General features: G+C 72.0%; 40 protein-coding genes, 1 pseudogene and 1 riboswitch. Of the genes and pseudogenes, 25 read left to right on the top strand and 16 right to left on the bottom strand.

Annotation, left to right across the window (positions count from 1 at the left end; translation table 11 throughout):
- Positions 1-264: 264 nt before the first annotated feature.
- Together ACFXGX_RS25410 and ACFXGX_RS25405 are read right to left on the bottom strand one after the other, a co-directional pair.
- A complete protein-coding gene (locus tag ACFXGX_RS25410) occupies positions 265-795 on the bottom strand; it encodes an SUKH-3 domain-containing protein (protein WP_384795244.1) in 531 nt (176 codons plus the stop codon).
- A 78-nt stretch (positions 796-873) separates the two neighbouring features.
- Positions 874-1,377, bottom strand: a complete 504-nt coding sequence (locus tag ACFXGX_RS25405) for a YwqJ-related putative deaminase (RefSeq protein ID WP_384795242.1) — start codon at positions 1,375-1,377, stop codon at positions 874-876.
- A 229-nt stretch (positions 1,378-1,606) separates the two neighbouring features.
- On the opposite strand from ACFXGX_RS25405, the gene ACFXGX_RS25400 reads away from it, so the two are divergent.
- From ACFXGX_RS25400 to ACFXGX_RS25390, 3 genes are all read left to right on the top strand, one after another.
- Complete coding sequence (locus tag ACFXGX_RS25400) at positions 1,607-2,593, top strand: SMI1/KNR4 family protein (RefSeq protein ID WP_384795240.1); 987 nt, start codon at positions 1,607-1,609, stop codon at positions 2,591-2,593.
- Between the two features lie 7 nt (positions 2,594-2,600).
- Positions 2,601-5,339 (top strand): SUKH-4 family immunity protein, encoded by a 2,739-nt coding sequence (locus tag ACFXGX_RS25395; protein WP_384795238.1) that lies wholly within the window; start codon positions 2,601-2,603, stop codon positions 5,337-5,339.
- A 285-nt stretch (positions 5,340-5,624) separates the two neighbouring features.
- Complete coding sequence (locus tag ACFXGX_RS25390) at positions 5,625-6,512, top strand: cellulose-binding protein (protein WP_384795236.1); 888 nt, start codon at positions 5,625-5,627, stop codon at positions 6,510-6,512.
- A gap of 128 nt (positions 6,513-6,640) precedes the next feature.
- On the opposite strand, the gene ACFXGX_RS25385 is transcribed toward ACFXGX_RS25390, so the two are convergent.
- The 3 genes and pseudogenes from ACFXGX_RS25385 to ACFXGX_RS25375 form a co-directional block, all read right to left on the bottom strand.
- The gene (locus ACFXGX_RS25385; protein ID WP_384795234.1) at positions 6,641-8,275 is read right to left on the bottom strand and encodes a cation acetate symporter; all 1,635 of its coding nucleotides are present in this window, start codon (positions 8,273-8,275) and stop codon (positions 6,641-6,643) included.
- Positions 8,272-8,826, bottom strand: a complete 555-nt coding sequence (locus tag ACFXGX_RS25380; RefSeq protein ID WP_384795232.1) for a DUF485 domain-containing protein — start codon at positions 8,824-8,826, stop codon at positions 8,272-8,274. The genes ACFXGX_RS25385 and ACFXGX_RS25380 overlap by 4 nt, the downstream gene beginning before the upstream one ends.
- A gap of 478 nt (positions 8,827-9,304) precedes the next feature.
- A pseudogene (locus ACFXGX_RS25375) lies at positions 9,305-10,853 on the bottom strand (MFS transporter).
- Between the two features lie 427 nt (positions 10,854-11,280).
- On the opposite strand from ACFXGX_RS25375, the gene ACFXGX_RS25370 reads away from it, so the two are divergent.
- From ACFXGX_RS25370 to mfd, 3 genes are all read left to right on the top strand, one after another.
- Entirely contained in the window at positions 11,281-12,069 is a 789-nt protein-coding gene (locus ACFXGX_RS25370) for an ABC transporter ATP-binding protein (protein ID WP_384795230.1), read from the top strand.
- On the top strand, positions 12,066-14,645 hold the full coding sequence (locus tag ACFXGX_RS25365) for an ABC transporter permease (protein WP_384795228.1): 2,580 nt from the start codon (positions 12,066-12,068) through the stop codon (positions 14,643-14,645). The genes ACFXGX_RS25370 and ACFXGX_RS25365 overlap by 4 nt, the downstream gene beginning before the upstream one ends.
- 405 nt (positions 14,646-15,050) lie before the next feature.
- Positions 15,051-18,602: a transcription-repair coupling factor gene (gene mfd / locus ACFXGX_RS25360; protein WP_384795223.1), complete on the top strand. Its 3,552-nt coding sequence runs from the start codon at positions 15,051-15,053 to the stop codon at positions 18,600-18,602.
- A gap of 95 nt (positions 18,603-18,697) precedes the next feature.
- Here mfd and ACFXGX_RS25355 read toward each other — a convergent pair whose 3' ends face one another.
- On the bottom strand, positions 18,698-19,288 hold the full coding sequence (locus ACFXGX_RS25355) for a TetR/AcrR family transcriptional regulator (RefSeq protein ID WP_384795221.1): 591 nt from the start codon (positions 19,286-19,288) through the stop codon (positions 18,698-18,700).
- A gap of 105 nt (positions 19,289-19,393) precedes the next feature.
- On the opposite strand from ACFXGX_RS25355, the gene ACFXGX_RS25350 reads away from it, so the two are divergent.
- Positions 19,394-20,341: a hypothetical protein gene (locus ACFXGX_RS25350; protein WP_384795219.1), complete on the top strand. Its 948-nt coding sequence runs from the start codon at positions 19,394-19,396 to the stop codon at positions 20,339-20,341.
- Between the two features lie 216 nt (positions 20,342-20,557).
- Here ACFXGX_RS25350 and ACFXGX_RS25345 read toward each other — a convergent pair whose 3' ends face one another.
- Positions 20,558-20,749 carry an antitoxin gene (locus tag ACFXGX_RS25345; RefSeq protein ID WP_355771551.1) on the bottom strand — a complete coding sequence of 64 codons (192 nt, stop codon included), beginning with the start codon at positions 20,747-20,749 and terminating at the stop codon, positions 20,558-20,560.
- A 161-nt stretch (positions 20,750-20,910) separates the two neighbouring features.
- Between ACFXGX_RS25345 and ACFXGX_RS25340 the strand changes: the two genes are divergently transcribed.
- On the top strand, positions 20,911-21,642 hold the full coding sequence (locus tag ACFXGX_RS25340; RefSeq protein ID WP_384795217.1) for an HNH endonuclease family protein: 732 nt from the start codon (positions 20,911-20,913) through the stop codon (positions 21,640-21,642).
- A gap of 116 nt (positions 21,643-21,758) precedes the next feature.
- Here ACFXGX_RS25340 and ACFXGX_RS25335 read toward each other — a convergent pair whose 3' ends face one another.
- On the bottom strand, positions 21,759-22,295 hold the full coding sequence (locus ACFXGX_RS25335) for a hypothetical protein (protein WP_384795215.1): 537 nt from the start codon (positions 22,293-22,295) through the stop codon (positions 21,759-21,761).
- Positions 22,296-22,575: 280 nt separating this feature from the next.
- Between ACFXGX_RS25335 and ACFXGX_RS25330 the strand changes: the two genes are divergently transcribed.
- From ACFXGX_RS25330 to ACFXGX_RS25320, 3 genes are read left to right on the top strand one after another with little or no spacing between them, the layout of a single operon-like run.
- A complete protein-coding gene (locus ACFXGX_RS25330) occupies positions 22,576-22,917 on the top strand; it encodes a hypothetical protein (RefSeq protein WP_384795213.1) in 342 nt (113 codons plus the stop codon).
- Entirely contained in the window at positions 22,914-23,654 is a 741-nt protein-coding gene (locus ACFXGX_RS25325) for a hypothetical protein (RefSeq protein ID WP_384795211.1), read from the top strand. Before ACFXGX_RS25330 ends, ACFXGX_RS25325 begins: the two co-directional genes overlap by 4 nt.
- On the top strand, positions 23,651-24,529 hold the full coding sequence (locus ACFXGX_RS25320; RefSeq protein WP_384795209.1) for a transporter substrate-binding domain-containing protein: 879 nt from the start codon (positions 23,651-23,653) through the stop codon (positions 24,527-24,529). Before ACFXGX_RS25325 ends, ACFXGX_RS25320 begins: the two co-directional genes overlap by 4 nt.
- 105 nt (positions 24,530-24,634) lie before the next feature.
- Here the strand turns inward: ACFXGX_RS25320 and ACFXGX_RS25315 are convergent, their stop codons facing one another.
- The 3 genes from ACFXGX_RS25315 to ACFXGX_RS25305 form a co-directional block, all read right to left on the bottom strand.
- Positions 24,635-26,512 (bottom strand): hypothetical protein, encoded by a 1,878-nt coding sequence (locus ACFXGX_RS25315; RefSeq protein WP_384795207.1) that lies wholly within the window; start codon positions 26,510-26,512, stop codon positions 24,635-24,637.
- Between the two features lie 65 nt (positions 26,513-26,577).
- Positions 26,578-26,760, bottom strand: a complete 183-nt coding sequence (locus tag ACFXGX_RS25310; protein ID WP_384795205.1) for a DUF397 domain-containing protein — start codon at positions 26,758-26,760, stop codon at positions 26,578-26,580.
- Positions 26,761-26,770: 10 nt separating this feature from the next.
- A complete protein-coding gene (locus tag ACFXGX_RS25305; protein WP_384795203.1) occupies positions 26,771-27,625 on the bottom strand; it encodes a helix-turn-helix domain-containing protein in 855 nt (284 codons plus the stop codon).
- Between the two features lie 93 nt (positions 27,626-27,718).
- Here ACFXGX_RS25305 and ACFXGX_RS25300 point away from each other — a divergent pair, with 93 nt between their 5' ends.
- Entirely contained in the window at positions 27,719-28,354 is a 636-nt protein-coding gene (locus ACFXGX_RS25300; protein ID WP_384795201.1) for an ATP-binding protein, read from the top strand.
- A gap of 30 nt (positions 28,355-28,384) precedes the next feature.
- On the opposite strand, the gene ACFXGX_RS25295 is transcribed toward ACFXGX_RS25300, so the two are convergent.
- The 4 genes from ACFXGX_RS25295 to ACFXGX_RS25280 form a co-directional block, all read right to left on the bottom strand.
- Positions 28,385-28,828 (bottom strand): hypothetical protein, encoded by a 444-nt coding sequence (locus ACFXGX_RS25295; protein ID WP_384795199.1) that lies wholly within the window; start codon positions 28,826-28,828, stop codon positions 28,385-28,387.
- Between the two features lie 517 nt (positions 28,829-29,345).
- Positions 29,346-29,708: a hypothetical protein gene (locus ACFXGX_RS25290; RefSeq protein WP_384795197.1), complete on the bottom strand. Its 363-nt coding sequence runs from the start codon at positions 29,706-29,708 to the stop codon at positions 29,346-29,348.
- An 88-nt stretch (positions 29,709-29,796) separates the two neighbouring features.
- Entirely contained in the window at positions 29,797-30,516 is a 720-nt protein-coding gene (locus tag ACFXGX_RS25285; protein ID WP_384795195.1) for a hypothetical protein, read from the bottom strand.
- Positions 30,517-30,779: 263 nt separating this feature from the next.
- A complete protein-coding gene (locus tag ACFXGX_RS25280; RefSeq protein ID WP_384795193.1) occupies positions 30,780-31,094 on the bottom strand; it encodes a hypothetical protein in 315 nt (104 codons plus the stop codon).
- Positions 31,095-31,293: 199 nt separating this feature from the next.
- On the opposite strand from ACFXGX_RS25280, the gene ACFXGX_RS25275 reads away from it, so the two are divergent.
- The 6 genes from ACFXGX_RS25275 to ACFXGX_RS25250 all read left to right on the top strand — a co-directional run bounded on the left by ACFXGX_RS25275 (position 31,294) and on the right by ACFXGX_RS25250 (position 38,957).
- Positions 31,294-33,534, top strand: coding sequence for an N-6 DNA methylase (locus tag ACFXGX_RS25275; protein ID WP_384795191.1), 2,241 nt, complete (start codon positions 31,294-31,296; stop codon positions 33,532-33,534).
- Between the two features lie 175 nt (positions 33,535-33,709).
- On the top strand, positions 33,710-34,330 hold the full coding sequence (locus ACFXGX_RS25270) for a hypothetical protein (protein WP_384795189.1): 621 nt from the start codon (positions 33,710-33,712) through the stop codon (positions 34,328-34,330).
- 38 nt (positions 34,331-34,368) lie between these two features.
- The gene (locus ACFXGX_RS25265) at positions 34,369-35,853 is read left to right on the top strand and encodes a protein kinase (protein WP_384795248.1); all 1,485 of its coding nucleotides are present in this window, start codon (positions 34,369-34,371) and stop codon (positions 35,851-35,853) included.
- Positions 35,854-36,066: 213 nt separating this feature from the next.
- Positions 36,067-36,894, top strand: coding sequence for a glycoside hydrolase domain-containing protein (locus tag ACFXGX_RS25260; protein WP_384795187.1), 828 nt, complete (start codon positions 36,067-36,069; stop codon positions 36,892-36,894).
- 233 nt (positions 36,895-37,127) lie between these two features.
- Entirely contained in the window at positions 37,128-37,787 is a 660-nt protein-coding gene (locus ACFXGX_RS25255; RefSeq protein ID WP_384795185.1) for a SurA N-terminal domain-containing protein, read from the top strand.
- Positions 37,788-37,970: 183 nt separating this feature from the next.
- Positions 37,971-38,957 carry a nucleoside triphosphate pyrophosphohydrolase gene (locus ACFXGX_RS25250; protein ID WP_384795246.1) on the top strand — a complete coding sequence of 329 codons (987 nt, stop codon included), beginning with the start codon at positions 37,971-37,973 and terminating at the stop codon, positions 38,955-38,957.
- Between the two features lie 10 nt (positions 38,958-38,967).
- Here the strand turns inward: ACFXGX_RS25250 and ACFXGX_RS25245 are convergent, their stop codons facing one another.
- Complete coding sequence (locus ACFXGX_RS25245) at positions 38,968-40,179, bottom strand: globin domain-containing protein (protein WP_384795183.1); 1,212 nt, start codon at positions 40,177-40,179, stop codon at positions 38,968-38,970.
- Positions 40,180-40,620: 441 nt separating this feature from the next.
- Between ACFXGX_RS25245 and ACFXGX_RS25240 the strand changes: the two genes are divergently transcribed.
- The 7 genes from ACFXGX_RS25240 (at position 40,621) to ACFXGX_RS25210 (ending at position 48,057) form a co-directional block, all read left to right on the top strand.
- Positions 40,621-41,892: a cytochrome P450 gene (locus ACFXGX_RS25240; protein WP_384795181.1), complete on the top strand. Its 1,272-nt coding sequence runs from the start codon at positions 40,621-40,623 to the stop codon at positions 41,890-41,892.
- 314 nt (positions 41,893-42,206) lie between these two features.
- Entirely contained in the window at positions 42,207-43,079 is an 873-nt protein-coding gene (locus tag ACFXGX_RS25235) for a transglycosylase family protein (RefSeq protein ID WP_384795179.1), read from the top strand.
- A 183-nt stretch (positions 43,080-43,262) separates the two neighbouring features.
- A riboswitch (cyclic di-AMP (ydaO/yuaA leader) is annotated at positions 43,263-43,456 on the top strand.
- A 4-nt stretch (positions 43,457-43,460) separates the two neighbouring features.
- Entirely contained in the window at positions 43,461-44,156 is a 696-nt protein-coding gene (locus ACFXGX_RS25230) for a transglycosylase family protein (RefSeq protein ID WP_384795177.1), read from the top strand.
- Positions 44,157-44,498: 342 nt separating this feature from the next.
- Complete coding sequence (gene eno / locus ACFXGX_RS25225) at positions 44,499-45,785, top strand: phosphopyruvate hydratase (RefSeq protein WP_384795175.1); 1,287 nt, start codon at positions 44,499-44,501, stop codon at positions 45,783-45,785.
- A 119-nt stretch (positions 45,786-45,904) separates the two neighbouring features.
- The gene (locus tag ACFXGX_RS25220) at positions 45,905-46,381 is read left to right on the top strand and encodes a septum formation initiator family protein (RefSeq protein ID WP_384795173.1); all 477 of its coding nucleotides are present in this window, start codon (positions 45,905-45,907) and stop codon (positions 46,379-46,381) included.
- 39 nt (positions 46,382-46,420) lie between these two features.
- Positions 46,421-47,089: a DUF501 domain-containing protein gene (locus ACFXGX_RS25215; RefSeq protein ID WP_384795171.1), complete on the top strand. Its 669-nt coding sequence runs from the start codon at positions 46,421-46,423 to the stop codon at positions 47,087-47,089.
- The gene (locus ACFXGX_RS25210; protein WP_384795169.1) at positions 47,086-48,057 is read left to right on the top strand and encodes an exopolyphosphatase; all 972 of its coding nucleotides are present in this window, start codon (positions 47,086-47,088) and stop codon (positions 48,055-48,057) included. Before ACFXGX_RS25215 ends, ACFXGX_RS25210 begins: the two co-directional genes overlap by 4 nt.
- Positions 48,058-48,246 lie beyond the last annotated feature (189 nt).

The raw sequence follows: 48,246 nt of genomic DNA, 5'->3' as shown, positions 1-48,246 counted from the left end.
CGGTGGGTGGGTCGGGGCCGTGCCGGTGCATCAGCCCGTCGCCGTTGGACGGAGATGTGACCGTCGGTGGCGACGGGCATCGATGTACCGGCACGGCCCCTCGCGCCGGATCCCGGCTGCCGGTGCATCGTGTCTGGGCTGAGATTCAGCCCCTCCGGCGTTTGAGGAGCGGGGTCTGGGGCGGAGCCCCGGGTATGGGACGGGTAGGGGCGGAGGGGGCGAAGAAGGCTGGTCGGGGTCACGCCGTGGTCAGGCTGGTCGGGGTCACGCCGTGGTCAGGCGGGGTGGGGCTGTGCCGGTGAGGAGGGTGGTCAGGGCCGCGTCGATGTGGGGGCCCAGGTACCAGTCGCCGGTGTGGTCGAGGGTGTAGACCCGGCCCTCGGCGTCGATGGCGAGCAGCGCGTGGGAGTCGGGTTCCTCGCCCAGCGGGCAGACCTCGGTGTCGAGCGCCCGCCCGAGATCGCCGAGGGTACGGGCCATGTGCAGCCCGTGCAGCGGATCGAGATCCAGCAGGGCGGGGGCGACCTGGCGCCCGGGCCCCGCGGCGCCGACCCGCAGCCCCCCGAACTCCGCCCAGGCCTCGACCGCCGCCGGGAACACGGAGTGCCGGTGCCCGGCCGGCGACGCGTGTCCGCGCAGCTCGTCGGCCCAGTACTCGGCCTGCTTTATGTCCCAGCGTCCCGGCTGCCATCCCGCCGAGCGCAGTGCGGCGTCCACCGGCTCGGGGAAGCGCGACGGAGGTCCCCCCTGTCCGGCTGGGGAGAAGAGGCTGGAGGAGGAGCGTTCGGAGTGCATCTGCCCTTCGTTCGTCGAGGGATGGGACATCGGCGTCGCGGGACGCCGTCATACGTACGTTCGCGGGGGAGGGGGAGTTCAGGCGTCCGGTGCGGCCGGGTCGACGATGCGTACGCCGAAGTGGCCGCTGAGCGCCGTGCAGGAGCGGCAGGGCGGGGCGAAGCTGCCGTGCAGCGGGTCGCCGTCCTCGCGGATGCGGCGCGCGGTGAGCTTGGCTCCCTTGAGGGCCTTGCGGGCCTCGCCGTTGGTCATCGGCTTGCGGCCGGCGCGCCTGCTGCGTTCGGCGTCGGCGGAGACGATCTGCCGGGAGATCAGGATCGCCTCGGCGCAGCGGCCGGTGAAGCGGTCGCGCTGCGCGTTCGTGAGGGTGTCGAGGAAGTCCTGGACCAGCGGGTGAAGGGCGGGTGGCTGGTCGCCGCGGGCGGCCGTGCCGGTGAGGGTGGCGCCGCGGACGGAGAGGGCGGCGGCGACGGTGGGAAGTATGCCGTCGCGGCGGTACAGCAGGGCGGGAGCGTGCAGCGCTTCGGCGCTGCTCCAGCCGACCCGGGGGTCCCCGGACGTGCCCGTATGCGTCGCGTTCATGATCGTCTTTCCCTCCCGTGCATCCCCCGGTGCGGAGACAGACTGCCAAATGCCATGGCGGGAGCGGTAGCTGGGGCGCCGCGACACGCCAGGTCTTCGGCATACGGTCACGGCGGGGTGACGGCTGGTCACGGAACCGGAGGCCCGGTGACCCGTGTCGTACAACCGAATAGGCTGTCGACATCCGCGCTCCATCCAGCTACTGAAGACGCCGCAGGGGGCAACCGCCATGACGACAGGTCGGCTCGGGCAACAAGCCGCGCCGCCGAACGCGGCCTACGCCGGGCAAGTCGTGCACTTCCCGGATCCGGTCCGGGCAGCGCGCCACCCCAGAGGTGTGCGGATCGACGAGCGCGGCTATCCCGACTTCTCGCTCTACGCGCGTGCCGCGGCGGAGATCGCCGAGCCCCCGGAGGGCTTCGGCGTCGACGAGTTGAGGCTGACGGACTACGTCTCCGCGAACGCCGCGCTCGCCGCGTCCGGGCACGAGCTGTGGGACACGATCCCCTCGGTGGCGACTCCGCACGGCTGGACGTGGCACCACGTGGCGGGCACGCGGCGGCTCGAGTTGGTGCCGGTCGAGGTGAAGGCGCTGCTGCGGCACCACGGCGGTGTCGCGACCGCGGCCGTCGACCATTCCAAGCGGGGGACGCGGCCGTTGCAGGAGACGCGGCCCGCGCACTTCGGTCTGCCGAAGTCCTCGGTCGCGGTGACCGAGCAGCAGGTGCAGGCGGTCGAGGAGGACCTCGGTTACCGGCTGCCCGGCGCCTACCGGTCGTTCCTGAAGGCCGCGGGCGGGTGCGCTCCGGTCGGTGCCGCACTCGACGCGGAGCTCGGACTGCTGGTGGACCAGCCGCTGTTCACCGTGCGCGACGAGGCAGCGGTCAACGACCTGGTGTACGTCAACAAGTGTCTGCGCGACCATCTGACCAAGGACTACCTGGGTGTCGGGTTCGTGCAGGGCGGCCTGCTGGCCGTGAAGGTGAAGGGCGACCGGATCGGTTCGGTCTGGTTCTGCGCGTTCGACGACGCCCGTGACCAGGACGAGTGGCCGGCGGCCGAGCGGGTGCAGCGGCTGCTGCTGCCGTGCGGTGACGACTTCGACCAGTTCCTGTCGCGGCTCGCGGGCAATCCGCCGGAGCTGGAGACGGTGGCGAATCTGATGGTGGACGGCGGCTTCGCTCACGCCGTGCCCGTCTCTTCGGTGGGGGAGTGAGGTTGCGATGGTGACCTTCGCGCAGGCGCAGGAGCGCGCGGAAGAATGGATCAACGGGGACGTTCCCGGGTACCAGCACCGTGAGGTGCGAGTGCGCGAGTTCGAACTCGGTTTCGTCGTATGGGCGGAGGACCGTGCCGAGGGGCCGCGCTCCGACGGGGGCGCGCAGCGGCTCGTCATCGCGCGGGACAGCGGGGAGGCCACGCTGTGGCCCGCGCTGCCGGTGGGTGAGGTCATCCGCCGGTACGAGGAGGAGTACGGGGGGCCGGCCGGGGCCCCCGAACCGGCGCCGGCGCCCCCGGCCCGGGTCGATCTGAACCAGACGTCGTTCCTGCTGAGTCCTCCGGAGTGGCTGCAGGAGGCCGCGGACAGGATGGGGATCCCGGACCGGCGTGCGGGGTCGGGATCGTCCGGCTCCGACGGGGCCGGGTCCCGTCCCGCCGCCGCTTCGGCGGGCGGCTCCGCGAACGGGGCCGCCGCGGGCGGGAGTTCGCCTTCGGGTGCGCCGGTGGACTCCGGGGAGCACGCGGCCGCGGCCACGCCGGGAGTGCACGCCGCTTCCCCGGCGACCACGCCGGGTGCGCCCTCGCCGGGCTCCGCTTCCCCCGCTCCGGTTCCCGGCGGTGCCACACCGTGGCCGGACGCCGCGACCGGCGACGAGGTCCCGGACCGGCAGGACATGAGGCCGGCCGTCCCCGCCGACGCGACCCCGTGGGCGGGAACGGACACGAACGCCGATCCCGGCGACGACCGTTCCGTACCGCTGCCCGCGACCGTGTTCGCCCCGCCGCTGACGGGTGTCGACGACCCGCACACTCCGCCGCCGATGGCCGCGCACGATCAGACCGCCATGATCTCCGGGGGCAGCCGACTCCCGCGCACGACGGTGGCGCCCGTCGCCGGAGGCCCGAACCCGCCCGCGCCGTCGGGTGGTTCGTCGGGCCACGGTGTGCCGGACGCCTCGGCCTACGGTTATCCGCAGGGCCCCGGCGCGGGACCGGGCACTCCGCCGCCCGGTGCTCCGTCGGCTCCGGGTGCCCCCGGTACGCCGCCGCCCGCGGTGCCGTCGCGGCCGCTGCCGCCGAACGCGGGTGACATCGCCGACGCCGCGACCAGCAAGGCGCAGCCGCCCCGTGCGTCGCGCGGCGCCTCTGCGGGCACTCCGCATCCGCCGAGCGCGCCGGGTGTGCCGGGAGCGCGGCCCACGCCTCCGCCGCCCGGACCGGGCGCGCCCGCGGGCGGCTACGTGCCCACACAACTCGTCTCGCAGCTCGGGCCGGACGGGCCCGAGGGAGTGCCCGGCGCACCCACGCCGCCCGGCGCCACGCCGCCTCCGGGCGGTGTCCACCACGCCGCGACGATGCTGGCGGGGCCCGCGGTGGGCGGCCCCGGCGCGCCGCAGCCTCCGGGTGCGCCCGGCGCTCCGGGCGCGCCCTGGCAGCAGGCCGCTCCCGGTGTGCCGGCCCCGCCGGGCGCCACACCTCCTCCGGGCGGGGCGCACCACGCCGCGACGATGCTGGCCGGGCCCGCGGTGGGCGGGCCGGGCGCGCCGCAGCCTCCGGGTGCGCCCGGCGCTCCGGTGGGCACGCCCTCCGGTGAGGTGCACCACGCGGCGACGATGTTCGCCCCTCCGGCCGGTGGCCCCGGTGCGCCGCAGCCTCCGCAGGCTCCCGGGATGCCGCAGGGCGCCCCGCAGCCGCTGCCCGGCCGGCCCGTGCCCGGTCAGCCGGTGCCGGGACAGCAGCCGGCGTACGGGTATCCGCAGACGGGGCAGCCGACCGTCGGACCCGGCTACCAGGCCGTGCTGCGCTACCGGGCGCAGGACGGGTCCGAGCAGCAGCTCATCCGGCGGTCCGCGCCGGGTATGCCGCACCCGGAGTGGCAGATCCTGCACGAGCTGCGCGCGATGAACGTACCGCCGCAGCAAGTGCTGGAGCTGCACACGGAGTTGGAGTCCTGTGAGCTGCCGGGCGCGTACTGCGCGCGGATGATCAGGGAGACCTTCCCGCAGGCGCGGATCACGAGCATCGCGCCGTACGGCACGGATCACGCGAGCCGGCAGCAGGGCATGCACCAACTCCTCGCGCATCACAGCGAGTTGCACCAGGTCGCGGATGGTCCGGCGCGTCCGGCGCCGGTGCGGGCGCCGATTCCGCCGGTGCAGCCCGCGCCGCCGGTCCCGCCGGAGGCGATCGCGCAGGAGCTGGCGGCGGCGTTCGGGCCGGGGGTCTTCCGGTTCGACCACGCGGCCGTGTCGCGGCAGGGTGTGCCGCCGATCGTGGCGCACACCCTGGTCGTGGCGGGGCTGCCGGTCGACATGGGCCCGTTCTTCTGGGCGCAGTCCCAGCCGGGCCGTCCGGTGCCCACGCTCGCCGAACTGGCGCAGGAGCGCGGGGTGGCGGCGTCCCACGACGCGGGCTCGTACCTCGTCATGGGCAGCGACTTCGGCAAGGCGATCTGTGTCCAGTACGGCACGGCGAACATCGTCGCGGTGCCGGTGGAGGCCGGTCCCGGGGGTGCCCCGGTGCCGCCGCAGTTCGTGAACTCCGGTCTGCCCGAGTTCGCGCGCTGTCTGGCGCTGCTCGGCCGGATGTGGCGGCTGCGGTTCGGTCTCAACCAGGAGCAGGCGGGCCGCTGGACGGTCGACTTCCAGGCCCAGCTCGCCTCGCTCGACCCGGCGGCCCTGGCCTCGCCGGAGAGCTGGTGGTCGGTCCTGCTGGAGGAGATGTGGGACGGGCTGCTCTAGGGCCCGGCCGACCATTGCCGTCCGGCAGACGCCGGCGGCGGCTTGCCGTGGCACTGCGGGACGGACAGGACACAGCGGTACGGATGAGGCGCTCGGCCCGGATCACGGGTCGGGCGCCTCATCCATTCGTCCGTATCGCCGTCGCTGACCTCGAATGACATGCCTGTGAACCGGTTCCGGCCGAATGGGTGGGCGGAGTGTCGCGTTATGAACACTTCCGCGTGATCCATCAAGATGTGCGCGAAATCGTCTTTTCGTGTGGGTCGGGCGGAGAGGGGTCCAAGGATGAGCAGCACACGGGTGTCGCCGCACGGCTTCGTGGCCGTACGGGGGCGTGGCTACCGTCCCGAACAGGTCGATGTGTACGCCGCGGCGCTCTCCAGGGACCGCGACGCCGCCTGGGAGCGGGCCGCCCGGCTCACCGTGCTGGCGAAGGACATGGAGGCCGAGGCGGAGGGGCTGCGGGAGGCCGTGACACGGCTCGCCCCCCAGACGTACGAGGAACTCGGCGAGCGGGCGCGCCGGATCTTCGAGCTCGGCGAGGAGGAGGCCGAGACCCTGCGGGAGGAGGCCCGGCGGGAGGCCCGGGCGGAGGCCGAGATGGCCGAGGCGGTGGGGTGTGACGTACGGGAGGCGGTGCGGGCGTACGCCGACGAGGTGCGCGGCGAGGCGGAGGAGTGGGCCCTCGGGCGGCTGGCCGACGCGCGAGCCGAGGCCGACGAGGTGCGCGTCTCCGCGCGGCGGGAGATCAAGGAGAACCGGGGGGAGGTGCTCACGGCGCTGCGCGAGGTGCGGCGGCGGGCGGAGGTCCTGGTCGCGGGGCAGGAGGCGGAGCACGCCGCGCGGTGGGCGGAGTTCGAGCGGGCCGCCGGCGAGCGCGCGGCCGCGGCGGAGGCCGGGCTGCTCGACCGTGAGGCGCGCGCCGGGGAGTCGCTCGCCCGGGCCGAGCGGGCCCTCGCGGAGGTGAAGGAGTGGGACCGGCACCGGCAGGAGGACGCGGGGGCACGGGGCGCGGAGCTGGTCGCCGAGGCGCGGGTCAGTGAGGAGCGGATCGCCCGGGAGACGGATCGGGTGTTGCGGGAGTACGGGGAGCGGTGGGATCACGTGCGGGCGCAGATGGAGCACGTACAGAGCAGTCTTGAGTCTCTCACCGGGCGGGCCCCGGCGGAGTAGGTGGCATCAGGTCTTTCCCCCCGGAGCGGGGGGACGCGGGGGGCCTTCCACCGCTACGCGGTCCCGGCTTCCACCGCTACGCGGTCCCGGTATCCACCGCTCCGTGGCGCGGTTTCCGGTCTCCGGTTCTATCTTCCCCTCCGTATCGCCCCCGCCAGAATCCACCCCTCCACCGCTTCGTACTGCTTTCGCTGTTCTCCCGCCTTGCGGCGGCCCGAGGCCACGGTCCCGAGCCATCCGTAGGCGAACCCCAGCGGGATCGACACGATGCCGGTCGTGGTGAACGGGAACCAGTTGAAGTCGGCGTCCGGGAACGCGGCGGTGGGGGAGCCGGAGACGAGGTTGGTGCCCGGCATGAGGACGAGGACGGTGAGGGTGCCGCCGATGAGGGTGGCGAGGAGGCCGGCGCGGGTGTAGCGGCGCCAGAAGAGCCCGTAGACCAGCGCGGGCGCGATCGCGGAGGCACCGAGGCAGAAGGACAGGGTGACCAGGGGCTGAAGGCTGTGATGCTGGACGAGGGTGGCGAGCAGGATGGCCGGTGCCCCCACCGCCAACGCGGAGATGCGGGCGAGGAGCATCTCGCGGCGCGGGGAGAGTTCGTCGTCGCGGCGGCGGCCGCGGAAGAGCCGGCTGTGCGCGAACACGTCGTGGGCGAGGGAGTTGGCGCAGGCCAGGATCATCCCGGCGACGGACGCGAGCAGCGTGAGGAAGATCGCTGTCGTCACGGTGGTGAACAGCAGGGTCTCGGCGGTGGAGACGGAGGTGCCGAAGGCGGCCTGGGAGCCCAGCAGGTAGGCGGTGTTGCCCTGCGGGTCGGCCGTCGCGATCGCGTCGCGGCCGATCAGGGCCGTGGCGCCGAAGCCGACGACGCTGACGATGAGGACGAACAGGGCCACGCACGGCACCGCCCAGGACAGTGACCTGCGTACCTGGCGGGCGCTGTCCGCGGTGTACATGCGCATGGTGATGTGGGGGAGGCAGGCGCCGCCGAGGACGACCGTCAGCTCCGAGGTGATCATGTCCAGGCGGGGGCTGGCGCCTCCCGCGAACTGGAGACCGGAGCGGAGGTAGGCGTCGCCCACACCGCTGTTGCCGGCCGCGGCGGCCAGCAGGGTGCCGGGATTCCAGTCGAAGCGCTGCAGGACGAGGACGGCGATCACGGCGCCCGAGCCGAGCAGCATCACGATCTTCAGGATCTGGATGAGGGCGGTGCCCTTCATGCCGCCGATCGCCGCGTAACTGATCATCAACGCGCCGAGGCCGATGACGCAGCCGGTCTTCAGGGAGTCGGCGGAGAAGCCGAGGATGAACGCCAGCAGGTCGCCCGCTCCCGCGAGTTGGACCAGCATGAGGGGCAGCAGCGCCACGATGGTCACCGCGCAGGCCGTGTTGCGGACGGCGCGGCCGGGCATGCGGCGCGCGAGGGCGTCGCCCATGGTGAACCGGCCCGCGTTGCGCAGGGGTTCGGCCAGCAGGAACATCAGCAGCATCAGGGACAGGGCCGTGCTCAGAGCGAGGACCACGCCGTCGTAGCCGGCCAGCGCGATGACGCCGCTCGTGCCGAGCACGCTCGCGGCGGAGATGTAGTCCCCGGCGATGGCGAGGCCGTTGCGCATCGGGGAGAGCGATCCGTAGCCGGTGTAGAACTCGTCCAGGTCGTCCCGGTCGGGGCCGGTCATCACGCACAGCAGCAGGGTGACCGTGGCGACGGCCGTGAACGCCATGAGCGACATGGTCTGGGCGGACGTGGTGAATCCCGTCATCGCGCCGCCTCCCGCTTCGCGTCCAGTTCGCTCTGTCTGCGGATCCGGTCCGCGATGGGGTCGAGGCGCCGGCGCGCGGAGTGCTCGTACAGGGCGATGGCCAGACAGGTGACGGGGACCTGGAGCAGGGCGAGCAGCAGGCCGGTCGACAGTCCGCCGGAGACCGTGCTCGTCATCAGGGACGGCGCGAAGGCGGACAGGATGAGGAAGAGGGTGAAGTAGCCGAGTGCGGTGAGGGTCGCGACGCGGCGCTGGCGGCGGTAGGCGCCGCGCAGGCGTCTGATGTCGCTGTGCTGTCCGAGGGGCTTCTGGCGTGGCATCCGCCGCCGCTCGGGCTCGGGAGGCCGGGGCCGGGGCTGCCAGGGGTAGGTCAGCCGGGTGGGGTCGGGGGCCGGCTCGGGCGGATGGCCGGGGTGCAGGGGGTCGTCCGCGTAGGGCTCGTACGGCTGGTAGAGGGGGGCTCGTGGGGACGGGGGCGGCGAGTAGGGGCGTTGGTGCGGTTGTTGCCGGCGGGGCCTTGGGTGCTCGGGGGACGAGAACGTGTCGGGCATCCCGGTTCTCCTTGCGTGGCTCGGGTCCGGGGCGGGACCGCAGGGAGCGGGGGGTGAGCAGCGCGCACGCTACTCGTAGGTAGCGGGGCGGCGCGACCCTTTCGCCGAACTGGGCGGTCGGTACGCGCTTACTTCGGTGACCTGGGGTGTTACCCGCGTTTACCTGTGGAGTTCTCCTGGAGCGGCCCTGAAGGTTCTTCGGATTTCGCGTGGGGAAGCGGGTGCTCGGCGGGGGGTCCGGCCTACCGCGGTTCCGTCCGGTGGGTGGGTCGGGGCCGAGCCGGTGCATCAGCCCGTCGCCGTTGGGTGAGGGGTGGGCGTCGGTGGCGACGGGCATCGATGTACCGGCACGGCCCCTTGCGCCGGATCCCGGGTGCGGGTGGTTCGTGGTGGCGACGGGCATCGATGTACCGGCACGGCCCCTTCCGCCGGATTTCGGCTGCGGGTGCGCGGGGTCGCCGAGGACCGGTGGCCGGGGTCAGTCCGTCGGGTCGTCGAGGACCGGGAAGCGGCGCGGCGCGACGAGCAGCAGGACCAGGAAGGCGAGCGCGGCGGCACCGGCGGCGCCCAGATAGACGGCGTGCACCGCGTCGGCGACCGCGTGGCGCAACTGCCCGTCCGGGGTGCCCGAGTTCAGCGCGCGGGTCACCGCGTCGAGATCTCCGGCGCCGCCGAGCCGCGCGGCGAGCACCCCGTTGGCGACGGCGCCGAAGAGGGCGGCGCCGAGGGTCTGTCCGGTCTGCCGGCAGAACAGGACGGAGGCGGTGGTCGTGCCGCGTTCGGCCCATCCGACGGTGGACTGGACGCCGACGATCAGGGGGAGCTGGAAGAGTCCGAGGGCGCCGCCCAGCAGCAGCATCAGCAGGACGGGCTGCCACGGCTCGCCCGGGGTGGGCAGGAAGGGGAAGGCGAGCAGGAGCAGACCCGCCGTGCCGATGCCGAGCACGGCGGTGTCGCCGGAAGCCGATGCGGCGGTAGACGTGCTGGCTCAGCGCCGCGGACGCCGGCCAGCTCAACGTCCATACGGAGAGCACGAATCCGGCGGAGACCGGGGCGAGGCCGAGGACCGCCTGCGCGTAGGTGGGCAGGAAGACCGTGGGCGCGACCATGAGCAGTCCCAGTGCCCCGAGCGCCAGGTTGACCGCGGCGATCGTCCGGCGGCGCCACACCCAGCCGGGGATGATCGGTTCGGCGGCGCGCCGCTCCACGGCCACGACGACCGCGAGCAGGCACGCTCCCGCGGTGAACAGGGCGATCGAGGGGGCCGAGAGCCAGTCCCAGGCGACACCGCCCTGCACGAGCGCGGTCAGCAGGACACCGCCGCAGGCGAACACCGCGAGGGCGCCCGCCCAGTCGATCCGCGGCCGCCGGCCGGGGACGGTCCGCTGCGGTTCGCGCAGATGACGGGCGATCAGCCACAGGGCGAGGGCGCCCACCGGCAGATTGACGAGGAAGATCCACCGCCAGTCGGCGTACGTCGCGAGGAGGCCGCCCAGGGCGGGGCCCGCGATGGCCGAGGTCGCCCACACCGTGGACAGCTTGGCCTGGATCTTCGGGCGTTCCTTGAGCGGGTACAGATCAGCGGCGAGTGTCTGCACGGTGCCCTGGAGGGCGCCGCCGCCCAGGCCCTGGACGACGCGGAAGGCGATGAGCGCGGCCATGTTCCACGCGCCGGCGCAGAGCAGGGAGCCGAGGAGGAAGAGCGCGGCGCCCGCCATGAGGACCGGTTTGCGGCCGAAGGTGTCGGAGAGCTTGCCGTAGACGGGGAGCGTGACCGTGACGGCCAGCAGGTAGCCCGAGAACAGCCAGGAGAAGAGCGAGAAGCCGCCGAGGTCGCCGACGATCTGCGGAACGGCGGTGGACACGACGGTGGAGTCGAGGGCGGCGAGCCCCATCGCCAGCATGAGCGCGGCGACGACGGCGCGCCGCCGCCGGGTCTCGGCCCGGTCCGCGCGGGCGGCGTGCTCCCGTACGACCGGTGTCCCGGTGTTCCCCTCGCCCACGGGATTCCTTCCCCCTGCATCCATCTGCCGGGGCCAGCTTCCCACTTGAGCCTCACGCCGGGGGAGGGTGGAGGCTGTGTGGGCCCGGGGGTGGACCCGACCCCGAGGGGTTGTCCACCGGAGGGTGGAGAACCCCTAGGGGGATCTCCGTACCAGGGCTCGGGGAGGGTTCGTCCCGTCGGAGGAGGAGACGGGCCGAAGCCGTTCTTAACCTGGTTTTACGTCGTCGGAGTCGCGCTCCGGTCGTACGGACCGCACCTCCGGGGGTGGGGTTTTCCCCAGCAGAAGACGGGGCCGTGCACCAGCGCGTACGACCCCCCGGCGGCAGCAGACTTACGGACGTGGCCGGCGCACCGCGTCCGAACGGCGTGGACCTCCGCGGCCGTCGCACCCGCTCACAGACTTTCGCAGCCCGGCAGGTCCCCCTGTCGGCCGACTTAGGAGACATACCGTGACATCGGCTGTAAGCATTCCCAGGCACGAGAGCACTGGAGGGCGTACGGCCGTCGCCGCGCGGGCGCGACAGGTCGTCAAGGCGTACGGGTCCGGGGAGACCCGCGTCGTGGCCCTCGACCAGGTCGACGTGGACATCGCGCGGGGCCGGTTCACCGCGATCATGGGCCCGTCGGGGTCCGGCAAGTCCACCCTCATGCACTGCCTCGCCGGGCTCGACACCGTCACCTCCGGCCAGATCTTCCTCGACGAGACCGAGATCACCGGGCTCAAGGACAAGAAGCTGACGCAGCTTCGCCGGGACCGGATCGGCTTCATCTTCCAGGCGTTCAACCTGCTGCCGACGCTGAACGCCCTGGAGAACATCACGCTCCCGATGGACATCGCGGGCCGCAAGCCCGACCGGGCCTGGCTGAACCAGGTCGTGGACACCGTCGGCCTCAAGGACCGGCTCAAGCACCGCCCGACCCAGCTCTCCGGCGGCCAGCAGCAGCGCGTCGCCGTGGCGCGGGCGCTGGCGGCCCGCCCCGAGATCATCTTCGGTGACGAGCCGACCGGAAACCTCGACTCCCGGGCCGGCGCCGAGGTGCTGGGCTTCCTGCGGCGCTCGGTCGACGACCTCGGCCAGACCATCGTGATGGTCACGCACGACCCGGTGGCGGCCTCGTACGCGGACCGTGTGCTGTATCTCGCGGACGGCAGGATCGTCGACGAGATGCACCAGCCGACGGCCGATCAGGTCCTGGACCGCATGAAGGACTTCGACTCCCGCGGGCGGACGTCATGACCGTCCTCAAGACCTCGATGCGCAACTTCTTCGCGCACAAGGGACGCATGGCCCTGTCGGCCGTCGCCGTCCTGCTGTCGGTGGCCTTCGTCTGCGGGACGCTCGTGTTCAGCGACACGATGAACACGACGTTCGACAAGCTGTTCGCGGCCACCTCCTCCGATGTGACCGTGAGCGCGAAGAGCGCCTCGGACACCGGTGAGACGACGTCCGGCAACGGCAAGCCGCCGGTCATGCCCGCCTCGGTGCTCGACAAGGTGCGGTCGGCGCCGGGCGTGAAGTCGGCCGAGGGCGCGGTCTTCTCCAGCGCCGTGACCGTCGTCGACGCCGACAAGGACAACCTGTCGCCCTCCAGCGGCGCGCCCACCATCGTCGGCAGCTGGAACGCCAACGAAGCGCGCACCATGAAGATCACCTCCGGCACGGCGCCGAAGGGATCCGGCCAGGTGATGGTCGACGAGGACACCGCCGACAAGCACCACCTGAAGCTCGGTGACGAGATCGGCGTGATCAGCGCCGTCGGCACGCACACCGCGAAGATCTCCGGCATCGCGCACTTCACCGTCACCAACCCCGGCGCGGCGATCTTCTACCTGGACACGCCGACCGCACAGAAGACGCTCGTCGGCCGGACCGGCGTCTACACCAACGTGAACGTCACCGCGGCCGCCGGAGTCAGCGACGCCCGGCTCAAGCAGGACGTGAAGGCCGCGACCGGCGGCCACTTCAAGGTGCAGACCGCCAAGGAGACCGCCGACGCCAACAGCCAGGACGTGAGCGGCTTCCTGGACGTCATGAAGTACGCGATGCTCGGCTTCGCCGGGATCGCCTTCCTGGTCGGCATCTTCCTGATCATCAACACCTTCTCGATGCTGGTCGCCCAGCGCACCCGCGAGATCGGTCTGATGCGGGCCATCGGCTCCAGCCGCAAGCAGGTCAACCGCTCGGTCCTGGTCGAGGCACTGCTCCTCGGCACGGTCGGCTCCGTCCTCGGTGTCGGCGCGGGCATCGGCATCGCGGTCGGCCTGATGAAGCTCATGGGCATGACCGGCATGAACCTGTCCACCGACGACCTGACGGTGGCCTGGACGACCCCGGTGATCGGCATGGCGCTCGGCATCGTCGTCACGGTCCTGGCGGCCTATCTGCCCGCCCGCCGGGCCGGCAAGGTCTCCCCGATGGCCGCCCTGCGCGACGCCGGCGCCCCCGCCGACGCGAAGGCCGGAGTCGTACGGGCCGTGCTCGGCCTGCTCCTCACCGGCGCCGGCGGCTTCGGCCTCTACCTCGCCGCCGACGCCACCAAGGCGAGCGAGGGCTCGATGTGGCTCGGCCTCGGCGTGGTGCTCAGCCTGCTCGGGTTCGTCGTCATCGGCCCGCTGCTCGCGAGCGGTGTGGTGCGCGTCCTGGGCGCGGTCCTGCTGCGGGCGTTCGGCCCGGTGGGACGCCTGGCCGAGCGCAACGCCCTGCGCAACCCGCGCCGCACCGGCGCCACCGGCGCCGCCCTCATGATCGGCCTCGCGCTGGTCGCCTGCCTGTCCGTGGTCGGCTCCTCCATGGTCGCCTCCGCGACCGACGAGCTCGACAAGACCGTCGGCACCGACTTCATCATCCAGAACGACGGCGGTCAGCCGATCACCCCGCAGGCCGTGCGGGCCGTGAAGAAGACGCCGGGGCTGTCCCGGGTCACCGAGTACCGGGTCACCGAGGGCGACTACACCACCCCCGACGGCAAGACGCTCAAGGACACCGACATCACGGCGGCCGACCCGTCGTACGCCACCGACCTGCGGACCAAGACCGTCGCCGGCGACCTGAAGGACGCCTACCTGCCCGACTCGATGTCCGTGCACGACAAGTTCGCCAAGGACCACGGCATCCACCTCGGGTCGAAGATCAAGGTCGCCTTCAAGGACGGCGCCACCGCGAACCTGACGGTCCGCGCCATCACCAGCAGCGACGCCGTCATCGACAAGGGCTCGAAGTACATCTCCATCGCCACGCTCGCCAAGTACGTGCCGGCCGACAAGATGCCGCTGGACGAGCTGGTCTTCGCCTCGGCCGAGGACGGACAGCAGGACAGCGCGTACAAGGCCCTGAAGTCCTCCCTGCACGACTACCCGCAGTACCAGGTCCGCGACCAGACCGACTACAAGCAGGCCATGAAGGACCAGATCGGACAGATGCTGAACCTGATCTACGGCCTGCTCGCCCTCGCGATCATCGTCGCGGTCCTCGGTGTGGTGAACACCCTCGCCCTCTCCGTGGTCGAGCGCACCAGGGAGATCGGTCTGATGCGGGCCATCGGCCTCTCGCGCCGCCAGCTCCGCCGCATGATCCGGATGGAGTCGGTGGTCATCGCCCTCTTCGGCGCGCTGCTCGGCCTCGGCCTGGGCATGGGCTGGGGCGCCACGGCCCAGCAGCTCCTCGCCCTGGAGGGACTGAAGGTTCTGGAGATCCCCTGGCCGACCATCATCGGGGTCTTCGCCGGATCGGCCTTCGTGGGCCTGTTCGCCGCCCTGATCCCGGCGTTCCGGGCGGGCCGGATGAACGTACTGAACGCGATCGCCACCGACTAGGAGCAGTCCTGGCCGATCGGCGGGCGGTCGAAGGGGTCACCGCGTACGGGGGTCGCGGTGGCCCCGGCGCGGGGCCGGCGGGGGCCTCGGCGAGCCCCCACCCGCGCCCCCGCCGCCCGCGCGAGGGGGTGGGGCGGGGGGCGGGCGGGGGGGGGGGGGGCGGGGCGGGCCCCGCGGGCGCGCGCGCGCGGCCCCAGCCCCCCCCCCCCCCCGGCCCCCCCGCGGCGCGTTCGGGATGCGGTGTGTCCTGGGCGGGCCGGGTGCCGGGCCGGTCGCCCCGGAGCGGGGCGGGCCCTCGGCGGACGGTCACGCGCGGGCGGGCCCGGAGTCGTAGGCTGGATGCCCCCGGCCCGTCCCACGTGTCGGGCGTCTCGCGTTGCCCACTCCCCGGGATGGAAGCCCTTCATGAGCCTGCACGGTCTGCTCGACGCCGTCGTCAAGGACGCCGCCCTCACGGAGGCGGCGAAGGCCGCCGCCGACGGCAACCGGATGCATGTCGACCTGGTCGGCCCACCGGCGGCCCGCCCGTTCGCCGTCGCCGCGCTCGCCCGCGAGACCGGCCGTACGGTCCTCGCGGTCACGGCCACGGGCCGCGAGGCCGAGGACCTGGCCGCCGCCCTGCGCACCCTGCTCCCGCCGGACGGCGTCGCGGAGTACCCCTCGTGGGAGACGCTGCCCCACGAGCGGCTCTCGCCCCGCTCCGACACCGTCGGCCGGCGCCTCGCCGTCCTGAGGCGCCTCGCCCACCCGCGCCCCGACGACCCCGAGACCGGACCGGTGTCCGTCGTCGTCGCTCCCATCCGCTCGGTCCTCCAGCCCCAGGTCAAGGGCCTGGGCGACCTGGAGCCCGTGATCCTGCGCACCGGCGTGAGCGCCGACCTCGGCGAGACCGTCGAGGCGCTCGCGGCAGCCGCGTACTCCCGTGTCGAACTCGTCGAGAAGCGCGGCGAGTTCGCCGTCCGCGGTGGCATCCTGGACGTCTTCCCGCCCACCGAGGAGCACCCGCTGCGCGTGGAGTTCTGGGGCGACGACGTCGAGGAGATCCGCTACTTCAAGATCGCGGACCAGCGTTCGCTGGAGGTCGCCGAACACGGCCTGTGGGCCGCGCCCTGCCGTGAACTGCTGCTCACGGAGGACGTCCGGGCGCGGGCCGAGGCCCTCGCCGAGGCCCACCCGGAGCTCGGCGAACTCCTCGGCAAGATCGCCGAAGGCATCGCCGTGGAGGGCATGGAATCGCTCGCCCCGGTCCTCGTCGACGACATGGAACTGCTCCTCGACGTCCTGCCCGAGGGCGCGATGACGATCGTGTGCGACCCGGAGCGGGTACGGACCCGGGCCTCCGACCTGGTCGCGACCTCGCAGGAGTTCCTCCAGGCGTCCTGGGCGGCGACGGCCGGTGGAGGCGAGGCCCCCATCGACGTCGGCGCGGCCTCCCTGTGGTCCATCGCGGACGTACGGGACCGGGCCCGCGAGCTGGACATGATGTGGTGGTCGGTGTCGCCGTTCGCCGCCGACGGAGAACTCACGGACGCCTTCGCCGGCGGGGTGGGGGACACCCTCAAGCTGGGCATGCACGCCCCCGAGACCTACCGCGGCGACACCGCCCGGGCGCTCGCCGACACCAAGGGCTGGCTGGCCGAGGGCTGGCACACGGTCTACGTCACCGAGGCGCACGGCCCGGCCGCCCGCACCGTCGAGGTGCTCGGCGGCGAGGGCATCGCCGCCCGCCTGGACACCGACCTCACCGACATCGGCCCCTCCGTCGTGCACGTGGCGTGCGGCTCCATCGACTACGGCTTCGTCGACCCGGCGCTGCGCCTCGCCGTCCTGACGGAGACCGACCTCTCCGGCCAGAAGGCGGCGGGCAAGGACGGCGCCCGGATGCCGGCCCGCCGCCGCAAGACGATCGACCCGCTGACCCTGGAGACCGGCGACTACATCGTCCACGAACAGCACGGTGTCGGCCGCTACATCGAGATGGTGCAGCGCACCGTCCAGTCCGCGACGCGTGAGTACCTGGTCGTCGAGTACGCCCCCGCCAAGCGCGGCCAGCCCGGCGACCGCCTCTACATCCCCACCGACCAGCTCGAACAGATCACCAAGTACGTCGGCGGCGAGGCCCCCACCCTGCACCGCCTCGGCGGCGCCGACTGGACCAAGACCAAGGCGCGCGCCAAGAAGGCGGTCAAGGAGATCGCCGCCGACCTGATCAAGCTGTACTCGGCGCGCATGGCGGCCCCCGGTCACGCCTTCGGCGCCGACACGCCCTGGCAGCGCGAGCTGGAGGACGCGTTCCCGTACGCGGAGACCCCCGACCAGCTCACGACGATCGCCGAGGTCAAGGAGGACATGGAGAAGACGGTCCCGATGGACCGCCTGATCTGCGGAGACGTCGGCTACGGCAAGACGGAGATCGCGGTCCGTGCCGCGTTCAAGGCGGTGCAGGACGGCAAACAGGTCGCGGTCCTGGTGCCCACGACCCTGCTCGTGCAGCAGCACTTCGGCACGTTCTCCGAGCGCTACTCGCAGTTCCCGGTGAACGTCCGGGCCCTGTCCCGCTTCCAGACGGAGACCGAGGCCAAGGCCGTCCTGGAGGGCCTGCGCGAGGGCTCGGTGGACCTCGTCATCGGCACCCACCGCCTGTTCTCCTCGGAGACGAAGTTCAAGGACCTGGGCCTGGTCATCGTCGACGAGGAGCAGCGCTTCGGCGTCGAGCACAAGGAGCAGCTCAAGAAGCTGCGCGCCAACGTCGACGTCCTGACGATGTCCGCCACCCCCATCCCCCGTACGCTCGAAATGGCGGTGACGGGCATCCGGGAGATGTCCACGATCACCACCCCGCCGGAGGAGCGGCACCCGGTGCTGACCTTCGTCGGCCCGTACGAGGAGAAGCAGATCGGCGCCGCGATCCGCCGCGAGCTGCTGCGCGAGGGCCAGGTCTTCTACATCCACAACCGGGTCGAGTCCATCGACCGGGCGGCCGCCCGGCTCAGGGAGATCGTCCCGGAGGCGCGGATCGCCACGGCCCACGGCCAGATGGGGGAGCAGGCCCTGGAGCAGGTGGTCGTCGACTTCTGGGAGAAGAGGTTCGACGTGCTGGTGTCCACGACGATCGTCGAGTCGGGCATCGACATCTCGAACGCGAACACGCTGATCGTGGAGCGCGGCGACAACTTCGGTCTGTCGCAGCTCCACCAGCTCCGCGGCCGGGTCGGCCGCGGCCGGGAACGCGGCTACGCCTACTTCCTGTACCCGCCGGAGAAGCCGCTGACGGAGACCGCTCACGAGCGTCTCGCGACGATCGCCCAGCACACGGAGATGGGCGCGGGCATGTACGTGGCGATGAAGGACCTGGAGATCCGCGGAGCGGGCAATCTGCTCGGCGGGGAGCAGTCGGGCCACATCGCCGGCGTCGGCTTCGACCTGTACGTCCGCATGGTGGGCGAGGCCGTCGCGGACTACCGCGCCTCCCTGGAAGGCGGGGTGGAGGAGGAGCCGCCGCTGGAGGTCAAGATCGAGCTTCCGGTCGACGCGCACGTCCCGCACGAGTACGCGCCGGGCGAGCGGCTGCGCCTCCAGGCGTACCGGTCCATCGCCTCCGCGAACACGGAGGAGGACGTCAAGGCCGTACGCGAGGAACTGGTCGACCGCTATGGCAAGCTCCCGGAGCCGGTCGAGAACCTGCTCCTGGTGGCGGGCCTGCGGATGCTCGCGCGCGCCTGCGGGGTCGGCGAGATCGTCCTTCAGGGCAACAACATCCGCTTCGCGCCGGTGGAGTTGAGGGAGTCTCAGGAGCTTCGCCTTCAGCGCCTGTACCCGGGGACCGTCATCAAGCCGACGGCCCACCAGATCCTCGTCCCGCGCCCGAAGACCGCGAAGGTCGGCGGAAGGCCGCTGGTGGGCCGGGAACTGCTCGGCTGGACCGGGGAGTTCCTGGCTTCGATCCTGGGGTCGTAGCCGCGGGGCCGCGGCCGCCGGGGTCGCGTCGAGGGGAGCGGCCGCCGGGGCCTGCGGTGGCGCCGGGGGCGGCGCCCGCCCGCGGGCGTGGGCGGTCAGGACTGCGGGGAGCGGAACAGCATGCCCGTCAGGGCGTGGAAGACCTCGTCCGCGTCCTGTCCGCCCACCTGGCCGTCCAGGTTGTGGCTGATCAGGAGCGTGGCGAAGCCGTGGGCGAGGGACCAGGCCGCGATGCCGGCGAGGCGGGCGTCGGGGCCGCGGCCCTCCGAGGGGATCGCGGACACGGCGGCCCGCAGCCGCCCGCCGGCGAGTGTCCGGGCCGTCGCGAGCTCCAGGTCGTTCGCGCGGAGCAGCTCCGGGGCGAACATGACCTGGAAGTGGGCGGGATGCTCCCGCGCGAAGCGTACGTAGCGCACGCCGGCGTCCCGCAGGTCCTCGGCGTCGTCGAGCGCGGTCGCCAGGAGCCCGAAGCCCTCCGCCGCGATGGCCGTGAGGAGGCCGACGCGGTCCTTGAAGTGGTGTGCCGGTGCCGCGTGCGAGACGCCCGCGCGGCGGGCCAGGTCGCGCAGGCTCACCGCGGAGGGCCCTTCGGTGGCGATGACGTCGAGAGCGGCGCCGAGGATGGCGCGGCGCAGGTCCCCGTGGTGGTAGGGGCGAGCCGAGCCGCTGGTCTTCGCGGGATCCATGACAGCAGCGTACGCCGAATCTAGTCGTTGACAAGTTTGGGCGGCGGGTGCAATCTTGTCAGTGTCAAGTTGTGAGCGTGTCGATACGTGACGAGGGGTGGAGTCATGTCCGGGAACGTGAGCGGGACGAGTGGGACCGGCGGAGCGGGCGAGGCGGGCGGGCAGGGGGTCGTGTCCGCGGACGCCGCGGGTGCCGATCTCGGGCGGGTGCGTCAGCTCTGGCATGTGCTGGAGCCCCTGCACGCCGTGCTGTACTACGCGCCGGAGGCCTTCGAGGAGGCGGCGGCGCTCGGATACGGGACCGAGGAGCGCTGGCCCAGCTACTTCCCCTACCGCGCGGCGCCGTTGGGGGCGGTGGGCGGCCGACGGGTGGCCTCCGCCTTCTACAGTTTCAGCCCGCGCATGGTGGACGAGCACATCAAGTCCGCGTGGCGGACGGCGAGTCCGGAGCAGGTGCTCGCGGCGCGCGAGCGCGCGGTCGACCGGGCGTACCGCGCGATCCTCGGCGACCGCGTCGACAGTCCCGAGCTGGCCGAGGCCGCAGCGCTGGCCCGCCGGGCCGCCGAGGCCGTGGACACCGCGGGCCGTCAGCTCGCCGCGGCCAACGCCGAGTTGCCCTGGCCCGAGGCCTCACATCTCCAGCTCTGGCACGCGGCGACGGTCCTGCGCGAGCATCGCGGCGACGGTCATCTCGCGGCCCTGCTCGTCGCGGACCTCGACCCGGCCGAATCGCTGGTCTCCTTCGCGGCGATAGGCGCGGCCTCCGTGGAGCGGTTCGAGAGCCGGGGCTGGAGCCCCGAGGAGTGGGCCGCCGCCCGGGACCGGCTGACCGTCCGGGGCCTGGTCGACAAGGACGGCATCGCCACGGAGGCCGGCCGTGAGCTGCGCCGCGGGGTCGAGCGTCACACCGATCGGCTCGCCGCCGCCCCCTGGCAGGCGCTCGGCCCGGAGTCCGTCACCCGCCTCGCCGATCTGCTCGGCGAGTTCTGGGTCGCGGTACTGGGCTCGGGACTGCTGCCGTCGGAGACGACGCTGGGGATCGGGAAGGTCTGACGCGCGCGAAGGATCGGGAGGTTTTGACGCGCGCGAAGGATCGGGAGGTTTTGACGCGCGCGACGCGACCCGGCGTGACGGGGGCCCGGGCGACCGGGGCGGGGAGAGGGCCGGCGACCCCCAAACCCTGCCGCGGATCGTCAACGACCCCAGCCCCACCCGGCGGGGATGCCGCGGTGGGGCTCGGATTGGAGGGGATTGCTCGGATCGCTCCGGCTATGACTGTGGGGGCCGGTCGCGGTTGCGGTCCATGCCCATCGCGCCTTCGGCCTTCTGCTGCGCGTCGTCGACCTTGTCCGTGTACTTGTCGCCGGTCTTCTTGTTGACCTGCTTCTCGGCGGCGTCGGACATGTCCGATGCTTTGTCCTGTGCCGCCCGGTTGCTCTTGAACTTGTCGAAGATGCCCATCCAGAGCTCCTTCCGGGGTGACTCACGATCGACGATACGCCCGGCGTGCGCCTCTTGCCCGTCGATGCCCGGTATGGCAGGGGCATGGCGGCCATTACCTTGGGCAGACGGGAATCACGTCCGATCGGGACGGATCCGGGGAGGCGAAGGGGAGGGGCGTCGTGCTGCGTGTGAGGGGTGGGGCGGCGGCTGCCGCGTTGGTGGTGCTCGTCATGGGTGCCGGGGTCAGCGGCTGCAAGAAGGACGCGCTGGGCTCGGAGGGACCGCAGGAGACGGCGGCCGGCGGTGGTGGGGCCGCGCTCACCGCCGTGGACTCGCTGGCAGTCAAGGGCCGCGCGCCCAAGACCGGGTACAGCAGGGAGCGGTTCGGCACGGCCTGGGCCGACACCGACGCGAACCGGTGCGACACCCGTGACGACATCCTCAAGCGGGACCTCAAGGCCGTGAAGTTCAGCGACGGCACGTGCAGGGTGTCCCGCGGGGTCCTCGACCCCGATCCGTACGGCGGCGAGGAGGTCACGTTCGTCCGCGGGCGCAGCCTGGTCGACATCGACCACCTCGTCGCGCTCTCGGACGCCTGGCAGAAGGGCGCCAAGTACTGGGACGCGAGCAAGCGGATAGCGCTGGCCAACGACCCGCTCAACCTCCGTGCCGTCGGCGCGAGCGCCAACCGCAGCAAGGGCGACGGCGACACCGCGACCTGGCTCCCGCCGAACAAGGCGTACCGCTGCACGTATGTCGCCGCGCAGGTGGCGGTGAAGAAGAAGTACGGGCTCTGGGTCACCGGCGCCGAGAAGGCGGCCATGAAGAAGGTGCTGGGCGGATGCCCGGGCCAGAAGCTCCCCTCGGGCGGGAACCCGACCGAGGCGCCGAAGAGGTTCCACGCGAAGTGACGTGAGGGGGCCTCGACCCGTCGGCGGCGGCCCTGGCTTCGTCCCGCGACGGGACCTCCGGTTCCGCCCCGCGGCGGGACGGAAACGGCAGGGGGCGAGGTGCCGCCACCACGCCCTCAGCCGAGTCCCGTAGCGGCCGACTCGTACTGGGCCGCCTGCTTCGGGGTGAGGTAGCGGGAGACGCGTACGAGGACCGAGCCGTGGACGTAGTCGTACTCGGCGAACGCCGGGGAGGACTTGGCGATGGCGCGGATGTACTCCGCGCGCGCCCTGGCGTCCGCGGCGTTGGCGAACACTTCGATCGCGCCGCCGCGTTCGACGGCGCCGGGGTCCGCGCCGGTCACCTGGGACGCCTGCACCCAACTGTCCGAGAAGGTGACCTTGGACGTGTACTCGCCCGGGCGGCCGAGCAGGTGGTTGGGGTCGCTCTCCGCCGTGACGGCTCCCGTGAGAGTCGCCGTTCGTACGTGCGTGGCCATGGCCTGGAAGGCGGCGCGCGCGGTGGGCCGGCCGTCGGCGCGCGTGCTCGCCCTCGCCGGTTCGTGCGCGTCGGCCGGGGGTTTCGCGGGTGCGTTGCCGCACGCGGTCAGAAGGGTCAGGAGAGCGACGACGGGCGCGACGGCCGACGCGGCGGCGGAGGTGGTTCTGTGCATGCGGGAGATGCTCGCGTTCGCACCGCCGTGGTGTGCCTGTGTAGCGGAGCTGTTACGCGGTGTTCCCATGGTCGAAGTCGTGTTCGACGCGCGCCGTGGAAGTGGCCCGGACGACGCCGAACGCTTCTCCGCCCCTGCCCGGCCGGCTCACTCGGCGGCAGTCGGGATGGTCGTTACCACGATGAGCCTGGCGCAGCGGTAAATCTCCCGAAATTTCATGGAGTTCGTCCCGTTGGTTCTACGGTCGCCCCAACGGGACGCAGTACAGGGAGATTTGAGAATGAGCGAGGATCTGGAAGCCGTGGCTGTCACGGCCGGAGTGAACGCACTGGCAGGACTGATCAGCCAGGTTCCCTGGTCGCAGATCGGTGTGCGGGTCAGGGGCGTGCTGTCCCGGCGGGGGCGTGCCGACGACTCGGAACTGACGCAAGCGCTGGAGAGCGAAGGAGAGGCTGGCCGCGAGCAGCGATTGGCCGCCGCGTTGGCGCGGCTGTCGCCGGAGGACCGGGCCGCGATCGCCGACGAGCTGGGGGCGCCGCCCCACCCGTCGTCCATCGTCACGACCGGTGACAAGAGCCCCACCCATACCGGTTCCGGCGATCAGCACATCACGTATCAATGATGGCGGACGGAAACGCGACTCGCGCACTTCAACAACAACAGCCCGTCCACAGCGGTGACAAGAGCCCCACTCACACCGGGGGCGGAAACCAGTTCATCACGTTTGTCGAGGACTCCTGGGTCCAGGTCCTCGCTCTGATGGTGGTGGCAGCCGGCGCAGTCATCGAGATAGTCATGGCGCCCGAAGCATCCGCGGGGCAGCACGTCTTCTACGGCGTGCTGGTCGTACTGTGCGCGATCACTGCCTCACTCTGTCTCTGGTTCGCCTGCGAATGGGTCAGGAAGAAGTTCACCGCGTCTCTCGTGCTGGTCGTCGGCGCTGTTCTGAGCGCCTCGATCGCGGCGGGCTGCTACAAGGTGCTGGCCGACCACGGGGACCTGACCGTCCCGGTCACGGTGAAGCACCAGAAGCCGTTGGCCGACAAGGATCAGATCACCGCGGATATCGTCGCGACCCCCACCCGCTCGCACGTGAGGGTGCGCATCACGCTGCCGGACCACTACCCCACGGGCACGTGTGTCGCGTCGGCGCACGCCGAGGTGGCGGCCAGGGTTGACGGCATGGCGCAGAAGCCGGAGGCGGTCACGCTGATGAGCGGGCAGACCGGGGACATCAATCTGCACGGGGCCCGCAGGGACGTTGAACTGACCGTAGTGATCCACGCCGGCGAAGGGTGCTTGATGGACCTCGCCTTCGAGCCCGCCGTCCTGCACGACGATGAATGGTGGCTGCCGTGAGGCGAATACGGTCCTGGATCACTCTCACGTCCTGTGCGTTGCTCGCTTTCGCCACCACCACCGCGTGCGGATCGGACGCATGGCCCGGCGGCGAGGAGGTCCGGATCGGAGTGAAGGGCGACCAGCCAGGTACGGGATTCCAGAACGGTTCGTACGCGGTGCGATCGGGGTTCGACATCAAGATCGCACGACTGGCCGCGGACGCGCTCCACAAGCCGCCCGACTTCAAGAACGTGCCGTCGGAGGACCGGCAGACCGACCTCGACGGAAAGCATCACATCGACCTCGTCGTGGCCACCTACTCGATCAACAACCCCCGGCTCACGGGTTCGAACGGGCTTCCCGCCCATGACTTCGCCGGGCCGTACGCGGTCACCTACCAGGGGTTCCTCGTGCGCAAGAAGGGCCCGCGGGTCAGGAGGATGAGTGATCTCAAGGGCAAGCGGGTCTGCACCTGGACCGGCACGACCTCGACCCCGACCATCGACCAGAGGACGACGGGGCTGGTGCCCGTCCAGGACTCCGACGCGTCGAAGTGCGTCGCCGACCTGCTGTCGGGCGCGGTGGACGCCGTCTCCTCGGACCAGTTGATTCTCTACGGCTTCACGCAGGTCCACAAGAACCTCGAAGTCGTTCCGCATCTGACGATCGGGGACGCCCAGTACTACGGCGTCGGGCTGCCCAAGAAGCATCGCGGAGCCTGCGCGGACATCAAGCAGGCGTTGAAGGAGTACGTGAAATCGGAGGACTGGAGCCGGGATTTCAAGAACGAACTTCCCTCGATCCCGGCTGCCGATCCGAACTGGGAGAGCCGCTACAAGCCGAGGGACGCGCAGCTGGACACGTACTCGTGCCGCGACCGGATCGGTTCCTAGCCCGGGAGCGAAGTTGCCGGCCGCGATCGAGTGGACCGCCGTCGGTGGTACGCCCACGCGGCAGGTGTCACCCCGCTTCAGCGGTTGTTTCTTACGTTCGTCCTGTCAGCCGATCGTGAGCAGCAGTCGGGACGCGGTGCGGAGTTCTTCGTCCGGGTGGCCCTGGCCCGAGAAGGGGGTGTCGGTGAGGAGACGCTTCGGGGAGGACACGTAGGACTGGAGGGACGGGTGGAGTTCCTCCGGGGAACGGCCCGTCGTGGTGAGGGCCTTGAGGGCGCTGAGGCCTACCGGGGTGGTGCCGACCAGGTCGGCGAGGACGGGGACGGCGCGGTCCGGGGAGCCGGTGATCCAGTGGTGGGCCTCGGCGGCCGCCTTGCGCGTCCAGTCGTGGCCGGACTCCAGCAGCGGCTCGATACGGGGGAGCAGGGGAGCTGCCGCGCAGCCCATCGGCTCCAGACCGCTCAGGTACCAGTGGGCCTGGCCTCCGGAGGAGAGCAGCCCTTCGTAGGTGCGAAGTGCCGTTTCGGGGTCGCCGGTCAGGCGGTGGTGGGCCACTGCCGCCGAGGCCCTCAGGGAGGCGTCCGTGCTCCGCGTGGCTTCGTGCAGCAGGCCGGTGATCTCCGGTGTGCTCACCGCGTTGGCGCCGAGCCGGCGCGCGGCGACGATGGCCGCGCGGCGGGTCCGGAGGCAGTCGATCAGCTCGGGCTGGGCCGCGCGCGCCTCGGCGCCGAACGAGTCCAGGGCCCGGATGAGGGCGATGCCGTCGTTCCCGGTGGCGCCCGCGGCCAGCTCTCGGCGTATCACCGGTATCAGCCGGTGGGCCGCCTCCGGGAAGCGCAGGGCCGCCGCTTCGAGCAGCCGGGCGGTGGGGCGCTCGATCACCAGGTCCACGGCGCGCGGGTCGCGGGAGTGCGTCAGGGCGAGGAGCGCCGGTTCGGCGCTCTCGTCCTCGTCCTCGTCCTCGGCGCCGGCGTGCCGGTGGAGCGCGTCCCGGAGGCCGGCGTCCGGCTCGGGCAGGAGGTCGATCCAGTGGCCGATCACGCGGAAGCGGGTGCGGAGGGCGGCCGTGTCCCTGGCGTGGGGGAGGGCGGCCAGCGACAGGCTCAGGACCTCGCGCTCCTTGTCGCGCCAGCTCGCGGCGATCCCTTCCGCCAGCCAGGAGCCCTGTGAGCCGAAGTCCCCGGCCCCGATCCAGCGGGCGGCCACGGTGAGACCGGCGTCGGGGTCCTGGGTGAGCAGGTCGGTGAGCCGCTGCTCCTGGGTGGTCGTGTCCGACCAGGGGAAGTCGTCGTCCCCGGGGTCGGGTTCGGCGCCGTCCTCGGCCAAGATCTCCACGAGTTCCGGTGCGTACGGAGGTCCCGACCGTTCCGCGGCCAACCGGGCGGCGGCCAGCCTGACCTCGGGCAGCGGATTGTCCAGCGGCTCCAGCGTCCGGCCGAACCGGTTCAGGACGATCAGCGCGTCCGCCCGTACGGCCGGTACGGAGTCGTCGGCGTAGAGCGCCTCGACCTGCTCGACGGCCAGGGCCCGCTGCTTGTCCGGCAGTACGTCGGCCACGGCGGCGACCGTCCGGAGCGCCGCCCGGCGTACCCCGCGCTCGGGGTCCTCCAGGCACGGCAGCAGTTCCGGGAGCACGGCGCACAGCTCCGCGCAGATGGCGGCGATGTCACTTCTGGGCCAGTGCGGGGACTCGGCGAAGTCGGGGCCGTGGTCGGCGAGGACGGCCAGCAGCATCAGCAAGTCCTCGCGCTTGCGCGGCGCGTGGAGTGCGGCGTGCGCGAGGAAGGGGACGGCGGGCGCCGAGGCCTGGTAGATCGTGCCCTGGTGGTGGATGTTGCCGTAGAGCTCGTAGACCGCCTCGTCGGCGGCTTCCTCGTCGTCCTCGTAGAGCGCCCTGATCAGCTCCGGTACGTCCTCGGCGGGGCCGTAGGCGTGGGTCAGTTCGGACCACCGGACGTCGTCCAGCTCGGCCGGAGATCTCATGCGCACGCTCCTCGATCGATCAGGTGCGCCGACCCTACCGACCCCCTCTGACAGCGGCCGCGACGCTAACGCCGGACCGGGCGCAGAGCGGATATCAGGGCGGCGAGTTGGCGCGGCCCGGTGGCGAGGACGGTTTCGGGGGCGTCGCTCTCGCGGAGGAGGATCGTTCCGGTGGGGGTGGTGGCGAGATAGACGCAGGAGGACGCCTCCTGGCTGTGGGTGGACTTCTGCCAGTTCAGTTCGGGCATCGGGGCTCCTTCAGACGTCCTTGGCGAGTTGGGCGATGAAGTCGCGGGACTCGGTCTGGGAGAGGGCGACTTGGCGCATGCGGTCCAGGGCGAGGTGCTGACGTTCCAATTGGGCCGGAGCATCGATGAGTTCGGCTCCATGGTCGGTGTCGAGCTGGACGGTATCGAGCTGATGGACCGGGCCGTGGAAGTAGTCGATTCCCTGGCCGGACGTATGGAACGGGCCTCCGGCGAAGAGGACGACGAGGATCGTGACGTGGTCCAGTTCGCCCATCTCGTTGAGGTGATGGAGCTGGGCCTTGACCGTGGCGCGGTCGCCGAAGCGCATGCGCAGGGCAGCCTCGTGGATGACCGCGGCATACGGCGGCGGCTGTTCGCGGTGCAGCAGTCCCTGGCGTTTGATGCGGTGCGAGACGCGGTGTTCGATGGCGTGGGCTTTCAGGGCGGGCACAGTGTGACCGAACAGGGCGCGGGCGTGGTCCGTGGTCTGAAGCAGGCCTGGGATGTTGATGACCTGCGCCGCTCGGATTGCGACGGCGTGGTGTTCGACCTCGGTGAGGTCCAGCATGCGCGGTGACAGGATCTCGCGGTACTCCTCCCACCAGCCCCGGCGCCGCTCGCCGGTCATCGCCGCGAGCGCGTCGATCAGCGGCTCGTCCGTGCAGTCGTAGTGGCCGGCCATGGTGCGTACCCGGTCCGCGCTGACGCCGTAGCGACCGGCCTCGATGTTGCTCACCCGAGATTGCGTGGCGCCCATCAGCACGGCGGCTTGCGTGGCGGACAGGTCCGCGCGCTCGCGCAGTCTCCGTAGCTCGACACCCAGCCGTCGGCGTCGCGCGGTGGGTGGTGGGCTCGGCTGCGGCATGAGCGGCGACTTCCCGTTCGTACGTATGGCGCGTGGGTCACCCACACGAAGGTATTAGGGACTGCATTCCCTGCAATTCATGGAATGTAGTCCATGGAACGCTCTACGGTCATGGAGTCCAAGTCGCTCAACTCCCCCGCCGATAAGCCGGAAGCGCCCCGCGCCCCGCGTGCTCGCGCGACATGCCACCGCCCGGCCGGATCAGTGGAGCGAACCCGAATACCCCCACCGCAGGAGGCGTTCATGGTCACCGTATCCCCGCAGAAGTCCGATGCGTCCCCCTCTTGGGCGTACGCCCTCCAGCTTCCGCATGATCCGCTCGCGCCTCGCGTCGCCCGGGTCACCCTCAGGGCTGTTCTCGGCGGACATGGGATGGCTGAAATCGCCGACGCCGCCGAGTTGTTGGCCTCGGAGCTCGTCACGAACGCCTACCGGCACTCCGGCGGGCCCGCGACGCTTCGGCTCCGGGCGCTCGACGGTGGCCGGCTGCGGATCAGCGTCTGGGACGCCGACCCGCGCATCCCGCCGCCGTTCGACAAGCGGCACGGCGTACTCGGTCCCGTTCCGGTCGAGGCGGACGGCGGGCGCGGGCTCTTCCTCGTACGCCACTACGCGGACGCCTGGGGCGGGCACCCGCTCGGCGACGATCTGTTCGGCACGAGCGGCAAGCTGCTGTGGTGCGAGGTGGGGCCGCCGACCGTGGCGGCCCCGGTGTGCGTCAGTGTGTGACCGGCAGGAACCCGGCGGCCCCGGTGTGCGTCAGCGCGTGACCGGCAGGGCCCCGGCGAACACACGGCCGTCGGCGCGGGTCTGGACCGGGAAGTCGACCTTGAGCGTGCCCTCCTGGCCCTCGATGCTCAGGTGGGTGACGGTCTTCAGGCCGAGGAACGCCTTCTTGGCCGAGGTCGCGGTGACGTACGGGCGGGCGATGTTCATCAGCAACGCGCCCGGCTTTCCGCCCCGGTTGCCGTCGAAGAACAGGATCCGCTGGTTCGTCAGGACGACGTAGACCGCACGCGGCCGGACCGTCGCCATCACCATGCCCAGGGTGAGGATGCCGACCACGATCGCGGTGAGGGCCTGCTTGCGCACCGAGACCGTGCCGATGGAGGCGAGACTGGTGAGTTCGACCTGCTCGCCCGGGAGCAGCAGGGGGGCCGAGGTCTCCAGCAGTTGTCTGTTGCGGCGGGCGTTGATGGCCATGGGTGGACTCCTGGTGTGACGGGGTGGGGACGAGCGGGTCGTCGGGTCTGGTCGCGCCGGCCGCCGTCGCGGCCGCCATCGGTCCCCCGTCGCGGACCCTCGCCCAATTCCCTCAATTGCCCGAGGAGTGTTTCAAGCCAGGGGAAAGTTGAATGGTCAATTCATGCAAGGTGAAATCAAGTTCGAGCCATGGGGGAGTCAAGATCATTCATGGGGGAGTCAAGCGGGCACCCGTGCGCGAGGCGTGCGCCGGCTCATCGGCATCGACGGGACGTGACGGGCGCCGACGGTATGCGTGGGGAGCGAGGTGGGGTCGGGGGGCCGCCGGGGAATGGGCGGCGCTCGCCCTTCTGCCCCGGTGCGTCGGAGGGCTGTGCCGCCGGGCTGCTCCGGTGGGGCGGAGGGGTGTCGGCCGGGCCGGGCGTCAGGATCGAGCCGGGCTCCCGGCGGGGGGGAGTCCGCGGCACCCGGCGGCGGCGAACCGCCCGGTGCCTCGCTCCCGTCGCGCTGCCGGGTGTCAGCGCAGATAAGGGTTGCCCGCTCCTTGGCCCGGCCAGGGGGCAGGGCCCGCGCTGGCCATGGCGTTCCTCGGCGTGAGCTTGTCGAACAGCGGGCCCAGAAGGAGCCACACGGCCAGGCCCAGGGTGGCCAGGACGACCAGGCCCAAGGTCGCCTCACCCTTGCCCGTCGGGAGGCTCGCCAACGACAGGAACCCCACCTCGTACAGCGCGAACGAGACGAAGGCGCCCCAGTCGGCCCCCCGCCCCCGGCGGATCGCCACGTACAGGAAAGGCACCCACACCAGCAGGCCGAACGATCCGACCGCCAGAACCGACCACGCCAGCCGCTGGAACCAGCCGGCTTCCACGCGCTTGTCCATCACACCCCCGAACTACCCCGTGAACCCCCGAGAGGATTCCCGGGCTCCCGAGAAATGGCTCGGGGGCGCCATGTTCCCATCCGGGCGGTCAGGCGTGCTCGTGTTCGCCCTTCAGGGAGGTCACGATCCGGGCGGTCAGCTTCTTCGCCGTGGCCGCGCCGTTGTCGTGTCCGTCCGTGGACAGCACCGTGACGACGTCCGTTCCGGACTGCGCGGCGATCAGCGTCGATCCGTTCTGCCAGGCGCTGTTGGTCAGGGTGATCGTGTAGGCCGCGTCGCCGAGACCGGTGGTGTCGGCCCCGGTGACCTTCACCTTGGTGTGCGTGTCCGTGTCGGTGTAGGTCGCGCAGGCGGCGACGGCCTTCTTCAGGTTCGCCAGCACCTTCGCCGCGGTCGTGCCGCGGAAGGTGTCGATCTCCTGGGCGATGTCCTCGGACGTGTCCTTGCTGACGTAGTCGTTCTGGGCGAAGGAGACCCCCGCGTCGCCGGTGATCGCTATCCAGCTCGTACCACCGAGCAGCGTGCAGTCGGGCTTCGCCGCGGGCGAGGAGCTCGGCGCGGTGTACGTGGTGCCGGAGTCCCGCGCGCCGCTCGGATCCACCGCGAAGCCGGCGGCGAAGAAGGAGGCGGGCGCCAGCGCCTTCTTGAGCTGCGCGCCCGTCAGCAGACCGGCGTTGGGCTCTTTGGACGGCTTCGTCGCCGTGGCGGACGAGGTCGAGGTGCCGGTCGCGGAGGAACAGGCCGTCAGGGCGAGCGGGAGCACGGCGGCGGCGAGCAGCGCCTTGGCCGCGCGGGAGGGATGACGCATCGGGATCTGTCCTTCGAGGGTGAGGCCGGTACGGGCCGAGTGGCCGTCCGGGCGGGGCTTTGCTTTCAGTTGCGGGGCTGTGAACACACGGGCCGCGCACGGTCGGTGCGGTGCGTGCGGTGCGTGCGGTGCCCTGCGGTGCGCTGCGGTGTGGCGCGGCGCTGGGTGCGGCGCGATGTTCTGGTGTCGTTCTGAGGTGCTCGCGCCGCCGGTGCGGTGTCGGCGGCTCGGGTGGTGCGACGGGCGGGGCGTACGGCGGCGGGTCAGCCGGTCTTCTTCCAGTCCCCGCAGCCGGACGTCTTGAAGTAGGTGTCCTTGGCGCCGATCGTGACGACGGCGGTGCCGGTGACATCGCCTTTCGCGATGAGGGAGCCCAGGCCGTGACCGGCGTCCTTGGCTCGTTCCCAGTGGCAGGAGCCGCCGGTGTTGCCGGCGGTGCGATAGGTGCCGGGCTTGATGTCCGGGCCGACGCGGAAGGTGCCGTTCCCCGCGAACGCGGGCTTTTCCTCGGCGTTCGCCGAGACGACGCCGATGACGACGAGGCCCACGGTGGCACTCAGCGCGGCCCTGCCCTTCATGCCCACGACTGTTCCCCTCCCCAGGCGGACGCCTTAACGACAGCCGCTCGTTCGCTGGGTCAATGAGACCAGAGCCTGTGAATCGAGTCAACACGGTTCACAAAATCATTCGCGTACACGGCGTGAACCGGTAGATCTTGCCTACATCGGTATGCTCGACGCCACACAGGGGCGAGGCGGGACGAGAGGAGCGGGGCGAGTGCAGGACAACGCGACCGAGGTGACCGCGGCCGGAATCGCACGGCTGGCCGGCGTCGGCCGCGCGGCCGTGAGCAACTGGCGCCGTCGGCACGCCGACTTCCCCAAGCCCGTCGGCGGCACGGAGACCAGCCCGTCGTTCGCCCTCGTCGAGGTCGAGGCCTGGCTGCGTCATCAGGGGAAAATCGCCGAAGTTCCCCTGCGGGAACGCGTCTGGCAGCAACTCGTCGGCCACCCCGAGGGCCCGGCCACCGCACTCACCCACGCCGGCTACGTACTGCTGCTCATCCATGACCGGCCCACGGTCTGGCTCGAAGCCGCCGCCGGCTCCGACGAGCGCCTCGCCGCGCTGTTGCCGACCGCGCTGGAGCAGGCGGTCACCCCCCGGTTCGGACCGGTGCGGGGTGAACGGGGTGTTCACGCCGGTACGGATGTGGCGCCCTCGGCGACTGTGAACCGACCGGCGACTGTGAACCGATCGGCCACCGTGAAGACTCCGGAAGGTGATCCAGGGGGATCTCCAGCCCCACACACCCCTACGGCCCCTCCAATCCCCACCGCCTCCTCTGTAATCCCCGCCGCCCCCGCCCCCGCCCCCTCCACCGCCACCGCCGCCCCCGCGGTGCAGCTCCCCACCGGCCCCCAGCTCCTCCCCTCCGTCCCCCTCCTCCGTGGGGTGGCGGAGCTGGCCGCCGAACTGGGTGCCCGTCAGGCCTTCGAGTTCCTGCTCGGGCGGCACCTCGACGCCAACCCGCGCCAGTACACGCCCACCCCCACCGAACTCGCCCGCCTCATGGCCGACCTCGCCGGCCCCGCCCGCACCGTCCTCGACCCGGCCTGCGGCACCGGCGCCCTGCTGCGCGCCCTGGACGCCGGCCCCGGTCAAGAGCTCCACGCCCAGGACAGCGCCCCCGAACTCGCCGCGCTCACCGCGCTCCGGCTCGCCCTGCAGGGCCCGGCCACCGTGCGCGCGGCCGTCGGCGACACCCTGCGTGCCGACGCCTTTCCGCGGCTGCGCGCCGACACCGTCCTGTGTCACCCCCCGTTCAACGAACGCAACTGGGGCCATGACGAACTGGCCTACGACCCCCGTTGGGAGTACGGCTTCCCGGCCCGTGCCGAGTCCGAGCTGGCCTGGGTGCAGCACGCTCTGGCCCGGCTGCGGGACGGCGGCACGGCCGTTCTGCTCATGCCGCCCGCGACGGCCTCCCGCCGTTCCGGCCGCCGTATCCGCGCCGACCTGCTGCGCCGCGGCGCGCTGCGGGCCGTCGTCGCGCTGCCGGTCGGCGCGGCGGCCCCGTACAACATTCCCCTGCACCTGTGGGTGCTGCGCCGGCCCGAGAGGGCGCCCGCCCGGCCCGAGGTGCTGCTCGCCGACGCCGGGCAGTTCGCCGGCGAGGGGCGCGGCGGTCCCGACTGGGGGGCCGTCAGGGACGTCGTGCTCGATGCCTGGCGGGCGCACGACCGGGACGGCACCCTCCAGGAGCGGCCCGGTCTGGCGCGTTCGGTGCCCGTCATCGAACTCCTCGACGACGACGTGGACCTCGCCCCGGCCCGCCACCTCCCGCCCCCGGCGGCGGCCGACGGTGCCGAGCAGCTCACGGCCGTACGCGAGTGCCTCGACGAGACACTGCGCCTGGCCTCCGGACTCACCCCGCCCCCCGCCATGCCGGCGCAGCCCGCCCGCTGGCCGCTCACCACCGTCGGCGAACTCGCCCGCGGGAGCGCCCTGGTGATGCGTACGGGCGGGAACGGCGGCCCGACGCGTGTGCCCGTCCTCACCGACCACGACGTGCTCGCCGGCACCGGCCCCACCGGGACCCTGCCCGAGAGCGACGAGGAAGCCGTGCTGACGGAGGCGGGCGACGTGGTCGTGCCGGTGCTCGGCGGCGGCTCGGTGGTCCGGGTGGTCGACCCCGCGACGGCGGGCGCCGTCCTGGGGCGCAACCTCGTGCTCCTGCACCCCGATCCGGCGGCCCTCGACCCGTGGTTCCTCGCCGGGTTCCTGCGGGGCACCGCCAACAACCGTCAGGCCAGCAGCTACGCGTCCACCGCCACCCGCCTCGACGTACGCCGGCTGCAACTGCCCCGGCTCCCGCTGGACGAACAGCGACAGTACGGTGCCCGGTTCCGCGCGCTCGACGAGTTCGAGCGGGCGCTCCGGCACGCGGGCCGGCTGGGGGACCAGCTCGTACGCGGCATGTACGACGGGCTGACGGACGGGACGGTGCCCCCGGGCTGAGGCCCCGCGCGCCCCGCCGGTCGCCCCGGGCCGCCGAGGGCCCGCCCCACCGGGGTCACCCGCGGCGCCGTACGGGGTGACCGGTACGACAACGGCTGCGTACAACCCGGGACCGGTCGTCCGTGTCGGCCTATACGCTCGAACTCCGACATCGAACGCAGGCCCGGGAGCAGTCATGTACGGCCACGGCGGGACACCACCCACCCGCAGCGCGGGAACCGTCATCACGTTGCGCGTGCTGTTCGCCGCCGCCGGGCTCCTGTCGTGCGGTCTGCTCGCCTGTGTTCCGCTGTTCCGGGTGGCGATCCAGCGCGGGCGGTGGTTCGACTGGACGGCGGCCTGGGTGTCGCTGCCGGTGTCCATCGGCGCGCTCATGGTCGTCGGTACGGTGCCGGAGAGCGACAGAAGAGGCGATGTCGCGCTGACCGTGGCACTGATCCTCGGCGCAGGCAGCGTCGCCTACTACCTGGCCAGCGACATCCGTCTCCACAACGCGTGGCGGCGGTCCACGGGCTACGCGCCGCCCCACGTGCAGACCGCTCAAGGACCGTACGGCGGTCCGGGGCCCGCACAGCCCGCCCCGCCGTATCCGGGCATCCTCGTACCGCAGCCGCAGCCGCAGCCGCAGCCGCCCGTACCGCAGGCGTACCTGCCGCACACGCCGATGCCCCAGCCCCCGCCGCAGCGAGTCGCGCCCGCCCGTATCGACCAGGTGCGCGCCGAGCTCGACGAACTCAGCGACTATCTGCGCAGGCACGGGGACCGGCGCGACGGCGACCACGAGAGCGGCCGGTGACCGCGGAAGCAGGGCGCGTCGTCGCCGGGCGGTACGAACTGGCCACGCTCATCGGGCAGGGCGGCATGGGCCAGGTCTGGACGGCCTACGACCAACGGCTCGACCGGCGCGTCGCGGTGAAGTTGCTGCGCCCCGACAGGGTGGTCGGCCAGGAGGCCGACGAACTGCGCCGCCGCTTCGCGCGCGAGTGCCGGGTGACCGCCCAGGTCGACCACCCCGGCCTCGTCACCGTGCACGACGCGGGCAGCGAGGGCGAGGAGCTGTTCCTCGTCATGCAGTACGTCGACGGCGCCGACCTCTCCGATCACCTCGCCGAACACGACCCGTACCCGTGGCAGTGGGCGGTCGCGGTCGCCGCGCAACTGTGCGCCGTACTGAGCGCCGTGCACTCCGTGCCGATCGTCCACCGCGACCTCAAGCCGCGCAATGTGATGGTGAAGCAGGACGGCACGGTGACCGTCCTCGACCTCGGCGTCGCCTCCGTCATGGACACCGACACGACCCGCCTCACGCACACCGGCTCCCCCATCGGCTCGCCCGCCTACATGGCGCCCGAGCAGGCGATGGGCGGCGCCGTGGGCCCGTACACCGACCTGTACGCGCTCGGTGTGCTGATACACGAACTGCTCAGCGGCGACGTCCCGTTCAAGGGCTCGACGGCCCTCGGCGTGCTGCACCGGCACCTGTACGAGCCGCCGCTGCCGGTGCGCCGGCTGAGACCCGAGATCCCGGAGGCGCTGGAGAGCCTGGTCCTGCGCCTGCTCGCCAAGGACCCGCAGCACCGGCCCGCCTCGGCGCAGGAGGTGTACGAGCACCTGGTGCCGCTCCTGCCCGCGCGCGGAACGCCCACCGGGGCACCGCTCGACCCCACGCGCCCTTTCCTGCGCCCGCACGCCCCCTGGCCGGACCGTGCGCGCACACCCGCACCCCGGCCGGCCCCAGCGGTGCGGGCCGCGGAGGCGACCGATGTCGTGGGCGCCGTCGACGAGGTGAAGCGCCTTCTCGGCGAGGGCCGCATCACGCAGGCCGTCGACATCCTCGGCGCGATCCTGCCCGTCGCCGCACAGCAGCACGGCGAACGCTCCCCGGTCGTGCGCACCCTGCGCAAGCAGTACGCGGCGACGCTCATGGACGACGGCCAGTACCGGCGCGCACTGCCCGAACTGCGCCGCCTCGCCGACGAACGCGCCTCCGAAGCCGGTCTGGCCGACCCCCAGTCCCTGCGCTACCGCTACGAATCCGCCCAGTGCCTGGAGCAGTTGGGCGACCCGGCGGCGGCGCTCGCCGAGTACCGCGCGCTGCTGCCGTACTACGAGAACCAGTACGCGGCCGACGACCCGGAACTCGCCTTCGACGTCCGCCGCCGCATCGGTCACCTGCTGCTGGCGCTGGGCGACCGCGCCGCCGCCCACGACACACTGGCCCGGCTGCTGCACGACGTCGAGCGGATGCACGGCCCCGGACACCCGCTCGCGGTCGAGATCCGGCGGACACTGCAATGGCTGGGGCAGGTGCGCGGCTAGTGCCGCAGCAGGCGGCGTTCGCCCGTCGTGGCACTGGTTTTTGCCGTGCCCATAGAGGATCTTGTGATTCTCCAGAGGCATTCTTTCCCGAACGGGCATACGCGGCCGGTTAGGTTGCGCTCTGTTTCGTGCCGCGCGCGCCGCGCTCCGCGCCGTGTGCGCCGTCATCGCACAACCCGCCGGTACCACCGGCACAACCAGGGGTGGATCCACATGTCCGACCATCGTCAGTCGAGGAAGCGCCGCTACATCACGTGGGGGGTGGCCGGGGTCGCCGTCGTCGCCGGCGCCGGTATCGCCGCGCAGACCTCCATGGCCGCCACGACCTGGCCCGCCCAGAAGACCTACACCGGCCGCGCCTTCGACACCTGCACCGCGCCCTCGCTCACCGCGATGAAGGCCTGGCACACCGGCTTCTACGGGGCCGCGGCCGTGTACATCGGCGGCAAGAACCGCGGGTGCGGCCAGCCCAACCTCACCGCGTCCTGGGTGAAGTCGGTCAGCACGCTGGGCTGGAAGCTCATCCCGCTGTACGTCGGAGCCCAGCCGTCCTGCCAGACCGGAAGCAGCCCCGAGAAGATCACCACCGCGACCGCGGCCTCGCTCGGCGCGGCCGACGGAGCGGACGCGGTCGCCAAGGCCTCCGCCCTCGGCATGAAGGCCGGCAGCCCGGTCTACCTCGACATGGAGTCGTACGACATCACGAACAAGGCGTGCAACGACGCCGTGCTCACCTACGTGCGCGCCTTCGACAAGACCCTGCGCGCCAAGACGTACCGCTCCGGGTACTACGGCTTCACCAGCTCCAGCGCCAAGGCCATCGCGACCGCGACGGACAAGACGGACCTGCCCGGCAACCTCTGGTACGCGCTGTGGGACAAGTCGAACACGACGACCACCGACTGGCCTTGGGGCGCGACCCAGTTCACCGGCCACAGCCGTGCGCACCAGTACATGGTCAACAGCAAGGAGACCATCGGCGGCGTCACGATCACCGTGGACCGCGACGCCTGGGACGCGCCGGTCGCCATCACCGGCTGACGCGCGGACGGTCGTGGGAAGGGGCGGCATCCCGTCGGCCGGCCGGATCACCGGCCGGCCGCGGTCACTCGTACGGGCGGACCCTGGGCGTTCCATGAGGCGGGGAACCCAGGGCGGTGCCTGAAGTCGTCGTGAATCGTTGGTCGAATGGCTGGCCGAGAGGCGGGCCACTGCCTACCATCGATCACCGCAAGACTTTGTGCACCGTCGCACAATCTCCTCGGGAGGCTTCCTTGCACCGCCGCCGTCGCACCGCGCTCGTCCTCTCCGCCGCGATCGTCGCCGCGGCCCCTCTGCTCACCGCGTGCGGCAGCGATGCCCATCCGGGTGCGGCGGCCGTCGTCGGCGACAGCCGGATCACCGTTTCCCAGTTGCAGGACCGGGTGGACGAGGTGCGCTCGGCACAGCGGGCCGCCAGCAAGGACGACGCCCAGTACGCGCAGGTCGTCGCGAGCACCGCCACCCTCACCCGCGACACGCTGCACAGCATGGTCCTGGACCGGGTGCTGGACCGGGCGGCCGAGAACGCCGGCGTGAAGGTGACCCGCAAGGACTCGCAGGACATGCGGTCGGCCCTCGAACAGCAGGCGGGCGGCTCGAAGGCGCTGGAGACGACCTGGCTGTCGAACTACGGCGTGGCGCCCGAGCGCCTCGACGACAGCCTGCGCACCGAGATCGAGGCCCGCAAGCTCGCCACCGCGCTCGGTGTCGACATGAACACCACCGACGGCAAGGCCACCTTCTGGAAGGCGATGTCCGTCGCGTCCAAGGAACTCCACGTCGACCTGAACCCGCGCTACGGCACCTGGGACGTCCAGAAGAGCAGCCGCGTCGACGCGAGGACGCCGTGGGTGCGCGAGGTGTCCGCCGCGGCGGCGGCCCAGCCCGCGTAACCCGTCGCGCGGGCCGGCGGATCGGCCGCGCCTCCGGGCCCTGTGGACAACTCCGGGGGTGTCGGCGGCGTGGGTTACGTTCGAGGGGTGAACGCAACCAGTGAACCGACGGGGGCCGCTCAGGGCGGCGATGCGACCGCTCAGGGCGGCGAGGGGACCGCGGCCGATGTGACCGCGGGCGATCTGACCGCCGACGGGGCGAGCGCCGCCGGCCCCGGCCGCATCGTCCTGCTCACCACCAGCCACCGGGTCGCGCCCGGCCTGCTCTCCTGGCCCGCCTGGCAGGCGCTGCACGGCGCGGACCGGGTGCTGTGCTCCGACGGCGCGCACCCGCAGGTGCCGTATCTGCGCGAGGCCGGTGTCGCGGTCGACGAGGAGTCCCCGACCGCGCGGGAACTGGTCGACGCCTGCGCCGGCGGCCGCTCGGTGGTCGTCGTCGCCACCGGGGAGGGCGAACCCCGGCTCACCGACGGTCTGGCCCGTCTCGCGGGCTCCGGCCGCATACACATGCCGGACCTGGAACTGCTGCCCGCCTCGTACGACCTGCCGGGCGCGCGCCTGCTCGACCTGGTCCAGGTGATGGACCGTATCCGCGCCGAGTGCCCCTGGTCGTCCCGGCAGACGCACGAGGGTCTCGCCAAGTACGGCCTGGAGGAGGCGTACGAGCTCGTCGAGGCCATCGAGGAGGGCGACCGGGACGAGCTGCGGGAGGAGCTCGGTGACGTCCTGCTCCAGGTCGTGTTCCACTCCCGGATCGCCGAGGACGACACGGACGCCCCGTTCTCGATCGACGACGTGGCCGGCGGGATCGTCGCCAAGCTGATCCACCGGCACCCCCATGTCTTCGGCGACGAGACGGCCACGACGCCCGAGGAGGTCAAGGAGCACTGGCTGCGCACCAAGGCCGAGGAGAAGCGGCGCACCTCCGTCACCGAGGGCGTGCCGCTCGGCCAGCCGGGCCTGGCCCTGTCGGCCAAGCTGTCGTCCCGGGCGCGGACGGCGGGACTCGACGTTCCGCTGCCGTCGGGTGAGGGCGTGGGGTACGAACTGCTGGCGATGGCCGTCCGGGCCGAGGCCGAGGGCGTCGACCCCGAGGCCGCCCTGCGGGCGGCGGCACGCACGTACCGCGACACGATCCGCGGGGCGGAGGAGAAGGGCAGACGGGACTGAGGGAGCCGGGTCAGGGGCCAAGGGTGCGGTCGGTCGGGTTGTGCCAGGCGGCCGGCGGGCGGTCCAGGAGCCACTGGGCCGCGCCCACGGGGCGGGGACGTCCCTCGCCGGTCGGTGGCAGCGGGTCGTGGAAGAACCGCTCGGGCGGTGTCCCCAGAAGGGGGAGAGCGTCGCCGACCTGCTCGACGAGATCGGGCGGACCGGCGACGTAGACGTCGTGCCGGGTCCAGCCCGCCCGGTTACCCAGCGCGGTGAGCAGCCGTTCGGTCGCCTGGGCCTTGGGACGGCCGGGCGCGGGGGTGATGAAGGTGACGGTGAGCCCGGGGAGCGCGGCCCGCAGTCGTTCGACGGCGGGCCGGTCGTAGAGGTGCGCGATGTCGCGGGCCACGAGGAACAGACGGGCCTCGTGGGCGGGGCGGAGCTGTTCCAGGAGGGCCTTCACCGGCGCCCAGCCCGTGCCGGCCGCGATGAGGGTGAGGGGACGGTCGGCCGGAGTCCGCAGGGTCAGGCCGCCGCCGGGCGGGCCCAGCCGCAGTACGTCGCCCACCCGGGTCCGCCGGACGAGGGCGGTGGAGAGCGCGCCGTCCTCGACACGGCTGACGTGCAGGTCGACGGTGCGGTCGGCGCGGGGTGCGTTCGCGAGGGAGTAGGGGCGCCAGACACGTGGCAGATGGGGCACGCTGACACTGACGTACTGGCCGGGGGAGTAGGTGAGCCGTTGCCGCGGCCGCAGGGTGAGGACGACGAGGTCGTCGCCGTGCCGGGTGCGGGAGACGATCTCCGCGTCCCACCAGAGCGGTTCGCCGTGGTGCCGGGCCTCCCAGGCGCCCTCCAGCATGCTTCGGGCGATCGACCCGTACGCGGCGGTCCAGGCCTTCTCGGTCTCGGCGCTCCAGGCGGAGCCCGAGACGACCGCGAACGCGGCGAGCAGGCTCTCCCCCACGGCCGCGTAGTGCTCGGGCCGGGTCAGGTACTTGCGGTGGTCGCGGCCGAGGCTCCGTAAGTACCGCGGCAGGTCCGGATCCTCCAGCTTGTCCGTGACGAAGGTGAGCGCCGCGAAGAGCCGGTCCCGCTGCCGTTCCATGTCCTGGGCGAGGTCCGCCGGGAACAGCGCGCGGAGCTGCGGGTTGTGGCGGAAGAGGTGCGAGTAGAAGTACTTGACCGCGAACTCGGCCCGTCGTTCCACGACCGCGAAGCTGGATCTGAGAATTTCGGGGTCCACGGCAGGAAAGTAGGGAGATGCGTGGCGCCGGGGTCAAACAGCCGGCCATGTCAGGACGGTCCGGGGCGAACCGGGTGTTCGGGGCCACGGCCTCCCGCGGACCCGGTGGTCAGGCGGTCGCCGCTTCCCGCGGGCCTGGTGGTCAAGAAGCCTGGCTGTCAGGCGGTCGCGGTCTCCCCCGGACCCGGTGGCCAGGAAGCCGCGATCTCCTGCGGGCCTGACGGTCAGGCGGTCGCCGTCCCCCCCGGACCCGGTCTCCCCCGGACCCGGTGGTCGGTTGGTAGGGGTCTCCCGCAGGCCTGACGGTCGGGAAGTCGGCGTCTCCCGCGGGCCTGGTGGTCAACCGGTCGGCGTCTCCCGCGGGTCCGGTGGTCGGGAGGGCGTCGGCTCGGCCGATCCGGTGGGCGGGGGTCCGCGGGCCGGTGCGGATACCGTCGGGGAGTGACCGAGCACGAAGCCTCCGCCAGCGCCGCCCCCGAACTCTTCACCTGGGAGTTCGCCACCGACCCCTACCCGGCCTACGCCTGGCTCAGGGAGAACGCGCCCGTGCACCGCACGCGGCTGCCCAGCGGGGTGGAGGCCTGGCTCGTCACGCGGTACGCCGACGCCCGGCAGACGCTCGCCGACCAGCGGCTGTCCAAGAATCCCGCGCATCACGACGAGCCCGCGCACGCGAAGGGCCGGACCGGGATCCCCGGGGAGCGCAAGGCCGAGCTGATGACGCATCTGCTGAACATCGACCCGCCGGACCACACCCGGCTGCGAAAGCTCGTCAGCAAGGCGTTCACACCCCGGCGCGTGGCCGAATTCGCACCGCGGGTGCAGGAGCTGACGGATCAGCTCATCGCCGGGTTCGCGGCCAGGGGTTCCGCGGACCTCATCCACGAGTTCGCCTTCCCGCTCCCCATCTACGCCATCTGCGACCTGCTCGGCGTTCCGCGCGAGGACCAGGACGACTTCCGGGACTGGGCGGGCATGATGATCCGGCACGGCGGCGGGCCGAGGGGCGGGGTGGCCCGGTCCGTGAAGAAGATGCGCGGGTATCTCGCCGAACTCATCCACCGCAAGCGCGAGGCGCTGACCGCGGAGCCCGAGCCCGGCGAGGACCTCATCTCGGGGCTCATCCGCGCCTCGGACCACGGCGAGCACCTCACCGAGAACGAGGCCGCCGCGATGGCCTTCATCCTGCTCTTCGCGGGGTTCGAGACCACGGTCAACCTCATCGGGAACGGGATGCACGCCCTGCTCACCCACCCCGGGCAGCGGGCCCGGCTGCAGGCCTCCCTCGCGGCCGGGGAGAGCGGGCTGCTGGAGACGGGCGTGGAGGAACTCCTGCGCTACGACGGGCCCGTCGAACTGGCCACGTGGCGGTTCGCGACCGAGGACGTGCGGATCGGCGGGCAGGACATCGCGGCCGGCGACCCCGTGCTCGTGGTCCTCGCGGCCGCGGACCGCGACCCCGAGCGCTTCGAACAGCCGGACACGCTCGATCTCTCACGACGTGACCTTCAGCACTTGGGTTACGGCCACGGCATCCACTACTGCCTGGGCGCGCCGCTCGCCCGGCTGGAGGGGCAGACCGCGCTGGGTACGCTCCTCGGCCGTCTTCCCGACATCCAACTCGCCGGAGAATCGGCTGATTTGCGCTGGCGCGGAGGGCTCATTATGCGCGGATTGCGTACGCTTCCGGTGGAGTTCACCCCGGTCAAATAGGACGCGATCGGTGCATCGACGACCCTTCGACGGCCGCGCTGAAGCGGCGATTCCGCATACCGGAAAGGCGCCTTCACGGCCACCGGAAGGTGACGCTCCGTCAAATCTGTGATCTTCGCGTGATCAGTAGTGCATCGACTTGTAACCAGCGTTCGAGTGCGACTACCTTCACCCATCAACGCGGCACCTGCGCCACTCACTTAGGCAGGAGTCGCGGTGCTCCCCGCTGTCGCTCGAAAGGCTCTCGCATGCTCTCCGGGAACGGCCGTCACCGTCGCCCTCGCCAGGCCCCGGCTCTCATCGTCGCCGCAGGGGTGACCGGATCGGCGATCGTCATCCCGTTGCTCGCCGCGGCGAGCGCCAGCGCGGCCGACGGGACCACCTGGGACCGGGTGGCACAGTGCGAGAGCGGTGGCGCGTGGAGCGCCAACGAAGCCAACGGGTACTACGGCGGCCTTCAGCTCGACCACGACAACTGGGAAACGCACGGCGGCCTCGAGTACGCCCCGACGGCCGATCAGGCCAGCCGCTCGCAGCAGATAGCCGTCGCCGAGAAGGTGCTCGCCGACACGGGCCTCGCGGCCTGGCCGACGTGCGGGCCGCTCTCGGGTCTCGGCAAGGGCTCCGCCGGCATCAGCGTCGACACGGGCGTGGCCGGCGACTCGTCGAGCACCGGCGACGACTCCGGTTCGTATATTTCGTCCGGTCTGGCGACTTCGCCCAGCTCGTCCCCTTCGAGTGATTCGTCCGGTTCGGCCGAGTCCTCCGACGCGGCCGGCGACACCGCCACGCCCAGCGCCTCGCAGAGCTCCGACAGTGCGGACGCGGCGACCGGCAAGAGTGATGAGTCGTCCAAGTCGGGACAGAAGGAAGCCGCTTCGACCCCGTCCACCTCGGCGGGTTCCGGCACCGGGCGACACCGCGGCGGGGGCGCCGCGGAGAGCACGGCCGACAGCCGGACCGACGACTCCACGGGGCGTCATGCCGCGAGCCCCGAGGCCGACGCCCCCGACACCGAGTACGTCGCACACGCCATCGGGAACCTCTGGAGCGTTTCCGACGCCCTTGGCCTCGAAAGCGGATGGGGCGACCTGCCCAAGGTGGACGCGGCCTCGGCCGACGGCGGTCCCGGCCTCGTCGTTCCTGGTCGGAGCATCGCGGACACGGTCGAAACGGTGCAAAAGTAGAGGGAGTTAGCGCCCCGGTTCGCTGGGGAATGTCCCATTTGGAGCAAGTGAGAGATGGGTCTCAGAAGCCCTGATCGTCTTTGAAATTCCGCCAATCGACTGCTTACGGTCGTGACTGCTCGCCACAGCGGGCTCCGACGGTCGCAACGCCGAATCCTGCCAACGGCCGTACGGGAACAGTCGTCGCGTCATGCGCCGTAGGCAGGAGCGGGGGACCCAAGGTAAGTGCCGGGCCCGGGAGTCGAGAGACACCCGGGAACGGCTTGGGGTGAAGCCGCGTGCCGGAGGTCCTGGAGACGGGACCGAGGGCATGCGGCCGGGCAACTCATTCGGCCCGAACCCGACAGCTCACCTCGCAGGCGTCGGTGAGGGGATCTCTCCATGCTGTTCTCCGGCAAGGGCAAGCACCGCCGCCCGAACAAGGCCACCCGTGTCGCCACGCTCGCCGGTGTCACCGGCGTCGCCATCGCCGCCCCGCTGATGGCGGCGGGCAATGCCTCCGCGGCCACCGGCTCCGAGTGGGACGCCGTCGCCCAGTGCGAGTCCGGCGGCAACTGGTCGATCAACACCGGCAACGGTTACTACGGCGGCCTGCAGTTCTCGTCCTCCACCTGGGCCGCGTACGGCGGTACCGCCTACGCCTCGACCGCCGACCAGGCCTCGAAGTCCCAGCAGATCTCCATCGGCGAGAAGGTCCTCGCCGCACAGGGCAAGGGCGCCTGGCCGACCTGCGGCACCGGCCTGTCGAGCACCCCGTACGGCGGCGGCTCGGCCCCGGCGGCCCCGTCGGCGCCCTCCTCGCCGAGCACCTCGCAGAGCGCCCCGGCCACCCGTGCGACGGAGCAGCCCGCCTCCCGTTCCGCGGAGCGCCCCGCCCAGAAGACCGTCACCACCCCGACCGGCAAGAAGGTCAAGAAGGGTGACGGCGAGTACAAGGTCGTCAAGGGTGACACCCTCAGCTCGATCGCCGAGAAGAAGCACGTCAAGGGCGGCTGGCAGAAGCTGTTCAAGCTGAACAAGGGCATCGTCACCGACGCCGACTTCATCTACCCGGGCCAGCAGCTCCACCTGCGCTGAGCGGCGCGGCACGCCGGTTGACCCGGCCGCCTTCGGCGGAGGGCGGCCGTGATTCCGGCACCCCGCCGCGACGCCCGGCAGGCAACGCCCCCTCGTGGGGTCTCCGCACGCACCGGAGACCCGCCGAGGTCCCCCGTCCCCACGGGCTCCCCGCTCCGGCACGTGTTCCCCCGCACGAGCCGGAGCGGGGTTTTTTATTTCTTTTTTTGTTCCGTTCAGGAACAATATGTAGGCTCAGTCCGCTCAAGGGGTGGTCGATCGCTGGCCGATCCCCCTGAGCCGGTTAGGCTCATCCCGCGGGGCTGCCAAGCTCCGCGTACCGCGTCACATCCCAATAAGGAGATGCTCGTGCCGTCCATCGACGTCGTCGTAGCCCGGGAAATCCTGGACTCCCGAGGCAACCCCACGGTCGAGGTCGAGGTCGGCCTCGACGACGGCAGCACGGGTCGTGCCGCCGTTCCGTCCGGCGCCTCCACCGGAGCGTTCGAGGCCATCGAGCTTCGCGACGGTGACCCGAACCGCTACCAGGGCAAGGGTGTCGAGAAGGCCGTCCTCGCCGTCATCGAGCAGATCGGCCCGGAGCTCGTCGGCTACGACGCCACCGAGCAGCGCCTGATCGACCAGGCGATGTTCGACCTGGACGCCACCGACAACAAGGCCTCGCTCGGCGCCAACGCCATCCTCGGCGTCTCGCTCGCCGTCGCGCACGCCGCCTCCGAGGCGTCCGACCTGCCGCTCTTCCGTTACCTGGGCGGACCGAACGCGCACCTGCTGCCCGTTCCGATGATGAACATCCTGAACGGCGGCTCGCACGCCGACTCCAACGTGGACATCCAGGAGTTCATGATCGCCCCGATCGGCGCGGAGTCCTTCTCCGAGGCCCTGCGCTGGGGCGCCGAGGTCTACCACACCCTCAAGAAGGTGCTGAAGACCAAGGGCCTGTCCACCGGCCTCGGCGACGAGGGCGGCTTCGCCCCGAACCTGGAGTCCAACCGCGCCGCCCTCGACCTCATCCTCGAGGCCATCAAGGAGGCCGGTTACATCCCCGGCGAGCAGATCGCCCTCGCCCTCGACGTCGCCGCCTCCGAGTTCTACAAGGACGGCAAGTACCTCTTCGAGGGCAAGGAGCGCTCCGCCGCCGAGATGACCGAGTACTACGCCGAGCTCGTCGCGGCGTACCCGCTCGTCTCCATCGAGGACCCGCTGTACGAGGACGACTGGGCCGGCTGGAAGGTCATCACCGACAAGCTGGGCGACAAGGTCCAGATCGTCGGCGACGACCTCTTCGTCACCAACCCGGAGCGCCTGGCCCGCGGCATCGAGGAGGGCTCCGCCAACGCCCTGCTCGTCAAGGTCAACCAGATCGGTTCGCTGACCGAGACCCTGGACGCCGTCGAGCTGGCCCAGCGCAACGGCTTCAAGTGCATGATGTCCCACCGCTCCGGCGAGACCGAGGACGTCACCATCGCCGACCTCGCGGTCGCCGTGAACTGCGGTCAGATCAAGACCGGCGCCCCGGCCCGCTCGGACCGTGTCGCCAAGTACAACCAGCTCCTGCGCATCGAGGAGATCCTCGACGACGCCGCGGTCTACGCCGGCCGCAGCGCCTTCCCGCGCTTCAAGGGCTGAGCCTCGCGCGTCTCAGGAAGCGTCCTCCGTACGTCCCCGTACCCGGTCCCGTACCGTGTGCGGGGACGTACGCACGTGACGGGCCCGTACGGCGGGCCGGTACTGGGGAGGCGGGACTCATGGCCGTGAAGGACCGGGACCGGTTCTCCACCTCGACCAGGCTGAAGCTGCTCGGCGAGCAGACGGCGGCCAGGGTCTACCGCTCCCAGACCAAGCGGCAGGCGCGCCGCTCCCGGCTCACCGGCCGGGCCGCGCTGCTCGCCATGGTCCTGTGCTCCCTGATCGTCGCCCTCGCGTACCCGATGCGGCAGTACGTCTCCCAGCGGGCCCAGATCGGCGATCTGGAGCGGCAGCGGGAGCAGGCCCGGCAGCGGGTCGAGCAGCTTCGCGACCTCAAGGCGCGCTGGCAGGACGACGCGTACGCCGAGCAGCAGATCCGTCAGCGGCTGCACTATGTGATGCCGGGCGAGACCGGCTACATCGTGATCGACCCGGACGCCGCCAAGCAGTCCCGTGCCGAACGGGGCACCGCGGACCGCCCCTGGTACACCAATGTCTGGGACGGCGTGGACAGATCCGACGCCGCCGACCGCTGACGACCCATGAACTGACCAGAAAGACACGTGACTCACGGCATGGAAACGCCACCCCCCACCACCCCGCGCACCGAGCCCACCGACGCCGACGTCGAGGCCTTCAAGCAGCAGCTCGGCCGGCCGCCGCGCGGGCTGCGCGCGATCGTGCACCGCTGCCCCTGCGGCCAGCCGGACGTGGTGGAGACGGCGCCCCGCCTCCCCGACGGCACGCCGTTCCCGACCACGTACTACCTGACGTGTCCGCGGGCCGCGTCCGCGATCGGGACGCTGGAGGCCAACGGGGTCATGAAGGAGATGACCGAACGGCTGGCCACCGACCCCGAGCTGGCCGCGGCCTACCGCGCCGCCCACGAGGACTACATCGCGCGCCGTGACGCGATCGAGGTCCTGGAGGGCTTCCCGAGCGCGGGCGGCATGCCGGACCGGGTGAAGTGCCTGCACGTCCTGGTGGCGCACTCGCTGGCCGCCGGTCCCGGCGTCAACCCGCTCGGCGACGAGGCCATCGCCATGCTGCCCGAGTGGTGGCGCAAGGGCGCCTGTGTCACCGAGGCCGGGCCGCCGGCCGGCGACGGGCCGCGGACGAAGGGTTCGGCGGAGTCCACCGGCTCCGCGGAGTCCACCGGCTCCGCGGAGTCCACCGGTTCCGCGGAGTCCACCGGTTCCGCGGAGTCCACCGGTTCCGCGGAGTCCGCCGAGGACGGCCGGTGACCCGCGTCGCCGCCGTCGACTGCGGTACGAACTCCATCCGGCTCCTGGTGGCCGACGCGGACCCGCGGACGGGCGAACTCACCGACCTGGACCGGCGGATGACCATCGTCCGGCTGGGCCAGGGCGTCGACCGCACCGGGCGGCTCGCCCCCGAGGCGCTGGAGCGGACCTTCGCCGCCTGCCGCGACTACGCGCGGACCATCGAGGAGCACGGCGCCGAGCGGCTGCGCTTCGTCGCCACCTCCGCCTCCCGGGACGCGGAGAACCGGGACGAGTTCGTGCGCGGGGTGGTGGACATCCTCGGCGTCGAGCCCGAGGTCGTCACCGGGGACCAGGAGGCCGAGTTCTCCTTCACCGGCGCGACCAGGGAGCTGGCCGGGCGGGACGACCTCGCCACGCCCTACCTGGTCGTGGACATCGGCGGCGGCTCGACGGAGTTCGTCGTCGGCGCCGACCGGGTGCGCGCGGCACGCTCCGTGGACATCGGCTGCGTACGGATGACGGAACGTCACCTCGTGCGCGACGGCGTGGTCACCGACCCGCCCACCGCCGAGCAGGTCGCGGCCATGCGCGCCGACATCGAGGCCGCCCTCGACCTCGCCGAGGAGACGGTCCCGCTGCGCGAGGCGCGCACCCTGGTGGGGCTGGCCGGCTCGGTCACCACGATCGCGGCCATCGCGCTGGACCTCGCCGAGTACGACTCCGAGCGGATCCACCACTCCCGCGTCTCCCTCGCGCGCGTCCGCGAGATCACCGAGTGGCTGCTGCGCTCCACCCACGCCGAGCGCGCGGCCGTCCCCTCCATGCACCCGGGCCGGGTGGACGTGATCGGGGCCGGTGCCCTCGTCCTGCTCTCGATCATGGAGCGGACCGGGGCCGAGGAGGTCGTGGTCAGCGAGCACGACATCCTCGACGGCATCGCCTTCAAGGTCGCGGAGGACGCCGAAGCGGCCCGGCAGGGCGACTGACGCCGACGGGGTGACCGACGCCGGCAGGGTGTCCCGACGCCCGTCGGCGCGTCGGGAACGGGTGTGAGACGGCCCCGGCCCCTTCCCGGGGGGGGCGCGGGCGGGGGGGCGCGCGCCCCGCCGCAACCGGGGCTGGTTCGCCGGGGGGGGGGGGGGCGGCCGGGGGGGGCCCGGTCGGCCTTTTGTCAT

It is taken from the genome of Streptomyces sp. NPDC059371, from assembly GCF_042751995.1.
GTDB lineage: Bacteria > Actinomycetota > Actinomycetes > Streptomycetales > Streptomycetaceae > Streptomyces.
This window is presented reverse-complemented; position numbering and strand designations above follow the sequence as displayed.

Bases quoted from the DNA above. Each gene is read 5' to 3' on its own strand.
- ACFXGX_RS25325 (WP_384795211.1), top strand. From the start codon at position 22,914: ATGATGGCGGACGGAAACGCGACTCGCGCACTTCAACAACAACAGCCC.
- ACFXGX_RS25260 (WP_384795187.1), top strand. From the start codon at position 36,067: ATGTCCGACCATCGTCAGTCGAGGAAGCGCCGCTACATCACGTGGGGG.
- ACFXGX_RS25410 (WP_384795244.1), bottom strand. From the start codon at position 795: ATGCACTCCGAACGCTCCTCCTCCAGCCTCTTCTCCCCAGCCGGACAG.
- ACFXGX_RS25300 (WP_384795201.1), top strand. From the start codon at position 27,719: ATGGAACGCTCTACGGTCATGGAGTCCAAGTCGCTCAACTCCCCCGCC.
- mfd (WP_384795223.1), top strand. From the start codon at position 15,051: ATGAGCCTGCACGGTCTGCTCGACGCCGTCGTCAAGGACGCCGCCCTC.
- ACFXGX_RS25400 (WP_384795240.1), top strand. From the start codon at position 1,607: ATGACGACAGGTCGGCTCGGGCAACAAGCCGCGCCGCCGAACGCGGCC.
- ACFXGX_RS25390 (WP_384795236.1), top strand. From the start codon at position 5,625: ATGAGCAGCACACGGGTGTCGCCGCACGGCTTCGTGGCCGTACGGGGG.
- ACFXGX_RS25385 (WP_384795234.1), bottom strand. From the start codon at position 8,275: ATGACGGGATTCACCACGTCCGCCCAGACCATGTCGCTCATGGCGTTC.
- ACFXGX_RS25330 (WP_384795213.1), top strand. From the start codon at position 22,576: ATGAGCGAGGATCTGGAAGCCGTGGCTGTCACGGCCGGAGTGAACGCA.
- ACFXGX_RS25395 (WP_384795238.1), top strand. From the start codon at position 2,601: ATGGTGACCTTCGCGCAGGCGCAGGAGCGCGCGGAAGAATGGATCAAC.
- ACFXGX_RS25350 (WP_384795219.1), top strand. From the start codon at position 19,394: ATGTCCGGGAACGTGAGCGGGACGAGTGGGACCGGCGGAGCGGGCGAG.
- ACFXGX_RS25380 (WP_384795232.1), bottom strand. From the start codon at position 8,826: ATGCCCGACACGTTCTCGTCCCCCGAGCACCCAAGGCCCCGCCGGCAA.
- ACFXGX_RS25295 (WP_384795199.1), bottom strand. From the start codon at position 28,828: ATGGCCATCAACGCCCGCCGCAACAGACAACTGCTGGAGACCTCGGCC.
- ACFXGX_RS25335 (WP_384795215.1), bottom strand. From the start codon at position 22,295: ATGCACAGAACCACCTCCGCCGCCGCGTCGGCCGTCGCGCCCGTCGTC.
- ACFXGX_RS25280 (WP_384795193.1), bottom strand. From the start codon at position 31,094: ATGAAGGGCAGGGCCGCGCTGAGTGCCACCGTGGGCCTCGTCGTCATC.
- ACFXGX_RS25220 (WP_384795173.1), top strand. From the start codon at position 45,905: ATGGCCGTGAAGGACCGGGACCGGTTCTCCACCTCGACCAGGCTGAAG.
- ACFXGX_RS25290 (WP_384795197.1), bottom strand. From the start codon at position 29,708: ATGGACAAGCGCGTGGAAGCCGGCTGGTTCCAGCGGCTGGCGTGGTCG.
- eno (WP_384795175.1), top strand. From the start codon at position 44,499: ATGCTCGTGCCGTCCATCGACGTCGTCGTAGCCCGGGAAATCCTGGAC.
- ACFXGX_RS25310 (WP_384795205.1), bottom strand. From the start codon at position 26,760: ATGCCCGAACTGAACTGGCAGAAGTCCACCCACAGCCAGGAGGCGTCC.
- ACFXGX_RS25285 (WP_384795195.1), bottom strand. From the start codon at position 30,516: ATGCGTCATCCCTCCCGCGCGGCCAAGGCGCTGCTCGCCGCCGCCGTG.
- ACFXGX_RS25365 (WP_384795228.1), top strand. From the start codon at position 12,066: ATGACCGTCCTCAAGACCTCGATGCGCAACTTCTTCGCGCACAAGGGA.
- ACFXGX_RS25215 (WP_384795171.1), top strand. From the start codon at position 46,421: ATGGAAACGCCACCCCCCACCACCCCGCGCACCGAGCCCACCGACGCC.
- ACFXGX_RS25345 (WP_355771551.1), bottom strand. From the start codon at position 20,749: ATGGGCATCTTCGACAAGTTCAAGAGCAACCGGGCGGCACAGGACAAA.
- ACFXGX_RS25305 (WP_384795203.1), bottom strand. From the start codon at position 27,625: ATGCCGCAGCCGAGCCCACCACCCACCGCGCGACGCCGACGGCTGGGT.
- ACFXGX_RS25405 (WP_384795242.1), bottom strand. From the start codon at position 1,377: ATGAACGCGACGCATACGGGCACGTCCGGGGACCCCCGGGTCGGCTGG.
- ACFXGX_RS25230 (WP_384795177.1), top strand. From the start codon at position 43,461: ATGCTGTTCTCCGGCAAGGGCAAGCACCGCCGCCCGAACAAGGCCACC.
- ACFXGX_RS25270 (WP_384795189.1), top strand. From the start codon at position 33,710: ATGTACGGCCACGGCGGGACACCACCCACCCGCAGCGCGGGAACCGTC.
- ACFXGX_RS25355 (WP_384795221.1), bottom strand. From the start codon at position 19,288: ATGGATCCCGCGAAGACCAGCGGCTCGGCTCGCCCCTACCACCACGGG.
- ACFXGX_RS25315 (WP_384795207.1), bottom strand. From the start codon at position 26,512: ATGAGATCTCCGGCCGAGCTGGACGACGTCCGGTGGTCCGAACTGACC.